The 57,671-nt window shown below is 49.1% G+C and carries 53 protein-coding genes and 1 riboswitch (2 of these 54 cut by a window edge); of the genes, 38 read left to right on the top strand and 15 right to left on the bottom strand.

Going from position 1 to position 57,671, the window contains the following annotated elements:
- The 4 genes in view from M3630_RS14640 to M3630_RS14655 are tightly spaced (at most 41 nt apart) and all read left to right on the top strand, a layout consistent with a single transcriptional unit that may run on beyond the window.
- Positions 1 to 748 carry the 3' portion of an ABC transporter permease gene (locus M3630_RS14640; protein ID WP_251252567.1) on the top strand. 323 nt of this gene lie to the left of the window's left edge, so only the last 748 of its 1,071 coding nucleotides appear in the window; the start codon falls outside the window, past its left edge; it ends in the stop codon at positions 746 to 748.
- The gene (locus tag M3630_RS14645; protein WP_173610374.1) at positions 735 to 1,649 is read left to right on the top strand and encodes an ABC transporter permease; all 915 of its coding nucleotides are present in this window, start codon (positions 735 to 737) and stop codon (positions 1,647 to 1,649) included. The genes M3630_RS14640 and M3630_RS14645 overlap by 14 nt, the downstream gene beginning before the upstream one ends.
- Positions 1,650 to 1,690: 41 nt before the next feature.
- The gene (locus tag M3630_RS14650; protein WP_251252568.1) at positions 1,691 to 2,356 is read left to right on the top strand and encodes a sulfite oxidase-like oxidoreductase; all 666 of its coding nucleotides are present in this window, start codon (positions 1,691 to 1,693) and stop codon (positions 2,354 to 2,356) included.
- 1 nt (position 2,357) lies between these two features.
- Positions 2,358 to 3,083: a nucleoside phosphorylase gene (locus M3630_RS14655; RefSeq protein ID WP_251252569.1), complete on the top strand. Its 726-nt coding sequence runs from the start codon at positions 2,358 to 2,360 to the stop codon at positions 3,081 to 3,083.
- Positions 3,084 to 3,437: 354 nt separating this feature from the next.
- Here M3630_RS14655 and M3630_RS14660 read toward each other — a convergent pair whose 3' ends face one another.
- Together M3630_RS14660 and M3630_RS14665 are read right to left on the bottom strand one after the other, a co-directional pair.
- Positions 3,438 to 3,764 carry an ArsR/SmtB family transcription factor gene (locus M3630_RS14660; protein ID WP_005827573.1) on the bottom strand — a complete coding sequence of 109 codons (327 nt, stop codon included), beginning with the start codon at positions 3,762 to 3,764 and terminating at the stop codon, positions 3,438 to 3,440.
- 24 nt (positions 3,765 to 3,788) lie between these two features.
- On the bottom strand, positions 3,789 to 5,513 hold the full coding sequence (locus M3630_RS14665; RefSeq protein WP_251252570.1) for a SulP family inorganic anion transporter: 1,725 nt from the start codon (positions 5,511 to 5,513) through the stop codon (positions 3,789 to 3,791).
- A 298-nt stretch (positions 5,514 to 5,811) separates the two neighbouring features.
- Here M3630_RS14665 and M3630_RS14670 point away from each other — a divergent pair, with 298 nt between their 5' ends.
- Genes M3630_RS14670 through M3630_RS14700 form a run of 7 tightly spaced genes read left to right on the top strand, consistent with a single transcriptional unit; the run spans position 5,812 to position 12,046 of the window.
- On the top strand, positions 5,812 to 6,411 hold the full coding sequence (locus tag M3630_RS14670; protein ID WP_173610379.1) for a glycerol-3-phosphate responsive antiterminator: 600 nt from the start codon (positions 5,812 to 5,814) through the stop codon (positions 6,409 to 6,411).
- Positions 6,389 to 7,051 carry an HAD family hydrolase gene (locus M3630_RS14675; protein ID WP_251252571.1) on the top strand — a complete coding sequence of 221 codons (663 nt, stop codon included), beginning with the start codon at positions 6,389 to 6,391 and terminating at the stop codon, positions 7,049 to 7,051. The genes M3630_RS14670 and M3630_RS14675 overlap by 23 nt, the downstream gene beginning before the upstream one ends.
- Positions 7,052 to 7,057: 6 nt before the next feature.
- Positions 7,058 to 8,125, top strand: coding sequence for an ABC transporter ATP-binding protein (locus tag M3630_RS14680; protein WP_251252572.1), 1,068 nt, complete (start codon positions 7,058 to 7,060; stop codon positions 8,123 to 8,125).
- Positions 8,125 to 9,081 (top strand): carbohydrate ABC transporter permease, encoded by a 957-nt coding sequence (locus M3630_RS14685; RefSeq protein ID WP_173610382.1) that lies wholly within the window; start codon positions 8,125 to 8,127, stop codon positions 9,079 to 9,081. The genes M3630_RS14680 and M3630_RS14685 overlap by 1 nt, the downstream gene beginning before the upstream one ends.
- A gap of 26 nt (positions 9,082 to 9,107) precedes the next feature.
- Positions 9,108 to 9,935 (top strand): carbohydrate ABC transporter permease, encoded by an 828-nt coding sequence (locus tag M3630_RS14690; protein ID WP_106654859.1) that lies wholly within the window; start codon positions 9,108 to 9,110, stop codon positions 9,933 to 9,935.
- Between the two features lie 32 nt (positions 9,936 to 9,967).
- On the top strand, positions 9,968 to 11,296 hold the full coding sequence (locus tag M3630_RS14695) for an ABC transporter substrate-binding protein (RefSeq protein ID WP_251252573.1): 1,329 nt from the start codon (positions 9,968 to 9,970) through the stop codon (positions 11,294 to 11,296).
- Positions 11,297 to 11,326: 30 nt separating this feature from the next.
- A complete protein-coding gene (locus M3630_RS14700; protein ID WP_251252574.1) occupies positions 11,327 to 12,046 on the top strand; it encodes a glycerophosphodiester phosphodiesterase in 720 nt (239 codons plus the stop codon).
- A 63-nt stretch (positions 12,047 to 12,109) separates the two neighbouring features.
- Here M3630_RS14700 and M3630_RS14705 read toward each other — a convergent pair whose 3' ends face one another.
- Entirely contained in the window at positions 12,110 to 14,098 is a 1,989-nt protein-coding gene (locus M3630_RS14705) for a methyl-accepting chemotaxis protein (protein WP_173610386.1), read from the bottom strand.
- Positions 14,099 to 14,178: 80 nt separating this feature from the next.
- Positions 14,179 to 15,897 carry a gamma-glutamyltransferase gene (gene ggt / locus M3630_RS14710; RefSeq protein WP_173610387.1) on the bottom strand — a complete coding sequence of 573 codons (1,719 nt, stop codon included), beginning with the start codon at positions 15,895 to 15,897 and terminating at the stop codon, positions 14,179 to 14,181.
- A 182-nt stretch (positions 15,898 to 16,079) separates the two neighbouring features.
- A riboswitch (cyclic di-GMP riboswitch) is annotated at positions 16,080 to 16,168 on the bottom strand.
- Positions 16,169 to 16,422: 254 nt separating this feature from the next.
- Between ggt and M3630_RS14715 the strand changes: the two genes are divergently transcribed.
- From M3630_RS14715 to M3630_RS14750, 8 genes are all read left to right on the top strand, one after another.
- Complete coding sequence (locus M3630_RS14715) at positions 16,423 to 17,040, top strand: SET domain-containing protein (RefSeq protein WP_251252575.1); 618 nt, start codon at positions 16,423 to 16,425, stop codon at positions 17,038 to 17,040.
- Between the two features lie 79 nt (positions 17,041 to 17,119).
- Positions 17,120 to 18,787 (top strand): glutamine--tRNA ligase/YqeY domain fusion protein, encoded by a 1,668-nt coding sequence (locus M3630_RS14720; protein WP_232773892.1) that lies wholly within the window; start codon positions 17,120 to 17,122, stop codon positions 18,785 to 18,787.
- 121 nt (positions 18,788 to 18,908) lie between these two features.
- The gene (locus M3630_RS14725; protein WP_251252576.1) at positions 18,909 to 20,243 is read left to right on the top strand and encodes an APC family permease; all 1,335 of its coding nucleotides are present in this window, start codon (positions 18,909 to 18,911) and stop codon (positions 20,241 to 20,243) included.
- Between the two features lie 346 nt (positions 20,244 to 20,589).
- Positions 20,590 to 21,195: a QueT transporter family protein gene (locus M3630_RS14730; protein ID WP_221867321.1), complete on the top strand. Its 606-nt coding sequence runs from the start codon at positions 20,590 to 20,592 to the stop codon at positions 21,193 to 21,195.
- Positions 21,192 to 22,034 carry an energy-coupling factor ABC transporter ATP-binding protein gene (locus M3630_RS14735; protein WP_251252577.1) on the top strand — a complete coding sequence of 281 codons (843 nt, stop codon included), beginning with the start codon at positions 21,192 to 21,194 and terminating at the stop codon, positions 22,032 to 22,034. Before M3630_RS14730 ends, M3630_RS14735 begins: the two co-directional genes overlap by 4 nt.
- On the top strand, positions 22,031 to 22,846 hold the full coding sequence (locus tag M3630_RS14740; protein ID WP_251252578.1) for an energy-coupling factor ABC transporter ATP-binding protein: 816 nt from the start codon (positions 22,031 to 22,033) through the stop codon (positions 22,844 to 22,846). Before M3630_RS14735 ends, M3630_RS14740 begins: the two co-directional genes overlap by 4 nt.
- Position 22,847: 1 nt before the next feature.
- The gene (locus M3630_RS14745) at positions 22,848 to 23,636 is read left to right on the top strand and encodes an energy-coupling factor transporter transmembrane component T (protein ID WP_251252579.1); all 789 of its coding nucleotides are present in this window, start codon (positions 22,848 to 22,850) and stop codon (positions 23,634 to 23,636) included.
- A 16-nt stretch (positions 23,637 to 23,652) separates the two neighbouring features.
- Positions 23,653 to 24,501, top strand: coding sequence for an alpha/beta fold hydrolase (locus M3630_RS14750; RefSeq protein ID WP_251252580.1), 849 nt, complete (start codon positions 23,653 to 23,655; stop codon positions 24,499 to 24,501).
- Between the two features lie 39 nt (positions 24,502 to 24,540).
- Here M3630_RS14750 and M3630_RS14755 read toward each other — a convergent pair whose 3' ends face one another.
- Complete coding sequence (locus tag M3630_RS14755) at positions 24,541 to 25,242, bottom strand: hypothetical protein (protein WP_251252581.1); 702 nt, start codon at positions 25,240 to 25,242, stop codon at positions 24,541 to 24,543.
- Positions 25,243 to 25,397: 155 nt separating this feature from the next.
- Between M3630_RS14755 and M3630_RS14760 the strand changes: the two genes are divergently transcribed.
- From M3630_RS14760 to M3630_RS14775, 4 genes are all read left to right on the top strand, one after another.
- Positions 25,398 to 26,138 carry a gluconate 2-dehydrogenase subunit 3 family protein gene (locus tag M3630_RS14760; protein WP_251252582.1) on the top strand — a complete coding sequence of 247 codons (741 nt, stop codon included), beginning with the start codon at positions 25,398 to 25,400 and terminating at the stop codon, positions 26,136 to 26,138.
- 15 nt (positions 26,139 to 26,153) lie between these two features.
- A complete protein-coding gene (locus tag M3630_RS14765; RefSeq protein WP_251252583.1) occupies positions 26,154 to 27,875 on the top strand; it encodes a GMC family oxidoreductase in 1,722 nt (573 codons plus the stop codon).
- Positions 27,876 to 28,095: 220 nt separating this feature from the next.
- The gene (locus tag M3630_RS14770) at positions 28,096 to 29,304 is read left to right on the top strand and encodes a trans-sulfuration enzyme family protein (RefSeq protein ID WP_251252584.1); all 1,209 of its coding nucleotides are present in this window, start codon (positions 28,096 to 28,098) and stop codon (positions 29,302 to 29,304) included.
- 26 nt (positions 29,305 to 29,330) lie between these two features.
- Positions 29,331 to 30,785: a sigma-54 interaction domain-containing protein gene (locus tag M3630_RS14775; RefSeq protein ID WP_232773897.1), complete on the top strand. Its 1,455-nt coding sequence runs from the start codon at positions 29,331 to 29,333 to the stop codon at positions 30,783 to 30,785.
- A gap of 67 nt (positions 30,786 to 30,852) precedes the next feature.
- Here M3630_RS14775 and M3630_RS14780 read toward each other — a convergent pair whose 3' ends face one another.
- Positions 30,853 to 31,176, bottom strand: coding sequence for an antibiotic biosynthesis monooxygenase family protein (locus M3630_RS14780; protein ID WP_173610400.1), 324 nt, complete (start codon positions 31,174 to 31,176; stop codon positions 30,853 to 30,855).
- Between the two features lie 206 nt (positions 31,177 to 31,382).
- Here M3630_RS14780 and M3630_RS14785 point away from each other — a divergent pair, with 206 nt between their 5' ends.
- Positions 31,383 to 31,751 (top strand): DUF6713 family protein, encoded by a 369-nt coding sequence (locus M3630_RS14785; protein ID WP_251252585.1) that lies wholly within the window; start codon positions 31,383 to 31,385, stop codon positions 31,749 to 31,751.
- A gap of 52 nt (positions 31,752 to 31,803) precedes the next feature.
- Here the strand turns inward: M3630_RS14785 and M3630_RS14790 are convergent, their stop codons facing one another.
- Positions 31,804 to 32,655, bottom strand: a complete 852-nt coding sequence (locus M3630_RS14790) for an arylamine N-acetyltransferase (protein WP_251252586.1) — start codon at positions 32,653 to 32,655, stop codon at positions 31,804 to 31,806.
- 202 nt (positions 32,656 to 32,857) lie between these two features.
- The gene (locus tag M3630_RS14795; protein WP_251252587.1) at positions 32,858 to 33,373 is read right to left on the bottom strand and encodes a stalk domain-containing protein; all 516 of its coding nucleotides are present in this window, start codon (positions 33,371 to 33,373) and stop codon (positions 32,858 to 32,860) included.
- A gap of 223 nt (positions 33,374 to 33,596) precedes the next feature.
- Here M3630_RS14795 and M3630_RS14800 point away from each other — a divergent pair, with 223 nt between their 5' ends.
- Positions 33,597 to 34,286, top strand: coding sequence for a uracil-DNA glycosylase (locus M3630_RS14800; protein ID WP_173610403.1), 690 nt, complete (start codon positions 33,597 to 33,599; stop codon positions 34,284 to 34,286).
- An 80-nt stretch (positions 34,287 to 34,366) separates the two neighbouring features.
- Here the strand turns inward: M3630_RS14800 and M3630_RS14805 are convergent, their stop codons facing one another.
- Both M3630_RS14805 and M3630_RS14810 read right to left on the bottom strand, forming a co-directional pair.
- Positions 34,367 to 35,008 carry a thiamine diphosphokinase gene (locus M3630_RS14805; protein ID WP_251252588.1) on the bottom strand — a complete coding sequence of 214 codons (642 nt, stop codon included), beginning with the start codon at positions 35,006 to 35,008 and terminating at the stop codon, positions 34,367 to 34,369.
- A 33-nt stretch (positions 35,009 to 35,041) separates the two neighbouring features.
- Positions 35,042 to 35,446, bottom strand: a complete 405-nt coding sequence (locus tag M3630_RS14810) for a 2Fe-2S iron-sulfur cluster-binding protein (RefSeq protein ID WP_251252589.1) — start codon at positions 35,444 to 35,446, stop codon at positions 35,042 to 35,044.
- A gap of 143 nt (positions 35,447 to 35,589) precedes the next feature.
- On the opposite strand from M3630_RS14810, the gene M3630_RS14815 reads away from it, so the two are divergent.
- The gene (locus M3630_RS14815) at positions 35,590 to 36,498 is read left to right on the top strand and encodes a GNAT family N-acetyltransferase (protein WP_251252590.1); all 909 of its coding nucleotides are present in this window, start codon (positions 35,590 to 35,592) and stop codon (positions 36,496 to 36,498) included.
- Positions 36,499 to 36,516: 18 nt separating this feature from the next.
- On the opposite strand, the gene M3630_RS14820 is transcribed toward M3630_RS14815, so the two are convergent.
- A complete protein-coding gene (locus M3630_RS14820) occupies positions 36,517 to 37,323 on the bottom strand; it encodes an Fpg/Nei family DNA glycosylase (protein WP_251252591.1) in 807 nt (268 codons plus the stop codon).
- 207 nt (positions 37,324 to 37,530) lie between these two features.
- Between M3630_RS14820 and M3630_RS14825 the strand changes: the two genes are divergently transcribed.
- Positions 37,531 to 38,688 carry a THUMP domain-containing class I SAM-dependent RNA methyltransferase gene (locus M3630_RS14825; protein WP_173610408.1) on the top strand — a complete coding sequence of 386 codons (1,158 nt, stop codon included), beginning with the start codon at positions 37,531 to 37,533 and terminating at the stop codon, positions 38,686 to 38,688.
- A 36-nt stretch (positions 38,689 to 38,724) separates the two neighbouring features.
- Positions 38,725 to 41,439, top strand: a complete 2,715-nt coding sequence (locus M3630_RS14830) for a DUF4855 domain-containing protein (protein ID WP_251252592.1) — start codon at positions 38,725 to 38,727, stop codon at positions 41,437 to 41,439.
- 53 nt (positions 41,440 to 41,492) lie between these two features.
- Here M3630_RS14830 and M3630_RS14835 read toward each other — a convergent pair whose 3' ends face one another.
- Both M3630_RS14835 and M3630_RS14840 read right to left on the bottom strand, forming a co-directional pair.
- Positions 41,493 to 42,140: a hypothetical protein gene (locus tag M3630_RS14835; protein ID WP_251252593.1), complete on the bottom strand. Its 648-nt coding sequence runs from the start codon at positions 42,138 to 42,140 to the stop codon at positions 41,493 to 41,495.
- Positions 42,141 to 42,220: 80 nt separating this feature from the next.
- The gene (locus tag M3630_RS14840) at positions 42,221 to 43,468 is read right to left on the bottom strand and encodes an MDR family MFS transporter (protein ID WP_251252594.1); all 1,248 of its coding nucleotides are present in this window, start codon (positions 43,466 to 43,468) and stop codon (positions 42,221 to 42,223) included.
- A 569-nt stretch (positions 43,469 to 44,037) separates the two neighbouring features.
- On the opposite strand from M3630_RS14840, the gene M3630_RS14845 reads away from it, so the two are divergent.
- Both M3630_RS14845 and M3630_RS14850 read left to right on the top strand, forming a co-directional pair.
- Positions 44,038 to 45,150 (top strand): aminopeptidase, encoded by a 1,113-nt coding sequence (locus M3630_RS14845; protein ID WP_251252595.1) that lies wholly within the window; start codon positions 44,038 to 44,040, stop codon positions 45,148 to 45,150.
- A gap of 351 nt (positions 45,151 to 45,501) precedes the next feature.
- Complete coding sequence (locus M3630_RS14850) at positions 45,502 to 46,434, top strand: RluA family pseudouridine synthase (RefSeq protein ID WP_251252596.1); 933 nt, start codon at positions 45,502 to 45,504, stop codon at positions 46,432 to 46,434.
- Between the two features lie 96 nt (positions 46,435 to 46,530).
- Here M3630_RS14850 and M3630_RS14855 read toward each other — a convergent pair whose 3' ends face one another.
- A complete protein-coding gene (locus M3630_RS14855) occupies positions 46,531 to 47,544 on the bottom strand; it encodes a hypothetical protein (RefSeq protein ID WP_251252597.1) in 1,014 nt (337 codons plus the stop codon).
- 139 nt (positions 47,545 to 47,683) lie between these two features.
- On the opposite strand from M3630_RS14855, the gene M3630_RS14860 reads away from it, so the two are divergent.
- The 5 genes from M3630_RS14860 (at position 47,684) to M3630_RS14880 (ending at position 54,175) form a co-directional block, all read left to right on the top strand.
- A complete protein-coding gene (locus M3630_RS14860) occupies positions 47,684 to 48,307 on the top strand; it encodes a YhbD family protein (RefSeq protein ID WP_173610415.1) in 624 nt (207 codons plus the stop codon).
- A gap of 14 nt (positions 48,308 to 48,321) precedes the next feature.
- Positions 48,322 to 49,050 (top strand): bactofilin family protein, encoded by a 729-nt coding sequence (locus M3630_RS14865; protein ID WP_251252598.1) that lies wholly within the window; start codon positions 48,322 to 48,324, stop codon positions 49,048 to 49,050.
- A 127-nt stretch (positions 49,051 to 49,177) separates the two neighbouring features.
- A complete protein-coding gene (locus M3630_RS14870; RefSeq protein WP_173610417.1) occupies positions 49,178 to 49,804 on the top strand; it encodes a TetR/AcrR family transcriptional regulator in 627 nt (208 codons plus the stop codon).
- Positions 49,805 to 49,835: 31 nt separating this feature from the next.
- Positions 49,836 to 51,068, top strand: a complete 1,233-nt coding sequence (locus tag M3630_RS14875; protein WP_251252599.1) for an efflux RND transporter periplasmic adaptor subunit — start codon at positions 49,836 to 49,838, stop codon at positions 51,066 to 51,068.
- Positions 51,065 to 54,175 (top strand): efflux RND transporter permease subunit, encoded by a 3,111-nt coding sequence (locus tag M3630_RS14880; RefSeq protein ID WP_251252600.1) that lies wholly within the window; start codon positions 51,065 to 51,067, stop codon positions 54,173 to 54,175. Before M3630_RS14875 ends, M3630_RS14880 begins: the two co-directional genes overlap by 4 nt.
- Positions 54,176 to 54,233: 58 nt before the next feature.
- Here M3630_RS14880 and M3630_RS14885 read toward each other — a convergent pair whose 3' ends face one another.
- A complete protein-coding gene (locus tag M3630_RS14885; protein WP_251252601.1) occupies positions 54,234 to 55,085 on the bottom strand; it encodes a CPBP family intramembrane glutamic endopeptidase in 852 nt (283 codons plus the stop codon).
- Between the two features lie 196 nt (positions 55,086 to 55,281).
- Between M3630_RS14885 and M3630_RS14890 the strand changes: the two genes are divergently transcribed.
- From M3630_RS14890 to M3630_RS14900, 3 genes are all read left to right on the top strand, one after another.
- Positions 55,282 to 56,577, top strand: a complete 1,296-nt coding sequence (locus M3630_RS14890; RefSeq protein ID WP_007724798.1) for an HD domain-containing protein — start codon at positions 55,282 to 55,284, stop codon at positions 56,575 to 56,577.
- On the top strand, positions 56,570 to 57,100 hold the full coding sequence (locus M3630_RS14895) for a YwgA family protein (RefSeq protein WP_251252602.1): 531 nt from the start codon (positions 56,570 to 56,572) through the stop codon (positions 57,098 to 57,100). Before M3630_RS14890 ends, M3630_RS14895 begins: the two co-directional genes overlap by 8 nt.
- A gap of 183 nt (positions 57,101 to 57,283) precedes the next feature.
- Positions 57,284 to 57,671 carry the 5' portion of a thioredoxin family protein gene (locus M3630_RS14900; protein WP_251252603.1) on the top strand. The gene runs 2 nt beyond the window's last position, so 388 of the gene's 390 nt are visible here — the first part of the coding sequence; the start codon lies at positions 57,284 to 57,286; its stop codon straddles the right edge of the window (only 1 of its three bases is visible, at position 57,671).

Consider the following 57,671-nt stretch of genomic DNA (forward strand, 5'->3'; position numbering starts at 1 on the left):
CAAAATTTTGGCGGGTATTTTCGCAGGAATGGCGGTTGGCGGGTTCTGGGCGTTGTTGCCAGGCTTTATGGAAGCGCGCTTTCGCATTCCATTGCTCATCTCTACGTTGCTTTTCAACTATATCGCGGTATTGTTTGCGAGCTATCTCGTGACAGAGCCATTCCGGGATCGCACGGGCTCTGCGGCACTTGCACAGACTGTCATGCTGGAGAAAAGTGCGTGGCTTCCGAAGCTGTTTGCCGGGATGAGCGTGCATGCAGGATTTTTGTTTGCGATCGTTGCGGCACTGATCTTGTTCTGGGTCCTTCGTTTTACACCTTTTGGCTATGAAGTGAAGATGCTGGGTCAAAACTCGCTGTTTGCTCAATACGGAGGCATTAATCGCATTCGAGTCATGCTGACAGGTATGTTTGCCAGTGGTGGATTGGCTGGCTTGGCGGGAACCGTCGAGGTAATGGGGGCGCACTATCGTTTTGTGGACGGGGCGCTGACTGTACCGGGCTTCGCCTGGACGGGCCTGATGGCAGCTCTGCTTGCGAACTCGCACCCGCTTGGCATCATTGTGACTTCGATCCTGCTTGCTGCTTTTCAGACAGGAGCCATGGGTGTAGAGCGGAATACGGATGTGCCGCTGGAGCTGGCAAGTGTGATACAAGCCGTATTGATATTGTTCATCTCCGCCAAGTTCAGCTACGACTGGTGGAAAAAGCGGAAGGCAAAAGGAGGGGAATCGCATGGAGCTCTTTGATTGGTCCCTCCTCAGTTCTACCATTCGGATGGTCACGCCGATCTTGTTGGCAGCTTTGGGTGGAGCGCTCTGCGCACGTGTTGGAATTTTTAATGTTGGCTTGGAGGGATTGGTACTGGTCGGTGCCTTTTCTGCGATTGTCGGCAATCATTTTACCGGGAATCTCTTTCTGGCCGTTTTGATTGCAGCACTGGTCAGCATTGTCTTTTCACTCTTATTCGCATACATGACGATCAAGCTTAGGGCGAATGAAATCGTCGTCGGTGTGGCGATTAACTTTCTGGCGCTAGGGTTGACGACATTTGCATTACGGGCGATCTTCGGTGTCAAAGGGGCGTTTTACGATAAGGATATGGCTGGCTTGCCAACCGTCGAGATTCCGTTCATTCACGATATTCCAGTCATCGGAGGCATTGTCTCTGGTCATTCGCCGCTCGTGTACTTTGCGTTTTTGGCGGCGATTCTGTTGTATGTGTTCTTTTATCGGACGGTTACAGGCTTCCGCGTCCTCGCAGTTGGTCTGAATCCCGTTGCGGCACGTAGTCTCGGTCTGAAAGTGACGGCGCTTCAAGTGCTGGCGATTGTAATGAGTGGCGCATTGTGCGGGATTGCAGGGGCACAGCTCTCACTGGGGCAAGTCACGATGTTTACAGAAGGTATGACGGCTGGTCGAGGCTTTATCGCATTGGTAGCGATGATGATGGGGCAGTCGCATCCACTCGGTATTTTGGCTTCGAGTCTTTTGTTCGGGTTGATGGATGCCCTTAGTATTCGTTTGCAGGGCTTTTCGCTTCCGACGCAATTTACGGCGATGCTGCCATACGTGCTGACAATTGCGGCGATGTTCTTCTTGAAGAACAAGAGTCAGATCGGTAACGACAATCAGCAGAGCACCCGTTAAACACAGGCTATATAGACAGCAAAGACAGGGGGAAATGCGATATGAACAAGGCAGATCGGATCAAAAGAATGAAAGTACCCGCTCCGGTGGGACCGGGACTCGCCAGACGACTTCCGCCAGGACAAATCCTGACAGAGCGCTTTCCCATTTTGCATGAGGGAGACGTGCCAGTGTATGACATGAATGAATGGACGCTGCGCGTTTTCGGAGAGGTAGACCGGGAAGTGACGCTCACCTACGAAGAGATCATGGCGATGCCGCAGGTGACAGTGACGAGCGACATTCACTGCGTGACGCGCTGGTCCCGTTTTGACAATGCGTTTACAGGTGTGCGTTTTCGTGATTTTCTACAGGCGATTGGCGTGACTCCCCGAGCGAACTTCGTCATGCTGCATGGTGATCACGACTATACCGCCAATGTGCCGCTCGCTGATCTGGAGCGTGATGATGTGCTGCTGGCTCACTCCTTTGATGGAGAGCGACTAACGGACAAGCACGGCTGGCCGCTTCGCCTGGTTGTTCCTCATCTGTATTTCTGGAAAAGCGTGAAGTGGATCAGAGGAATTGAATTTATGACGGAAAACAAGCCCGGCTTCTGGGAGCAAAATGGTTTTCACTTGATCGCAGACCCGTTCCGCGAAGAGCGGTTCTCCGGTGAAGCGTTGCCGATCCCAGAGGATGAGTGGGAGAAAAAGGAGTTCGATTGAGATGTTGACGAATCTAAAGGTAGATCCAGAACAACTGCCAAAGCGTGTCATCGTATGCGGTGATCCAAAACGTGCAGCCTTGATTGCATCGAAACTCGACAATCAGCGTCAAATCGGGGAAAACCGCGAGTATCACAGCTATGCGGGTACGTGGAAAGGCGTCGAGGTAGCGGTAGTGAGCCATGGGGTAGGCGCACCGGGAGCAGCCGTATGCTTCGAGGAGCTGGCGAAGGGCGGCGTGCAGGTCATCATTCGTGTAGGAACTGCCGGGTCATACCAAAAAGAAATCGAGACAGGCAGCCTCGTTATCAGCTCCGCGGCGGTTCGCCAAGACGGCTTGACCAGTCAATTGGTTCCGGCGGGCTTCCCGGCTGTTGCCAATCGCCATGTCGTGGACGCGCTCGTACAAGCAGCGGGAGCAAACGCATCAGACTTGAAGGTATTCGAAGGAATCACACTGACACTCGATGTCTTCTACAGTGGCGTGCTGGAATTCCCCCACAAGCTGTACCAAAAAGCTGGCGTTTTGGCAGTCGAAATGGAAAACACCGCCCTGTTCGTGATCGCGGCGCTTCGCGGAATGAAGGCAGGCTCTATTTTAGCAATCGACGGATATGCAGATGCAGACTTGCTCGAATCGTATAACCCCCACACCGATGTGATGGCACAAGCCATTGAAGCAGAAGCATTGATTGCACTGGATGCAGTCATTGCTGTATCCCGGTAACAATAGGTAAGCCCAGGACTTTTCAGAGATCCTGGGCTTTTTTGTAATAGCGGTTAAGTTTTAAAAGGTTTTAAAAGGTTTTAAAAGGCATCGATAAACCAACAAAGCTAGCGGGAAGAAAAAGCACAGAGCTCGTAGACCTTGACAACGCCAACCCAGTCGGAACTGCAAAAAGGGGACCACGCTTGTCGAACACTTCTTCCTTGAAAAGCTTCCGCCCGTAGGGTGGCTTTGGCTCGACGGTCCCCTTTTTGCAGTGGAGACGGCCAGTGAATCCCCCTTGCAGGTGTGTCAGAGTCGAAGAGAAACTGTGCTTTTTCTTCTCCTCCACAATGTTGACTCAAACCAAAGTGATCATTCCTCGTTAAAACGATCCAGCATAGAGATCGTATCAATCAGGTGATTGTTAAAAATCTGTCTCGCCACACTCAACAGCTCGATGATCATCGGATCACGCAGCGAGTAGGTGACTTTGTTTCCGTCCTTTGTTCCGTACACGATATTGTTGTTCCGCAAAATGGCGAGCTGTTGGGAAACAGCGGAGCCTTCACTCCCGATGAGTGTCTGAAGCTCGTTTACATTCTTATCTCCTTCCGCCAGCAACTCCAGAATCCGAATCCGCAGGGGATGACCCAATGCCTTGAAAAAATTCGCTTTAAATTGCTGTAGTTCCAAATTCAATGATAGGTTCCTCCGATCGTAACATCATGTGGAAGTTTCAGTAGGAGCGGACAGGCGCGTGCATTCGCGAAAGGCAAAATGCTTGCATCCGAGGCACTTCCCAGTGTCAAGCAGACTAAGGGCATACGCTATCGCGTCTCCAGTATGAGCAAAAAAGTGAGCTTCGCCTACGAGGCCATATAGTCCCGTACGCTGCAAGATTTTCTTGGGGCCAGATTGGATTCCTGAAATAAGGACTGTTGTTCCTTGGTCCATACATTGTTTCACAATCCTGGACAAATTCGCTTCCCCAGTCATGTCCATCAGAGGGACTTTTCCCATCCGCAGCAGCAACACCTTTGGTTGTCGCTGAAGGGTTTGCGTGAGGGAGCTTTCAAACAAGTCGGCATCCCCGAAAAAGAGTGGGCCCTCAATCGTGAAAATGCTGATTTGCGGGCAATCATGCTCCTCGGTCACCATATGCGGCATGACTTTGTCGTGGTTGGACGAGGGATCAGGAAGTACCTGAGCTACCCGCAAGCTATCGCGCGTTCGTTTGACAAACAACAGGATAGATAGCACCAATCCCACTTCAATAGCAACGGTTAAATTGGTGAAAACGGTCAAAAGGAAGGTGAGCACCAGTACAAGAGAATCACTCGTCTTCACTTTGAACATGTGGGCAAATTCCTTGCGCTCACTCATATTCCAGGCAACCAGCATCAAGATCGGCGCCATACTCGCCAACGGAATATGCGAAGCATAAGGGGCGAACAGCACGAGGATGAGCAAAACGACCAGACCATGAATGATGCCAGACATGGGGGAGGTTGCCCCGGTTCGAATGTTGGTGGCTGTTCTCGCAATCGCGCCAGTAGCAGGAATTCCCCCGAATAACGGAGTCACGATATTGGCAATCCCTTGGCCGATTAATTCACGGTTGCTGTTGTGGCGACTGCGTGTCATCCCATCGGCGACGACGGCAGATAATAAAGACTCTATCGCTCCTAGTATAGCAATGATCAGGGCTGGACTCAGTAACTTTTGGACACGTTCCCATGTGATTTCAGGAAAATGAAAGCCGGGTAATGCACTTGGTATCTCTCCAAAGGTGGAGCCAATCGTCGCTACCTTCCCTTCCAAAAAGAGGACGGAAACGACACTGGAGACTACGAGACCAACGAGAGAGGCCGGTATGCTACGGATGAATCGGGGAGTCACCAAAATAAGGGCGAGACTCAAAATAGCAATGGCTACGCTGTATAGATTAATCGTGTTCAGATGAAGGACGATTTCCCTCATGTTGGACAGAAAATCTTCATGTCTCTGCAAATGCTCCAGGCCGAGAAAGTTGGCAATTTGACCGGAGAAAATGATAACGGCAATCCCCGAAGTAAATCCGATGATGACGGGGCGCGGAATGAATTTGATCAGCCCTCCCAGCCGTAGAACCCCCATGAGAACAAGGAGAATCCCTGCCATGAATCCAGCGAGGAGCAAGTCTGCATAACCGTATTGCATGACGATTGCAAATAATATCGGGATAAAAGCACCAGTAGGTCCACCGATTTGATAGCGGGAACCGCCAAATAGAGAAATCAAAATCCCGGCGATAATGGTCGTGTAAATTCCGTACTCAGGCTTTACTCCGGAGGCGATAGCAAATGCCATCCCCAATGGTATCGCGATAATACCGACGATTACTCCTGATACACAGTCTTTTCGAAAGGAAACAAGATTGTAGCCTTCGAATCTTGGTGCCCACTTCATGATTGCAACCCTTCTTTTCGTATTTTCGAATATTTGATTATTTGAATATAGATGGATCATACATCCGCTCTTCCATTCCGTCAATTCCAATCCTTACATGAACTTTTCCGTTTATTAATATTTGCTTCAAGATTCCTTAACGCTCGTACAGTACCATTCAAAGTAACAAGTGAATACATCCCTTCGGTTGGAGCCATGGAGAAACCCCCGACAGCCTTTCCAAGCACTTTCATCGAGAGTTCTTTGGCATTGTCATGTCGTAGGGTTTTTTGTCTTGGGCATAAGGAGGCGTAAGCGAGTGAACCAGGAACAGTTTCGTGCAAGACTGGCAAAGTACAAGCTAATCGCTTCCGTAAAAGAAGCGAAGCACCTGGAAAAAGCGGCAGAGGCAAATTTGAGTGCTGCGGTACTCTCGATTGGCAACATTGGTGTGATCAAAGGCTACGTGGATTATTTCAAGTCGAAAAATATCCCTGTATTTCTTCATTTGGAGCGGATTGGCGGAATCAGTCATGACCGGGAAGGCATCGCATTTCTCGCGCATTACGTCAAGCCAGACGGGATCGTCACTACGCGCAACACCCTGGTCAAGCTGGCGAAAAAGCAAGGCCTGCTGACGATTCAGCGTTTGTTTTTGGTGGATAGCGACTCGATTAAATCAGGCCTAACTTCCCTGCAAGATACACAGCCTGACGCTGTTGAGCTGATGCCTGGTTTGCTGCCGGAGTTTATCGAAGAATTTCGAAGTGTGATCGATACCCCGATCATTTCTGGCGGGCTGATTCGCAAGCAAGAACAGATGGAGGAAGTATTAAAGCATGGAGCGACAGCTGTTTCAGTCGGAAATCCGCTGCTGTGGAAGGAGTGTAAGAACCTTGATTCAAGCGTTGTTATTTGATTTGGATGGGACCTTGCTGGACAGTCGGGATGCGGTTGTGGATGCCGTTGCTTTTACGGCTGAGCAGTATGCACCTGGACATTTTAGCAGAGAAGAGCTTCTCGCGCGTTTTGGTGAATCGTTTGATGATTTTTTGGCGGCAGTTGCTACTGCAGCAGGCGTCCCTGACAAAAAGGAAGTATTGCAAAGATACTTCGCCTATGTACGGGAGCATCATGAAGAACACGTCAAACTGTTTCCGTTTGTCCGCGAAGGGTTGGAAAGGCTGAAGGCGGCGGGCTTTGCGATGGCGATCGTCACGAACAAGCAACGGGAGTTTACATTGGCTGGTCTGGAGATGGCGGGGATTGAGCATCTGTTTGAGGCCATCGTCACCGTCGATGATGTATCACGAGGCAAGCCGTCGGCTGAGCCTGTACAAAAAGCGCTGGGGGCACTTGGTAAACGTCCCGAGCAAGCCATGATGATCGGCGACAGTCGTTATGACGTACTGGCTGCGGTAGGAGCGGGTGTGCAATCTGTCGTGCTGGAGTGGTACGGACAAGAGAAATGGCCCTACGCTTCTCCGGATTACCGCTACGCCGATTTTGAGACATTTGTTACGGAAATGCTGGCCGCAAAAGCACAAGGAGGGAAATGAAAACAGATGGCACGTGTGGTGTTGGAGCAGGTAACGAAAGCCTTTCAGAATCAAAGCGTGGTCAAAGGATTGGATTTGGTCATTCCAGACGGCTCCTTTACGGTTCTGGTAGGTCCGTCCGGCTGTGGGAAATCAACCACACTCAGGATGATCGCTGGCTTGGAAACAGTGACGGACGGCAAAATCATAATCGGTGATCAAACGGTGAACCAATTGCCACCTGGCAAGCGTGATATTGCGATGGTTTTTCAAAATTACGCCCTCTACCCAACGATGAATGTGTACGACAATATCGCCTATGGATTGAGAAACCGAGGAACGTCGAAAAAGGAATGTCAGGTGCTGGTAGAGGAGATCGCGGAAATCGTCGGGCTATCCGATTATCTCAAGCGCAAGCCATCTCAGCTCTCCGGAGGTCAAAGGCAACGTGTCGCACTCGCGCGGGCCATGGTGAAAAAGCCAAAGGTCTTCCTGATGGACGAACCCCTCTCCAATCTCGATGCGAAGCTGCGAAATCAGATGCGTGTGGAATTGACCAGCCTGCACAAGCAGCTCGGCAGCACCTTCATCTACGTGACGCATGATCAGGTCGAGGCGATGACCATGGGCGATCAGATCGTCGTCATGAATGACGGACACATTATGCAAGTAGCGCCCCCGATGGATTTGTATCAGGAGCCGGAAAATCTGTTTGTTGCCCAATTTATCGGTTCTCCGCCGATGAACATTGTTTCTGCGGAGGGCAAGAGTGAACACGTATGGGGATTCCGCCCGGAAAAAGCAGTGCTGTTGCCTGCTGCTGTCCCAGCCATCACGAGCGAAGAGATGTGGAATACACGCGGTCAGGTCGTATCCAGAGAAATTCTCGGCTCAGACACGCTCCTTCACGTGGAGACGGAAAAAGGCAGGGTCATCGTCAAAGCGGACTCGGAGGTAGCGATGCAGGTCGGCTCCTCGGTCACGGTCACTGTACCGTGGGAGTACATCTATGTGTTCGAAAAAGGGAGCGGAAAACGAGTGGGTCGCATGAGTGGACGAGTGCCTGTATCGACACGCGCAGGAGGGGATAGCTGATGCGAAAAGCGGCAACTGTACAGGAGTTGCCGGGTGTAAGCCAGTCGAAAAAAGAAGTGCGTTCACAGGCATTTGCATGGTCTGACCTCGCATCCCGGCTGCGTCCGTACTTGTATCTGGCACCCGCATTGATTTGCTTTGCCCTGTTCTTCTTTTACCCGATTGGCTCGATCATTTATTTGAGCTTTCAGGACTGGTCATTGATCAATCTGGAGCAAATGGAATGGGTAGGCTTGCAAAACTATCAGGACTTGATGAAGGACGGAGATTTTCATCAAGTATTGGGAAATACCGCAGTCTTTACCATTGCGACAGTGGGGGTCGGCTTGACGCTATCTTTCTTGCTCGCCCTATGGCTGAACAAAAAGGCAAAGGTGTACGGCATTATTCAGGCGACTGTTTTCAGTCCTCACATCATTTCGCTGGTATCTGTCTCGATGCTGTGGATGTGGCTGATGGACCCGCAGTTTGGCCTGTTGAACGCAGGACTGGAAGCGGTCGGACTGCCTGCGTATACGTGGCTGACTGACCCGAAAAGCTCCTTGCTGTCACTGATTATCGTCAGCATTTGGAAAGGGGTCGGCTATAACACGCTCATTTTCATCGCAGGCTTGCAAAGCATTCCGGGCGATATATACGAGGCAGCAGCGCTCGATCAATCGCCATGGTGGCGGACGTTGAGACGGATTACGATACCGATGCTGTCACCGACGATTTTCTTTTTGCTCATTATCAATACGATCTCATCCTTCCAAGCGTTCGACACGATTGCCATTATGACACAGGGTGGTCCAATCAATAGTACGAACATGCTTGTCTACTACATTTACGAGCAAGGAATGGACTTCTACAATGGCGGGATTGCTTCGGCTGCCTCTGTCATTTTGCTGATACTGGTAGGGATTTTAACAGCTTTGCATTTCCTGGTGATGTCCAAGCGCGTGCATTATCGCTGATGAACTCATGAGAAAGGAGGAGGAGCATGTATCGAGTGGTTTTGGCTTCACGCAAGACCGTGGAATGGATTGGGCTTTTGATTGTGGCTTTCCTGTTTGTGTTCCCGTTTCTGTGGATGGCATCGACGGCTTTCAAAACGATGCCGGAGGTCCGGCAATTTCCCCCGACGCTTTTGCCTGAGACGTGGGAGTGGAGCAACTTCGCTCAAGCGTGGGAATCAGGTCCGTTCCTTATGTTTACGTGGAACAGCATTCTGGTTGCGGTAGGGATTTTGATCCTGCAATTTTTGACGGCGGTGCCTGCGGCTTACGCTTTTGCACGCTACAAGTTCCCCGGTCGCAATCTGTTGTTTGGTCTTGTCTTGATTGTCTTGATGATTCCGGGACAAGTCATCTTTTTGCCGATCTACGTGCAATTGAGCGGCTGGGGACTCGTCAACACGCTGTGGTCGCTGATCCTTCCGTACGCAGCCAGTGCTTTCGGAATCTTCCTGCTCAGGCAAGCATTCATGCAGGTGCCCGATGAAGTGATCGAGGCAGCACGTCTGGATAACGCGTCCGAATGGAAAATCATGTGGACGATCATGGTGCCGATGGCGAAGCCAGTACTGGTCACTTTCGGACTATTCAGCTTTATTTACCACTGGAACGACTATTTCTGGCCGCTGATTATGACCAACAGCGACGAGGTGCGCACCTTGCCGATCGGAATATCCAGCTTGCACATGTCCGACGGCGGAACCTTGTGGAACGTCATGATGGCGGGCAACATGATTCTCATTCTACCGATTCTCGTGATTTTCTTCGTGGCACAACGGCATATTATCAAAGCGTTCATCTATCAATCCAAATAATAAAAGAGAGCTCTTAGGGAGGAAATCAAACCATGTTTTCATTGAAAAAGACTGGAACGATTCTATGTGCATTGACTATCGGTTTGTCAGGAGTTTTGGCTGGTTGCGGATCATCGGGTAAAGATCAGTCTACTAGTACAGGAAGCTCTTCCCAGCCAGCAGCGTCTACAGCATCCAGCGGCCCTGTCCAAATTGATTTCTGGTATGCGTTGGGTGGCGTTCGAGGGAAAACAATTGAGGATATGGTCAAAAAATTCAATGAAACACATAAAGATATTATCGTCAAACCGGCCTACCAAGGTGCGTATCAAGAGAACCACTCCAAAGTACTGGCATCTGTGGCAGCAGGCAACAATCCAGATGTCACGATGGTCGAGATCGCTTCGATTGCGGCATTTGCGGATGCAAAAGTTTTGGAAGATTTGACGCCCTACTCCCAAGGAGATGAAAAGAAGTACATTCCAGGTCTCATGAAAAACTCTTATTGGGATGACAAACTGTACGCAGTGCCGTTTAACCGCTCCACTCCATTGCTGTACATCAACCGCGATATGTTAAAAGAAGCAGGACTTGATTCAAACGGTCCGAAAACATGGGATGAGCTGGTCAGCTTCTCGCAAAAGCTGAGCAAAAAAGAAGGAGACAAAATTACCCGGTACGGCTTCTCGACACCTGTTGATATCTGGTTCTACGAAGCGCTTGTTTTCCAAGGCGGGGGCAACATCCTGAGCGAGAACGGCAAGGAGCTGACGATCAACAACGAAGCAGGAAAAGCACCACTTGAGCTCTGGTCCAAAATGGTGAAGGAAGGCATCATGAAAAACCCTCCAGGAGAGAACTACAATGCGTGGGATGTAGCGGAGCAAGACTTCCTAAATCAAAAAGTGGGCATGATTTTTACCTCGACAGGTTCCTTGACGGAATTGAAGAAAAATGCCAAATTTGACATGGGTGCAGCTTTCTTGCCAGCCAATAAAACGTTTGGTACGCCAACGGGCGGTGCGAATCTCGTGATGCTGGCGAAGTCGACCGATGCAGAGAAAAAAGCAGCGTGGGAGTTCATGAAGTGGATGACCGATACTGAGCAGACAGTTCCGTGGTCCATCGCTTCCGGTTATATGCCTGTTACGACAGAAGCTATCGATTCGGCTGAAATGAAGGCATTCTATGAAAAAGAACCAAACTTCAAGGTAGCGGTAGATCAGTTGCAATACGGCTATCCTCGTCCGATGGCTCCAGGCTACAAGGAATTGCAGGATGTGATTCAAAAAGAACTGCAGCGTGCGATGCTTGGCCAAGCGACTGTAGATGAAGCGATGCAGGCGGCGACGGAAAAAGGCAGCAAGCTTTTGAAAAAATAACAGAAACGAAATGATAGAGGAGCTGGCGAAATGAACATTTGTATGGCACATCGCGGGTGGTCAGGCAAAGCCCCGGAGAATACAATGACAGCGATTCGACTGGCTTTGGCAGAGCCAGCTATCAAAGCAATGGAAATTGATGTTCAATTGACGCGTGACGGTGTTCCGGTACTGATTCATGACTTTACGCTGGAACGAACGACGAATGGCCGCGGTCTGGTCATGGATCATACCTTGGCAGAACTGCGTGAGTTGGATGCAGGGAGCTGGTTTGGCGACAAGTTTGCGGGCGAGCGAATCCCTACACTAGAGGAAGTGCTGATCGCCGTAAAAGGTCGCTGCATGTTAAATATCGAGTTGAAAGCAACAAGTGACATGTACCCGGGTATCGCGGAAAAGGTGCTCGCGCTTGTAGAAAAGCATGGAATGAAGCAAGAGGTGTGCCTGACTTCATTTGACCACGATTTGATTCGTCACGTTCGCACGCTCGATCAAGAAGTGCAGACAGGCCTGATTGTATATGGTCGCCCTGTACTCATGCTGGAACAGATGGAGGCAGCAGGTGCTACGATCCTCTCCATGGGTTATCCGTTCCTGAATAGAGAGCTAACTGCAGCCGCGATTGAAAAAGGCTACAAAGTCATCGCGTGGACGCTGGATGATCCGAAGCATATCCGCGAAGTTATTTCGTGGCATCCTCAGGTTCAAATTTGCACGAACCATCCTGACCGGATGTGGGAGTTTGTATAAGCACAAGCAGGAAAAAGCCGCCGAGCGACATGCAAGGCGGCTTTCCTTTTTTTCTTGTTTGGACTATATCTTGAATTTGCTTACATGAGATTGCAGTTCTTCGGCTATTCTTGCCAAAGAAGTAGCTGATGAACTGACTTCTTCCATAGCTGCCAGCTGTTCTTCTGTGGCGGCCGACACGCTTTGTGTTCCGTCAGCAGAATTCTCCGCTACTTCTTCAATGACAGTGACCAATTCTACCACCTGTTTGGTGCCAAAAGACATTTGCTCGGAATAAGCTTTTACTTCTTGAATTTGGCTTGCCACCTGCGTGACAGCATCCTGGATCTGTTCGAAGGACTTGCCTGCATTGTTAACGACCGTAAGTCCGGTAGCGACCTCTTTGGTGCCCTGTTCCATCGAAAGGACAGCCTGGTTTGATTCGAGCTGAATCGTCGTAATCAACAGTTTGATCTGTTGCGCGGATTGTGCGGACTGCTCAGCCAATTTGCGCACTTCGTCTGCCACAACGGCGAATCCCCGTCCCTGTTCACCAGCTCTCGCCGCTTCAATCGCTGCGTTTAACGCTAACAGATTTGTTTGTTCAGCTATGGCGGTGATGACTTGTACGATTTGTCCGATTTCCTGTGAGCTGTTTCCTAATCGTTTGACGATATCGGCAATGTTGCCGACCGTGTTCTCAATCGATTGCATTTGGCTGATAACGACCTGAAGGGCCTGATTGCCTTCCACTGCAATTTGGGAAGCCCCCAAAGCTGATTCGGCAGCTTGCTGTGCATTCGTGGCAACTTGCTGAGCCCCTGTCGATACGCCTTGAATTGCGGTGACACTTTCCTCTACACTCTTCACTTGTTTTTCCGCACCGTAAGCTACTTCCTGAATCGTTATGGCGATTTGCTCGGTAGCCTTGCTCGTATGGTCGGCGTTGACCGACAATTCCTCTGCGGAAGAAGCCAGATCTGAAGCTGTATCATTTACTTGTTGAATAATCGTTCGCAGGTTGAGCACCATTGTGTTTACTGATTGGGATAGCTGTCCAACCTCATCCTTGGTTCGAATTTGCAGGGGTTGTACAGTCAATTCACCCTCGGAAATGCGGTTAGCCACGGAGGCAACTGCCGCAATAGGACGTGAGATTTGTCGGGAAACAGCGTATGCGATTGCGGTCACGACAGCGACAACAACGATGACAATGATCCTAACCATGGTAGTAACGGATGAAACCGCAGACGTTATGGACTCGACAGGGATATGCAGATACAATCCAAAGTTGGTCTTGGGAATGGGGGAGTAGGTGACAACGTATTCCTTGCCGTTGTCCGAGTAGCTGTATGAGCCCTTTTCCGTTTTTCCTGATTTAAGGATTTCCATTAATGGTTGCGGCAGAGCGGATTCCTCAAGGGGTTTTCCGATCAGATCCTGGGTAGGATGGTACTGAATTTGATCCTTGTTATCAACGAGAATCGGATAACCATCGTTGCCTACTTTCAAATCTTTGAGAAAGGTAGCTGTGAAGTCATCTACATTGACGAGCCCGGTCAAGACACCGAGCTTCTCATTGTTTTTCGTTTTTACAGGGGAAGCGACGATGATAGAGCGATTACCGGTTGTCTTTGCAACAAGAACATCGGAGAAGCTGGGCTTGTCCTGCATACCGTCTTTGAAGAATTGACGCTCGCCAAGATTGATTCCAACGCTTTTGGGGAACGTATCAGCCGTTACTTTTCCATCGCTTGCGATAAACGTATTCCCGTCATACAGTTTCATTTCCTCGGTAAACTTGCGGATGAATTCGTTTTTTGCCGCGGAATCATCGGATTGAATATCCGAGGTGCGGGCTAAAATTTGAATTTCTGTCATACGCCGGTCCAGATATTGATCCATAGCTATGGCTGTACTGGAAGTAAGGTCAACATAGGATGATTTTTGTTTATCAATCAAAATGGATGAAAAGCTGTTCGTGATAAACAAAGAAACGGCAGTAAGTGGAATGACAGCCACGATGAGAAACCAAAGGATCATTTTGTTCCTGAGCTTGTTGAACAAAAACATAGGTTTTTCCACTCCTAATCCGTGAATGCAAAATAGAAACAGGTAGACTGCTGAGATTTACTCAGCAGTCTGACAAAATATTAATAGCCCATTGCAGCGCCTTCACCGCGAGGGTCAGCACCGCCAAATTTTACATTGGTTTGCGGGTCAATCAGGATTGCGCCGGACTGTCCCATCGCGTCGGTATAGGCTGCTTCCAGCTTTTCGACTGGATGCCCACGTTTAATGAGCTCGTCCAAGACTTCTTGAGGGATGCGGCTTTCCACCTTGAGATTGTTGGAAGCAGATCCCCAGTTGCGTCCATGCAGCCATCTTGGCGCTTCAATTGCGTCTTGCACGCTGAAACCAAAGTCTACAATACGCGTGACGAGAGCGGCTTGCGTTTGCGGCTGTCCTTCTCCCCCTTGTGTTCCGTAAAGGAGATAAGGCTTGTCCCCTTTGAAGAGCATCGCTGGGTTAATTGTGTGGAAGGTACGTTTGCCTGGTTCCAAGTGATTGATGTGTTTGGAATCCAAAGAGAAATAACTTCCGCGGTTTTGCAAAAGGACACCCGTATCTTTCGCTACGATGCCGGAACCCCAGTCAAAATAGTGACTCTGAATGATGGACACGGCGTTTCCATCTTTGTCGACGATCCCGAACCAGGTTGTATCGCCTTTTGGATCAAGCGGTTCTACGGATTTGGCTGCTTGCTTCATATCAATACGCGCAGCTAAATCTTTCCCGTGCTGCTTGGACAACAACTCATCTACAGGGATATCCGCAAAGGCTGGGTCAGTCAGCCATTTGTCGCGGTCAGCAAAAGCCTGTTTGGTAGCTTCCACAATCGTGTGATAGTAATCGGGTGTTCCTTCACCCATGCTCTTAAGGTCAAAGTTATTCAAAACATTAAGAATGGAGAGTGATGCCATGCCTTGGGAGTTAGGCGGAACGTTGTATGCTTTGTATCCGCGGTAGTCTACCGTAATAGGATCTGCCCAAGTGGAGGTATGCTTCTCAAAATCTTTCAACGTGAGCAATCCGCCGTTGGCTTGCATGTCTGCTACGATTTTTTTAGCAACTTCTCCTTTATAAAAACCGTCAGCGCCTTTTTTCGCAATGATTCGCAAAGTATTGGCAAGGTCCTTTTGTTTGAGAATTTCGCCTGCTGCATAAGGATCGCCGTTGGGCTTCAGGAATGTTTTACGGAATCCATCAAAACGTTGAAGATTCTTCAAGTCATTGTCAGTTGGATCTGTCGCGTATTTTGTCCAATACACTTGGTTGGGGGAGACTGGATATCCGTTCTCGGCGTATCCAATGGCAGGCTCCAGCAGTCTGTTCCATTGAAGCTTGCTGTTGCCCATTTTTTTATGGGCGTAGTTGTACGCCTCCCACCAGCCGGAGACAACTCCAGGGACAGTGTTTGCCGATTCATAACCGCGGGACGGGATTTTTTCGTAGCCTTTGCCTTTGTAATAGTCGATGGTTGCCTTTTCGCCTGCACGACCACTGCCGTTCAGTGCCTTCAGCTCTTTGGTTTTGGCATTGTAGATGAGCCAGAAGTTATCTCCGCCAATGGTTGTGTAATGAGGGTAGACAACAGCTAAGGTGGAAGCGGCTGTAATAGCAGCATCTACTGCGTTTCCACCGTCTTCCAATGTCTTCAGGGCCGCAGCCGTAGCCAGATAGTGGGGAGTCGTCACCATAGCGTTCGGTGACATCGATGTTGGACGGTTAGCAGCTTGTGCCCCAGAGAATGTTGATAGCCCGATGACAGCAGTCAGCGCGACGGTCGAGAGTTTCTTCAAGAATGACATTCCTATGAAACCTCCTTCATGATGAATAGAATAATGATTTCATTAAACCGGCTATCCGCTGTTGCCTCACCTCCTTTAAAAGTTAAAAATACACAAACATACAAAAATAGACAAAAATAGACATTGCGCGCGCAAAAAAAGACCAATGATATAGGATCATTGGTCTCGTCCTACATCAATACTTCGGTAGCTGGCAAGCGTGTCCGCTGTTGCGGAGGTAGCCCCTGTAGCTTTGCGTCGCCGGATTTCCCCGGGTATGCCGTTTCGATATCAATGGGTGAAGCATAAAATGACATGACACAAATAATGATTCGATCGTTGTGGGAAAATGTTCCTAAAAGTCCGTTTGCCAATAATATAGACTATTTACCATTTGTGGTAAATAAGAAAAAATATTTTAATCCAGAAAAATAGTCAGGAATGCTTATAGGAAAGGTTGTTTTTCGCATACATTCACACACCTCCTGGGGCAGAACTGCTTATGATGATAAAAAGGCACATTCGCCAAGGAGTGAAACAAAGACCATGATGCATCCCGATACAGAATTGCGTTATATCAACGATGAGATCGGGTACGGTGTGTTTGCGACAAGGTTTATCCCAAAAGGAACGATTGTATGGGCACAGGATGATTTGGACCAGGTATTGGACCCTGCATTTGTGGAAAGACTTGACTCATTACGAAAACAGGACGTACAAAAATATTCGTTTAAGAACCAGTTCGGAAAGTACATTCTTTGCTGGGATAAGGCAAGGTACGTGAACCACAGCTTTCATGCGAATTGTGTGCCGACCATGTATGATATGGAATTGGCAGCACGGGATATTTTACCGGGCGAAGAGCTGACCGATGATTACGGAACGTTAAATTTGGATGAACCTTTTGATTGTTTGCCCGAGTCTGACACGGACCGCTCCCGCGTAATGCCTGATGATTTGCTTCGGTATTACCCGCAGTGGGATCGGATTGCAGCGGAAGCATTCCAACGTTTCAATCATGTTGAACAGCCTTTGCTACATCTGATTTCCCCGAAGCATCTCGAAACGATTCGTGGAATCACGGAGCAGCGCTTAGCCATTGATTCTGTCGTTCACCTGTATTGCAGGTCACAATGGCAAACGAGGCAGCAATGGGAGACGTGAGCGGGTCGGTCAACGACCCGATTTTGTTGAACTCTGGGTAGAGAATCAGTATTATGGAATGTAAAGGTGAAGTGAAAGGTTGATTTCATTGGAAAACAAGGTAGCGGCATCCAATTTTATCCGCAATATCATGATTGATGACTTGCAAGAGGGCAAAGTAAAGGAAATCATTACCCGCTTTCCCCCAGAACCGAACGGGTATCTCCATATTGGACATGCAAAAGCGATCTGCCTCAACTTTGAGTTGGCTCGAGAATTCTCCGGCAAGGCCAACCTGCGTTTTGACGATACGAACCCGGTGAAGGAAGACATCGAATACGTAGAGGCCATCAAAAGGGACGTTCAATGGCTTGGCTTCGAATGGGACGGGTTGTTTTTTGCATCTGATTACTTTGAAGAGATGTACAACCGTGCGGTGCTGTTGATTAAAAAAGGTCTGGCTTACGTAGACGATCTTTCTCCAGAAGATATGCGGAAAATGCGCGGAACATGGACAGAGCCAGGCACAGATAGTCCGTTCCGCAGCCGGTCAGTGGAGGAAAACCTGGATCTGTTTGCACGTATGCGCCAAGGGGAATTCAAGGACGGAGAAAAGGTGCTTCGTGCGAAAATCGACATGGCTTCTCAAAACTTCAACATGCGTGATCCGGTTCTGTATCGGATCTCCCATGCAACGCATCACAACACAGGTGACAAATGGTGCATCTACCCGATGTACGACTTCGCTCATCCGTTGGAGGATGCCATTGAGGGCGTGACACATTCTCTGTGCTCACTGGAATTCGAAGATCATCGCCCGTTGTACGATTGGGTAGTCCGCGAGTGCGAAATGGAGAATGTGCCTCACCAGTACGAATTTGCCCGCTTGAACCTGACGAACACCGTTATGAGTAAACGCAAGCTGAAACAGCTTGTCGATGAGAATGTAGTAGACGGCTGGGATGACCCGCGCATGCCAACCATCGCAGGCTTCCGTCGTCGCGGCTATACACCGGAAGCAATTCGTACATTCGCCCGTGAAGTAGGGGTAGCGCGCGCGAACAGCACCGTTGACGAGAAAATGCTGGAGTACTTCATCCGCGAGGACTTGAAACTGAAGGCACCACGTACGATGGCTGTATTGAATCCATTGAAGGTCGTCATCACGAACTATCCGGAAGGACAAGTCGAGATGCTCGAAGCGGAGATCAACCCAGAGAACCCAGAGATGGGCAATCGTCAAATTCCGTTCTCCCGCGAAATCTACATTGAGCAGGACGATTTCATGGAAAACCCGCCGAGCAAGTATTTCCGCCTGTTCCCGGGAAATGAAGTGCGTCTGAAGCACGCGTACTTTATTAAATGCAATGACGTCGTGAAGGATGCAGACGGCAACGTGATCGAGATCCATTGCACCTATGACCCTGAGACGAAGAGCGGCAGCGGTTTTACTGGTCGCAAGGTAAAAGGGACGATTCACTGGGTGGATGCGACCAATGCAGTTCCTGCTGAATTCCGTTTGTACGAGCCATTGATTATGGATGATGAGGACGCAGAGGGTACATTCCTCGACAACGTTAACCCGAATTCATTGGAAGTGCTGCAAGGCTATGTGGAGCCAAATATGAAAGAAACCAAGCCACAAGACAAGTATCAATTTTTCCGTCATGGCTATTTCAATGTCGATCCGAAGCATACGACTGATGATAAGCTCGTATTCAACCGGATTGTATCGTTAAAGAGTTCCTTTGAACTGCCAAAAGCATAGGAAATACTCATATAAATCAAGCGCTGCTGTGCATGGAGATCCCGTGTGCAGCAGCGCTTTTTTCTTTCGTGATTATAAATCGGCGTGTATAATTATTCTGTTACAAAAAGGGGGACAGGCAGTGAACGGGAGAGCAGAACTAACACGTAGTTTGAAGTTGCGGCATATTGTCGTAATTGGACTGGGCTACATGGCCCCGATGGCCGTTTTTGACACCTTTGGCATTGTTTCTGGAGAAACGGGGGGGCACGTTCCTGCTGCTTATGCAGTCACACTTCTTGCGATCCTGTTTACGGCGGCAAGCTACGGTAAGATGGTACGGCTATTCCCTTCAGCAGGGACCGCGTATACGTATACGCAGCAAACGATTCATCCCTACGCAGGATTTTTGGTAGGCTGGGCATCCTTGCTGGATTATTTGTTTTTACCGATGATTAACGCCTTGTTGACGGGGGTATACCTATCATCCGTGTTTCCTGATGTGTCGACAGCGTGGTGGATTATTGGCTTCATTGTTTTGGTGACGGGGCTAAACGTATTTCGCGTAACCGTAACTGCATCCGTCAACTCGATTTTGGTGCTGTTTCAAGTCGTGGTCGTCTTGTTGTTTGCAGGATTGGCAATCCGTGGTCTTATGAATGGTGACGGTCTTGGGCAAGTATTCAATCTGCGACCATTTGTGTCACCGGATATGTCTGTCATTGCACTGCTTTCCGGTGCGTCGATTCTTTGCTTTTCCTTCCTGGGCTTTGATGCAGTAACCACACTCACAGAGGAAACCGTCGATGCGGAAAAGACGATTCCTCGCGGGATTATGCTCGTGGCACTCGCAGGAGGAGCGCTATTTATTACGGCATCTTATTTCATGCAATCATTATTTCCTGATGTTTCGGTATTGTCTGATCCAGAAGCGGCCTCTGCGGAGATTGCTCTGTTTATCGGTGGGACGATCTTTCAATTGGTGTTTTTGGCGGCGGCGTTGTCCTCTACACTCGCTTCCGGGCTTGTATCCGTCACGAGTGTCACGCGTTTGTTGTACGCAATGGGACGAGATGGATTTTTGCCGAAACGCTGGTTCGGTTATGTACATCCGAAGCTGAGAACGCCTTTGTTTAACGTCTTGCTGGTCGGAGCACTGATGCTGTTCGCTCTGTATTTGGATTTATTAACGGCAACTTCCTTTATTAACTTCGGTGCACTGATCGCCTTTAGCTTTGTGAACATCAGCGTAATGGCGTACTATTTCCGCAAACAAAAGAACAAGCCTATCAAAGATTGGTGGGGCTTCGTGCTGTCTCCACTCATCGGGACAACGTTCATCGCCTTTTTGTGGGTCAACCTGGAAGCAACGTCCATGATGCTCGGCTTGCTCTGGACCTTTGTCGGCCTGATCTATTTGTTGTATTTGGTGAAAGTCAAAAAAAGCAATTTGGAAATGCTGAAGTTTGAAGAGTAGAGGGGAGCGGCTGTAGTGGGGAAGAAGTGCATTTCCAGTCTTCGCTTCGGCCTACGCCCCGCAAGAGGGATTGACGCTCCTGAATAAATGGCGGGAGCGCTGGGCTCCAGAGGCGCTTGGACTGGAAATGCACTTCTTCTAACGTGGGATTTAAATCATATTTGAAAGTGGATTCAGGAGGGAGAGAACAATGATTCTCTCCCTTTTTTGTCTTTATCCTCCTGTTTCCTCCCCACCACTACAGCCAGAACAAAGGGGTTCTTCTAGACGATCAAGTAAAGAGAGAGTAAACTGGCTACAGGAATATTCCAAACATTAACGCTTGACACAAGGAGGGTTTATTCTGATGCTTTCGACTCTATTCCGGCGGAAATGGACGACAGTAGATTACGTTCTGATTGTCGTCACTGCCGCGCTCTACGCTGTTGCCATTATTATGCTTGCCAATATCAAGCTCATTCCTTCCGTCCCGATCCGTCCAGCCAATGCCCTTCAGCCCGTATTTGGCATGTTATTCGGCCTGCCGGGATGCATTGGCCTTGCCTTTGGAAATATGGTCAGTGATTTGTTAACCGGAAGCGCCCCGCCTCATGCGATCGCGGTCGGTTTCTTTTCTAATTTTATGGGAGGCTTTATCGGGTTGCTCGCTGTGAGTCACCCTGCACTGAAAACAAAGCGGAGCATCCTTCAATACATCGTGTTTGTTGTCATTATCAGCTCGATTGTGGTAGCGTGCGCGATTTTGATTAACGTGGCACTGGGTCTGACACCAAAAGAAGTGGCGGTCTGGTACATCCCAACCGTGTTCTTGAACCAAGCCATTTCAACGGCGATTCTGGGGCCAATCCTCTTGAAGCTGTTGTACCCATTTGTGAAACGCTCTGGACTATACCGGGGCCGTCCCTTGCAGGAATTCAACTATCTTGGAAATGAAAGCAGGATCGCAAGGTGAAAACAGAACCATTGCTGCAAGTAAACGGAGTCTATTGGCACTATGAAGAGGGAGCAATGCCTGCGTTAGCGGACATTCATCTGGCGCTCTATCCAGGGGAAGTGGTTGGCGTTGTCGGGCCTGCTGCCGCAGGGAAAACGACGCTGCTATTGACGATGTCGGGTCTGATTCCGTCCAACTACGGCGGACACTTCGTGGGGAGTGTCGAGTCCAAAAGCGAGCAAGGCATCGTCTTTCAAGACCCGGAAACCCAGTTCATCGGGCTGACCGTCGAAGAGGAGCTTGCTTTCTCGCTTGAGAATGCCGGTTGGTCGGACGAGCGAATGGAAAAAAGAATGGAAGAAGTACTCGATCTGATCGGCTTGCACGGCTTTGCTAATCGTTCGCCTCTTGAGCTGTCGGGGGGAGAAAAGCAGCGGGTCGCAATTGCATCCGCTCTTGCCCACAGTCCGAAGGTGCTCATTTTGGATGAGCCTACTTCCGAGCTGGACCCGGTGGGAGCGCGGGAGGTCTTCTCGCTCCTTTCACGGCTGAAGCAGGAAAAAGAAATGACGATTGTGGTATCGTCCCATGCAACGGAAGAGCTCGCGGCCTTTTGCGACCGAATGATTCTGATTGCCGGGGGGAAAATCGTATTGGACCAGCCGACTCGCCAATTTTTTGCCCAAGTGGACATGTTGGACGAGCATGGTATATTGGTCCCGGACGTCATCCGACTCTACCACCAGCTATGTCAGGGAGGCGTCATGTCGGCCTCCTCTGCTGGTGTGCCTCTGACTGTTGAGGAGCTGGCACTCCACTACAAGGAAGGAAAGCTCGTTCGGGAGGGAAGCCTGTGACTGCCGTCATTGAATTCGATGAGGTCTGGTATGGCTATGAAAAAGAAAAGCCGGTGCTGCATGGCGTTTCGCTCCAACTAAAACAGGGAGAGTTCGTCGCGATCATCGGGGGAAATGGTTCCGGTAAAACGACGTTGGCCAAGCATTGTAACGGTTTATACAAACCGACACAGGGTACCGTCAAAGTGAATGGTCTTGATACCAAGACGATGAATGTTGCCCAACTATCAAGAGTCGTGGCGTATTGCTATCAAAATCCTGATCATCAAATCTTTCATTCGACCATCAAGGCGGAGGTAGCATTTGGGCCCAAAAACATGGGCTGGCCGTCTGAAAAGATTGAGCAAGCTGTCGCGGAGGCGTTGGCAGCAGTGGGGTTATCCGACAAAGGCGAAGAAGAGCCTCATTTTTCGAGCAAAGGCACGCGGCAAAAAATTGCGGTGGCTTCGATCTTGGCGATGAAGCCGCAAGTGATCGTACTGGACGAGCCTACGACCGGTCTCGATTACCGAGGGATGCAGGAAATGATGGAGCTGGTAAGGCATTTACACGCGGAAGGCCATACCATTATCGTCATCACGCATGATATGCGTCTGGTAGCGGAGTACGCCCAGCGAGTGATCGTTATGCATAAAGGAAAGCTGCTATGCGACGGGGACCCACAGCACGTATTTTCGCAGCCGCAAGTATTAGCTGTTGCCCAAGTAGAAGCGCCTGCCATGTATCGTTTCGGGAAAGCGGTAGGTGTCCTTGACCCGATTCCACTCACGCTGACAGCGATGAAAAAACAGCTGCTGGGAGAGGGGAGCTAAGATGAAGAATGCCCATCCGAGCTACGCGCTGCTTGTATTTATGCTGCTGGGCTTGCTCCCTTTTTTATTCCAGGACCCGCGCGCGCTTATCATTCTGTTGGCGATAAACATGGCACTGATTGCCAAGCTGGGCTGGGAGCGCTCCATGATCAAGGTGTATGTATTGGTTGGTGGAATCGGTTCGTGCTTTGCTGTGATTACGTGGCTGCCGTTTACCAATGCAGGCACTCCGTACTGGAGCAGCACGATTCCGTTGATCCACTATCCCGTGCAAATTACGGATGTCGGTGTCTTATGGGCATTGGGAATGGGACTACGATTGGCAAATGTAGCACTCTTGTCCATGTATTATATGTTTACGACAACGCCCAGAGAAATCGCAATGGGACTTCGCGGGATTGGCGTTCCATTTCCGATCAGCTATTTGCTCTCGCTCATTTTTCGCTTTATCCCCCTCGTCAAAAATGATTTGGCGATCATTCGGGAAGCGCAGATGGTACGAGGGATGTCGACGAGCGAAGGAAGTGTTCCAGAACGCATCAGGAAGTACAGCTATTTGCTCGTACCGCTCATCTTCAATTCTCTCAAGCGTGTGCAATTGATCGCCAATGCATTGGATGCCAAAGGCTTTCGCATGCGTAACAGTCAGCATCGTTTTTACCGCAGTAAACGGTGGAGAAAAACGGAAGTAATCACACTAGTAGCCGGTGTATGCATCGTCGCCGCACTATTTTACATCGCCAGGTTACATCCCGATCATATTGGCGTACTAATTCCGGGGCGTATTTAGTAAGGAGGCACGCAAAATGAACGAAGAATTGTTCTCGCAAGTCAATCGTTTGCAGGTAGAAGAGGGCACGCTGGAGTACGGCGTCACGGGAAAGCCAGATGCACCTGCCCTGCTGCTTTTGCATGGCATTCGCAACACCAAGCTACTGTTTGCGCCCATCTTGCCAGCATTGGCAGAGCGATATCGGGTGATTGCGGTAGATATCCGTGGTCACGGGAATTCTGTGAGCCATGGTTCCTTTTCATTTGAGCGGATCGTTACGGATTTGATTCAACTTTTGGAGAAAGAACAGCTCGAACAAGTCACGATTGTCGCAGCATCCTTTTCTGCTGTCCCTGCCCAGATGCTTGCGATTCGCGAGCCCAAGCGCGTAGCTTCGATCGTTTTGCTGGATGGAGGCTATTATTCCTTGGGTGAAGTGCCCGGATTCAATAGGGAGAAGGTTGTCGAGAGGCTGATTACCACGCGGTTTTCTTCCGTAGAGGAAGCAGAAAGGCAGTTCGCAGAACGGTATGGTACGAAAATGATGCCAAAGGGCTGGATGCGAGACGAGCTTTTGAAAAGGGAAGACGGCAGCTACGGTTACCGTTTGCCGAGGGAAGCGTTCTCTGCTTACTTCCAGGAGTACAGCGTCCACAGCCAGCCGGAATTGTTCCAACTGCTGACATGCCCTGTGCTTTTACTACTGGCTGACGACAGCCTAATGTCAAAAGAAGAGCAGCAGTTTCATCGTCAGGCAGTCGTCCATTATCAACGGATTGTGAAGCAGGCCAAGGTGAAAATGATACCGAAAGCACAACACTTGCTGATGGTGACGCATCCGCAAGAGACCGTGAACGAAATCCATGATTTTTTATCGAAATAAGGAAGGGACAAGCGAGTGTGCTTGTCCCTTTTTCTTTGTTTACCGCTTCGCTTCACGAATGAGCACGTTCAACTGTTCTGCCATGGCTTGCTGATTCTTTTGATCTCTTATGTGCTTTTTCACCGTTTCTAGCGCTTTGATGCCTTTTTTTGAGCTCACGAACTTCACGGGTGTATCCGTTCCATAGATTCGCTCGATTTGGGTGCGAGCTTGTGCAAATGTGTTCCGATGATCGCTCGTACCCAATGTCCCTGAGGTTCCGCTCCCTGATTTTGTCCGGGCATCATCGTGCCCGCGACTGGAGCTTCCAGAGTAATTGCTGATGAGATGGGACTGCATCGGGTCCATTTGATTGATTGATTGTGCATTGGCAGTAGAAGGTGCCAAATAGATCGCATCATTTACAATCAATGCCTGGACGCCGTGAACGCCCGCTGCTTTCAGTTGGGCTTCCAGCTTTGTAGAAGGACCACCCGTGTGCAGGTGTGAGCTGCCCATGGAGCTGTAGAGAGCATTGCCCATACCGCTATACGTATGACCGTGTGCATTTGTCGTGAGTTTCTTATCGCGATCCACGCTTGGAATTACCGTAGCGCCTTTTGGAGCTTGCGCAACGGACTGTGTCCGTGCTGGCGTGTGTGGCTGTGGCTTCGTAGGCGGAGCGGCTTGATTCATACAAGCTGTCAGTAAAAGTACAGTTCCTAATCCTGCGGTTCCAACCCATTTGTGGAAGTGCTTCATCACGATCCCTCCAAGTCTTCCTACCTATGTAAAGTTATCTTTTGTTCGCTGCCTGAAGTTATGAGTGGAGCTTGTTGGAAAAATTTCCGCTACCACGATTATCTTGGGGAAAAAATGCACAAACCAAAGGAAGGAAATCACTGGAGGTGGTAGACTTGGCAGATTCAAACAACGTGAAGGAGCAGCCAGTATCCCGAAGGAACTTCTTGAAAAACTCTGGCTTGGTGCTTGGTAGCTTGGTCGTGGGTGGCGTGGCAGGGAGCTTGCTCCGCAAACCGGAACCCCCGGCGCAGCCAGCAACACCGCCCCCCGCAGCCGATTACAATCAGGCGCTCATGTTTTTTACGCCTGAACAATTCAAGGTGGCGGATGCTGCTTGTGAGCGCATTTTTCCTGAGGATGAGCTGGGGCCGGGGGCGAAGGCACTCGGTGCAGCTTATTTCATTGACCACCAGCTAGCGGGTGATTGGGGCTTTAATGCTCGAGAATACATGCAAGCTCCCTTTTATCCAGGTGAGATTACACAGGGCTATCAAGGCAGGTTGAAACGAAGGGAAATATTCGATATCGGCCTTCAAGAGATGAACAACTACAGTAACAGTACCCACGGAAAACGGTTTTATGAGCTCCCGCCGGAACAGCAAGACGCTGTTTTAAAGGCTTTTGAAACGGATGAAGTAAAATTGACGACCATTTCGGCGAGCACTTTTTTCAACATGCTGCGGGCCAGTACGATCGAAGGCGTTTATGCAGACCCTCTATACGGAGGCAATAAAAATATGGACGGCTGGAAAATGAAGAATTTCCCAGGCAATCAGATGGCGTATACACAGGTGATTGACAAGCCTGAGTTTGTGAAGATGGCTCCCTTAAGCTTGCGGGATCATCAACATTAAGGGAGGACAGTAGATATGGCCAAAAAGTTGCCTAAGGTTGACGTCGTGATCGTAGGGGTGGGCTGGGGAGGAGGCATTATCGCTTCTGAGCTAACCAAGCAAGGTCTGACCGTAGTGGGACTAGAGCGAGGCAAGGAGCGCAAAACGGAAGACTACTTCATGGTACACGACGAATTGCGTTACGCTCTTCGCTACGAGTTGATGCAAGATTTGTCCAAGGAAACGATTACGTTCCGCAGTAGAATGAACGTTCGTGCGCTTCCCATGCGGTCATACGGTTCCTTTTTGCTCGGGACAGGACTCGGGGGATCTGGTGTCCACTGGAACGGACAGACATTCCGCTTCTTGCCGTATGATTTCGAAATCCGCTCCAAGACGATTGAACGGTATGGGGCAAAGAAAATTCCAGAGGGAATGACAATCCAGGATTGGGGCATTACCTACGATCAACTGGAGCCGTACTTCGATAAGTTTGAAAAGATGGCGGGAATCGCTGGCGAGGAGAATCCGTTGGGGGGGAAACGCTCCAGTCCTTATCCGATACCTCCGATGCGTACTACACCGAGTATGAAAATGTTTGCGGATGCGGCGAAAAAGAAAAACCTGCATCCATACATCCTTCCATCTGCAAATCTCTCGCAAGCCTATACGAATCCAGACGGGGTGGCACGGGCAGCTTGTCAGTACTGCGGCTTCTGTGAAAGGTTTGGTTGTGAGTACGGAGCAAAAGCCGATCCCGTAGTGACCGTGATCCCGGTAGCCAAGAAGACAGGGAAGTTTGAGATTCGCACGCATTCCCATGTCCGCAGAATTTTACATACAGGGAACAAGGCGACAGGCGTCTTGTATACAGATGTCACGACAGGGGAGGAATTCGAACAGCCCGCCGATATAGTGGTGATGACCAGCTATGTATTCAATAACACGCGAATTTTGCTCATGTCCAAGCTGGGAAAACCATATGATCCAGCAACGGGAAAAGGCGTGATCGGTAAAAACTACGCCTATCAGGTCATAAGAGGAGGCGCGGTGGGCTTCTTCGACGACAAGGAGTTTAACAATTATGCAGGCGCAGGATCGTTGGGAATGTGTCTGGATGACTACAACGGTGATAACTTCGATCACTCCGATTTGAAATTTATCCATGGCGCGAATATCTCTGTCACACAAACCGGCTTCCGACCAATCGGCACGAATAAGGTACCGCCGGGAACGCCTAGCTGGGGCAAGGATTTCAAGGTTGCCTCGATCAAATACGCGAATCGGTTCATATCCGTAGGCGCCCAAGGAGCTTCGATGCCATTTCAACAGCACTTCCTTGATCTGGACCCGACGTACAAGGATGCATTTGGTGATCCGTTGATCCGCATTACGTATGATTTCGTCGACCAGGACAGAGAGCTGGCGGCTTTTTGTGCAGATAAGTGCGCGGAAATTGTCAAAGAAATGGGTGCGAGCGATAAGCTCGAAATCAACCGTAAGCTCGGGCCGTACGATATCACACCATACCAATCGACGCATAATACAGGCGGCGTCATCATGGGCGCATCACCTGACACTTCGGCAGTCAACAACTATTTGCAGATGTGGGATGCAGAAAACGTATTTGTCGTCGGAGCTTCTGCCTTTGCACACAATAGCGGCTACAATCCGACTGGAACGATGGGTGCTCTCTCCTATCGAGCGGCAGAGGGTATTTTGAAGTACAGGAAAAGCGCGGGTGGCATGCTCGTATAAGCTGTTTTTCTAGTCATGCAAAACGTAATTGCAACTATGAGAAAAGTCGTTGGGGCAACTAACGGCTTTTTCGCGTACATTTGAAAAAGTTCATTTGCATGATTGCGAATGTCTACGAGCACCACAAGCGAAAAGTACTGGTATAATGCTGGTTTCTCATGTTGGCATGCTCCTTGCTATATTCTTTGGTAACAGCACAAACCAAAGGGAGAGACAATCAATGACGACAAACAAGTGGAAGATGGACACCTCCATTATTCATACCGCACAAACGCCTTGCCAAAAAACAGGAGCTGTCGTATCCGCAGTGGTGCCTGCCGTGGCCTATGCGTTTCCAGATGCAGACTCCGCCGCAGCGTGCGTGGCTGGCGAGCGGGAAGGAACGTACTACGGAAGATATGGCAACCCTACCATTACCACTTTGGAACAAAAGATAGCCGCATTGGAAAATGGCGAAGCTGCCTTGGGTGTAAGCAGTGGGATGGCAGCCATTTCGGGGGCATTGCTCGCCTTTTTGAAGCAGGGTGATCATGTGGTGTGTACGCGAGATGTGTACGGGGGGAGCTACAAGTTTCTTACGACCATGGCCCCGCGTTATGGCATTGCGACGGACTTCGTCGATTGCACCGATTTGCACGCAGTCGAGAGTGCCTTTTTGCCAAACACAAAAGTCTTGTACATCGAAACACCCTCGAACCCGTGCCTGACTGTTTTGGATATCTCGGAGCTGTCCCGATTGGCGCACGCACATGGCATTGTGGTAATCGTCGACAACACCTTCTTAACGCCGTATTTGCAGAGACCGCTTGAGCTGGGGGCGGATGTCGTCGTCCATAGCGCCACCAAATATTTAAACGGACATGGCGATGTCATCGCGGGCTTCATCGTCGGGAAGCAGGAGCATATCCAATTCATGCGCAAAAATGTCATGGGTGACTTGGGACAAAATTTGAATGCTTGGGATGCTTTTTTAATCCTGCGTGGGCTAAAGACACTCGGCTTGCGCGTCAGACAGCATGGACAAAACGCGCAGGCAGTGGCGGAGTTTTTGGCGCAGCACCCTGCGATCTCGCACGTTTACTACCCTGGTCTGCCTTTGCATCCACAGCATGAGCTGGCTAAACGGCAAATGGCTGGAATGGGCGGGATCGTTTCCTTTGAAGTAAAGGGCGGCTACGAGGCAGCCAAATCTTTCATTAACGCTCTGCGCTTGGCTATGATATCGTTTAGTTTAGGAGATCCCGAGACACTGGTACAGCATCCTGCCTCGATGACCCATTCCTCGATCCCTGCCTCTGAGCGGATCAAGTTCAACATCACGGACGGTCTGATTCGCTTATCGACTGGATTGGAGGATGTGGAGGATATCATAGCAGATTTGGAGCAGGCGCTGGCTAGTCTGCCAATGGCGGCAGCGACCAGGGGATAAAGGAACGTGAAACTGGAGGATTTGGCATGACAGAGTTTTCCCGGATCGAGGAATTCATTCAATCGTACGCCGACAATATTTCCAAGGTACTGGGACTCGATGTCACCATCCTGGATGAACAAGGGATACGTGTAAGCGGAACCGGCTACTATCAGGAGCTGATTGGATTGCCTGCGCCGGAGGGATCGTTTTTCCGAATGATCCTGCAAACCGGACAGCCGGGAATGATTTTTGACATGAAAAAAAACGAGTCGGAGTGTGGCAATTGCAAGTTTTTGCAGCAATGCCAGGAGCTGGCGACGATTGGATTTCCTGTGCACAAACGGGAGAAAACAGTAGGAGTCATCGGAATTATCGGCTTTTCCCTTGAACAAAAGGAAAAAATGCTGCACCACTCGGAAAAATGGATGCCGTTTTTGCAGCATACGAGTTCCTTGATAGAGCACAAGCTGCTAGAGCTGGATGCGGAGCGGGAGAAGAGCTGCAATATTCAGGAGGAAATGCCGCAGGCCTCGGTTCATCCGGTGTATTTCGCCCAGTTGATTGGGGCGGAAACAGGCTTGCGCGATGTGATTGCCAAAGCGAAAAAAGTGACGAACAGCATATCCACTGTTTTGATCCGGGGAGAGAGCGGAACGGGCAAGGAGCTGTTGGCCAAAGCCATTCACTGCGAGAGTGTGCGCAGCAGACAGCCGTTTGTGGCAGTCAATTGCGCAGCGATTCCCGAGACTCTGCTAGAAAGCGAATTGTTCGGGTACGAAGGCGGCGCATTCACAGGCTCCAGACGCGAAGGCAAGCCGGGGAAATTTGAATTGGCCCACAAGGGAACGATTTTTCTGGATGAAGTCGGCGATATTCCGTTGTCCCTCCAACCCAAGCTGCTGCGCGTCCTTCAGGAGAAAACAGTAGATCGGGTAGGCGGCGTGAAGACGTTAGGGGTGGATGTACGTGTCATTGCGGCTACACACAGAGATTTGGAGAGCATGGTCAGGGAAGGGACGTTTCGCGAGGATTTGTATTATCGACTCAATGTCATCCCGCTGCGGTTAAAGCCGTTGCGTGAACGTACGGAGGATATCGCGCTTTACTTGCAGCACTTCCTGTATCGGTACGGGACGTTGCTGCAAAAAGGCCGACTGGAGCTCGAAGCCCAACTCGTCCAACGACTACAAGCATACGAATGGCCGGGGAATATACGTCAGCTGGAAAATGCCGTCGAGTATATGGTCAACATGGCGGAGGGGCAAGTCATCGGCAACGAGGAGCTTCCTGAGTATTTGCTGTTCGAGGATGGGCCGCCGACAGCAGGCAGCGATTTGGGACTGGAAAAGCTGGTGGCAGAATACGAACGCTCCATTCTCCAGCGCTATTTGAATGCAGGCAAGTATGGACAGGACAAAGCCGCGATTGCCAATGAGCTGCAAATCAGCTTGTCGACCTTGTATCGGAAGATGGAGAAGTACGGATTGGAAAAAGGATAGAGGAAATAAAAAAACCAGCCAGAATTGATCGCGGAGTTTTCCGAGGTCTGGGCTGGTTTGCTTGTATTTACGAAGGCTGCGGTTCTTTTTTCGCTTTCAGCTCGTAATGGCCGGTTTTGCCGCTAATGTACCACTCAGGAGTTTCTTCTTCACGTGCTTGGCGGTGACCTGCCAGATGAACATCACTCAGCTCCCACTGCTTCCACGCCTCTTTTGATTCCCAACGGATCATGACGACCACTTCTTCTTCGCCTTTGCGTGGCTTCTGTACCAGCACGCTCAAATCTACAAAGCCAGGAGCCTTCTCAACAGCACCAGGCTCGCTAAAGCCTTGTACGATTTTGTCTGAATGACCTTCCTGGACGACGTAAGTTTTTATTTCCATCATCATGAAGTGCGACACTCCTTATATCCCATTTCCCTACTTTCCCATATTATTGAGAAATATTATCATTGTCAACCAGATATTAGGAAATGGCAGGACGAACAGGCCATGGTTTTCCAAATTGTGATAATGTTGTGTTCGATTTGTATTTTGACCTCTTTATTTATTAGGGTGTAGTAACATAAAGTAATAAAATTGTAGGGGGGCTTTAAATGCCTGATCTCTTGCTTGTGATATTCTTGATAAACTTATCTTTATTTCTTTTGCACGAAATGGATGCGATAAGACGTTCTGAGTGGAGATTGTTTATCGTGCTTAAGGATATGGAAGATTCTAAAGCTTATCAAGTATTCACATTTATCCACCTTCCACTTTACACAATCATACTCTGTTTACTTTTTAGTAAATATCAGACAGTAACTTTTTGGGTCCTAGATTTATTTTTAATCATACATACAATTCTGCACCTATTTTTTGAAAAGCACCCCCGTAATGGATTTAAAAATACATTTTCAAGAACAATTATTTATCCAATGGGAATCCTTGCGGCTATTCATTTAGCATTACTATTTAATAACTGAGTACCAATAATATCAAAGACAAAGATGTTTGATTCGATAGCAATATGAAAACTCATGTGTCCTTTTTGGGAGCAGTAAAAATATCAATACCACGCTCAAGCAGGATTTCTACCGCCTCGCGAACAGGGAGAAGTGGCAGTTGCATTTCATCGGCTACGGCGGCTTCTATATCAGAGATAGTGTGGAGGGGTGTTATCTGGTCTGTGCCATCTGAATAACCGATGTGGAGAGTGTTGTTTTTGAGGACCACGAAGCGATCTTGCTCCAGCTGAAAACGATGGATGTGAAGTCGATTCAAAAAGAAGGCGTCTGGTAAAAAAGAGTAGCGGATGACTTCGGACAAGTCGGACAGTTCTTTTCGTTCATTCGGATGAAAATCCCACGGAGGAATTGCCACTTTTCCGTTTTCATACCGCGTAAAGCGATAATGTTCAGGATGATCGGGACTTTTGGTCAAATCCATCGAGACAGTGCCAAAACTTCTGGCGTGGTTCCCGCTTTCCAGAAAATGAATCGGCTCAAAGATAGGAGCAGTAGCGCCTGTATCTACATAGACAGGTGTTTCTCCCGTAATGGGACCATCGATCAGGATGGCAGCATGCCCTCCGCCTGGCAAGACCAGATTACCGGAAAATCCAAGTGCACGAAGCAGTGCGAGAAAACTGTGATTGTTTGTCATGCACGTGCCGCCGAAGTGATGACTGATTGCGTTTTGTACATATTCTTCCGGGGAAGGTATATTATGTTTTCCGTCACGAAAGAAGAGCAGCTTGCTTACATTTTCATAAGGGAAGGTCTGCAGATGCGCACGACAGAGCTGACTGAGATAAGAGAGGCTAGGGGACTTGCGGTCTAGCTGTATTTGTTGTAGGTATACACTCGCCCAGTTCGGTAAGTCAGACATAAACAAGTTCACTCCTTACATAAAATAATTAATAAATAAAAATGTTTGTAAAGTGTCAGTAAGGAGATCGTATCACAAGGGACAAGTGGTATTCAACCTAAATTTTCCCAGAAAACAAAAAGGCACCGGAAGGATATCCTCCGGTGCTAGCGGGTCCCTAGTCCGCTGTCTTTTTCATACGAATAAATAAGTGCAGAAGAAATTATAACAACGACTTAATTTCCCCGGTATTCGGGTTCACCACGAACCAGCCATACGTACTGGTGTAGCTGTCGCCAGATTGGAAGTTGTTAACGACCGTTTGGTACACTTGGATGACATAGTGACCTTTTTCGTCGTCATGAGCGTACTCGACTACATGTGTCGGCGAGAGTTTGCCAGAGAATTTCTTTTTCACCAGCTCGATCGCTTCCATTTTGGAGTACATTTTTGCTGATGGAATTTTACCGATGAAAATCGATTTGGTTCTTGCGTCGTAAATGACCGGTTTGTTCAGGTTCTCAGCTACGAAGCGGATTGGAACATAGACGGAGTTTTTGTACATGATGCCTTGTACGTCGCTGTTTGGTGATTTTGGCAACCCGTCAAAGTAGTAGGTGAACGGTGTTTTCATTCCTTCTTCCGCGTCTGGAAAAGCGGGTGCTGCAATGGCAATTCCGGAGAAGAGCACCGAACCTACAACAATGCCCCCCAAAAATGACTTGATGTCCCATTTCATGATGTGAAACCCTCTCCCTTTCTCTTTTCTCTAAATCTTCCCAGCCATCATTATGTCAAAGATCATAGGAGAAAAGCTATCAAACGAGGGTACTAGGAAACAAAGACTAGGAATCATGGGAAAACTAGGACTAAATCAGAATAGTCCTAGTTCTCGAATCAGTGGTTCAGTGATTGGAAAGTTTGTGGTAAGGTAGAAAAAAACAGCGGACAAGGTGAGGAACATGGCTACCATATTGCAAAATGACTGGGCCCCCGTGTTGGCCGATGAATTCGAGAAGCCCTATTATGTAAAGCTTCGTCAAACGTTGAAGGAAGAGTATCAGACGCAGACAATCTACCCGGATATGTATCATATATTCACAGCGCTGCACCTGACTGAATATCAGAATGCAAAGGTTGTGATTTTGGGGCAGGACCCGTATCACGGACCCGGACAAGCACATGGATTGAGCTTTTCGGTCAGGCCGGGAATCAAGCCGCCGCCGTCTCTGGTCAACATTTACAAAGAATTGAAAAGCGATGTCGGTTTTGAAATTCCCCAGCATGGTTACCTGAACCATTGGGCGAAGCAAGGCGTCATGATGCTGAACACCGTTCTGACAGTTCGTCAGGGCACTCCGAATTCGCACAAGGACATTGGGTGGGAGACGTTTACGGATCGAATTATCCATTTGTTGAACGACCGGGAGACTCCACTTGTTTTCATCCTGTGGGGTAAGCATGCGCAGGAGAAGGCGGCATTCATTGATCGAAACAAGCATTTCGTCATCGCCTCCCCGCATCCGAGCCCATTTTCGGCGAATCGCGGCTTTTTTGGCAGTCGTCCTTTTTCGCGGACCAATGAGTTTTTGCGTTCGCGCGGGCTTCAAGAGATTGATTGGCAGTTGCCAATGCATGTAGAGGAAGAGTAGCTTGCATTTGTGAAGGTAAAAGGAAAAGGATCTCCATTGTTTTTCAGCATGCAAGGGAGATCCTTTCTTTATTGATGTGATTAGTCTTTACTTTTGACAACGAGCAGCATGCCCGTTTGAATCGTGATCGTTCCAGTCTGTTCCGTTAGCAGATTGCTGATACCAAGAGTGTCACCAATCCGCAGGGTTGCGTCCTCCAATGGATAGAGGAATCCGGTTAAGGTAATCCCTGTTACTTCCGGTGTAAAAGGCAGCAGGGAGATATGATCAAAATGATTCTGCTCTATCGTACTCTCCCGGTCAATCAGACGGATTTCATTGGTCTCATCGAGGATGCGGCAGTTGGTGCCCGTCTGTAACGCTTTGTTCAGCAACTGTACGTTTGCCAGCATATGGTCAAAACGAGAGCCGAGCACACCGAGCAGCACAACTTCCTCAGGCTGTTGCTCGATTGCCCAAGTAAGGGCCATCTCTGTATCGGTTAAATCTTTCATAACGGGATCGCAGGAGGAGACGTGCATACTGTGGCGTTCAATTTCTGCCATTTCCTCGGAACTGACTGAGTCAAAGTCACCGATCGACAATTTTGGCACAAGACCGTTGCGAACAAGGAACAAGGCACCTCTGTCAACACCGACGAGCCAATCATTTTCGCGAATCTCCTGGATCGCCCAGTCGCCCAGATTGCCTCCGGCGAATAGTAGGATGCGTGTAGGATTCATGCTACGGCCACCTTTTTCTATTGGAAATATCCTCTATGTAGGAATCGAAGAGCGAAATGTGCTCTGACAAGCGAGACGATAGCCTGTAGCGAGTTTTTCTCCCAACTTTGCTTTTTCCTGTCCAGTCGGGGTCTCGAGCAATGATGCACCAGCTACGATCTGTACACTGCACTTGCCGCAATGCCCTTGTTGGCATTTGTAAGCGATAGGTTGATCTTGCGTGAGCGCAGCTTGTAATAATGTCTCGGAGGGAATGTACCGGACTGGCATCGTTTGTGAGCGTTGCTTCACCTGTACGAGCTTCTGCTCTGATTGTGGGCGAGCCGGGTCTGTTTTTTTCAACGACGTATGCGTATGCACGGGAACGGGAGCTGGACTCGACATCTGTACGTCAGATCGTCCAGGAATGAGCGAGCCGACCGTAAGCTGTTTGCGCATAGGAACCTCCCGAGTAAGTGATTTTTTTCATATTACCATGTCAGGCGTGTGGGTGACAAAGCTGGAGAAAGCGTTCGAAGATGATTGAATTTTTAGATTTTATCGATTAAAATAATTTTATCAAAAACTAGGAAGGTGATACCATGATTACCATCAAGCGGATGAGCGACTGTACCTTTGCAGAAGTGACCAAAGCGTGGAACAGAGGCTTTGAAGGCTATTTTATCGAGTTTACGATGACAGAAGAAATGCTTGTCCAGCGACTGGGGGGCGAGGGATACGTATTGTCCCTGTCGGTGGTTGCTTTTGACGGCACAGAGCCGATTGGCTTAGTGGCCAGCGGGATGAGGACCGTTGCAGTGAAAAAAGTCGCGTGGAATGGTGGAACGGGTGTCGCTACGGAATATCGTCGCCAAGGAGTAGGGAAGCAACTGATCGAGGCGACATTGGATCTGTACAGGGAAGCTGGGGTGGAAGTAGCTACCTTGGAGGCGTTGAGCCAAAATACCAAAGCGATTGCTTTGTATGAGCAAAAAGGCTATGACGTCGTGGATCGTCTGTTGTTTTTGCAGCAGAGTGGATCACTGGCAGAGAATGCCTTTCAGACAAATGAACAGGCTGATTATCGGGTTCGGCGCATTTTGGCCCAGGAAGCGGCCACGCTGCCGTTTTACGTGACCGATGTCCCTTGGCAAAACTACTGGGTGAACTTGCGAGACGCGCAGGCCGTGTTCGTAGAAGACAGAGAGGGTCAGGCGGTCGGCTATGCGATGTACAAGTGTGCGGTAAACGAAGAAGGCAAAGTGAGTGGGATCGTGCTGCGTCAATGTGTAGCACAGCCAGAGCATCCTGATGCACCAGACATTTTGCAAACCGCACTCGCGCATGTGTATGGGCCGCTTGAACACGATTGCCGCCGGTCTACGTTTAATTTGCGTGCGGCTGATACCTTGCTTGTCGAAATACTGCAAGCGGCGGGATTCAGTCCTTCCGAGACAGAGCAGGTGTTTATGATCAAGCAGATGGAACCTGCACAGACCCCTGTTGTTTAAGGGGGGTAAAGAAGTCTGTCAATGCTGGCAGTTCGTGCAGGCAAATACTTTGCGGGAGGAGAGCTCGCTCTTTTCAATAGGCTGTCCACAGCGCGGGCAAGGCTCTCCACCGCGATCGTACACCTGACAGCGCTCATCGAAGCCCCCTGTCAGGGAATCGCCTTGAAAAAGCGGCTGCATGTAACCGCCGAATCGAATTGCTTCTTTAAGCACGGTTTGCATGGAATGATACAGTCGTTTTTGTTCCTCGAGAGAAAGTGTCGGGATCGTCCTGGTAGGCAGGATGGCGGCATGAAAGCAGATTTCGTCCGCATAGCAGTTGCCGATGCCCGCGATCCAATGCTGATTGACTAATGCTGTTTTGAGGACACTGCGTTTATCAGCGAGCAGCTCCGTAAATCGGGTAAAGGTAAACAGCATGTCCAATGGCTCGGGCCCAAGAGGAGCCAGCCTTTCGTCGATCTGAACGTTGGTGAGTAAATGCAGATAACCTAAACGGAGGCCGTGAAAATATAAGATGCGTTCTCCAAAAGCAAGAGTCACTTGGGCGGTTCTCTTTAGCTTGTCTTCCGCAGAACCCAGGTATAGAAATCCGCCGAGCATCAGATGAAGCAGCAAAACATGTCCACTTTCCAGATGGAAAAGAAGATGCTTGCCACGCCGGTCGACAAGTGTCAGACGATTGCTTTGCAAAAGACGAGAAAATTCCGCAGGCGGCAGATTAATCGTTTTTTCCCGCTGAACGTGTGTGGCTGTTATCGTTCCGCCACCGATTTTCTCCTGTAGCAGTCGGCGATAGGTCTCCATCTCAGGTAATTCTGGCACGCTGACTCCCTCCCGTTACACAAAGTTTTTCGTAGGATTTCCCATATGAATGATCCACATGCCGTACCCGTCACTGTTTTTTGGTGATGGGTCTTTTGAATTTAGACAAGTTTACCAACGCTATTAGGAAATGGGGTAATATAATATGTAAGGTAAGTAGGATGAGGGCATGACCCGAAGGATTATTGGACGGACAGGAGATTACATATGCAAAAAGTAGAATTGATCGCTACGGCGACTTTTGGTTTGGAATCAGTAGTAGCAGAAGAAGTGAAGGCGCTCGGATACGGTCCGGTACAGGTGGAAAACGGCAAGGTAACGTTCACCGCAGATATTTCTGCGATTCCCCGCACAAATTTGTGGTTACGAACTGCCGACCGCGTGCGTCTAAAGATAGGGGAGTTCAAAGCAACTACGTTTGACGAGCTGTTTGAAAAGACAAAAGCACTGCCGTGGGCCGATTGGATCACAGAGGATGGGACGTTTCCTGTGGAAGGAAAATCGGTCAAATCTACCTTGTTCAGTGTGCCGGATTGCCAAGCCATCGTGAAAAAAGCAGTCGTAGAAAGTCTGAAAAAGACCTACAAGCGCGAGTGGTTCGATGAGCAAGGACCGCTGTACAAGATCGAGGTGGCACTTCTCAAGGATGTGGCGACGCTGACGATTGATACGTCAGGTCCGGGCCTGCACAAGCGCGGCTACCGGGAATTGATCGGACAAGCACCATTGAAGGAAACCATGGCTGCGGCGATGATTATGTTGTCTCGCTGGAAGCCTGATCGGGTATTCATGGACCCATTCTGTGGATCAGGTACAATTCCGATTGAGGCGGCGTTGATTGGACAAAACATCGCTCCGGGAATGAACCGGGAATTCGTTTCCGAGACATGGCCTATCATTCCGAAAACAGCTTGGCGTGAAGCTCGCGCAGAAACGCATGATTTGGCGCGCTATGATCAAAAGCTGGAGATTATCGGGACAGATATGGATGACGAAATCCTGAAAATTGCCCGCCGCAACGCGACGGAGGCTGGTGTAGATGACCTGATTCATTTTCAGCGCATGGATGTACGGGATGTGCGAACCAAGCGCAAGTACGGCTACTTGATTTGCAACCCACCTTATGGGGAGCGCTTGGGAGAATGGAAGCAGGTTGCCAAGATGTATGGCGAAATGGGGAAAACCTTTGCTGCCATGGATACGTGGTCTTTCTACATTATTACTTCCGACGAACAGTTTGAGGAGCATTTTGGTCGTACAGCAAGCAAAAAGCGCAAGCTCTACAACGGAAATATCAAGGTAGATTACTACCAGTTTTTCGGACCTAGACCGCCGCGCGGACCAATGGTTACCCCGACCGAATAAACATAAAGAAGGGGCATAATTGGAGGAGAAAATGTAATGAGCAAGAAACGATTTGGGAGCAGAATGCTGGCTGCTTTATTGGCAGCGACTACATTACTGGTCCAAAGTACGCCGTTGACTCATGCTGCAACAGAGCCAGAGAAACCGGCAGCAGACACCAAGAAGCTGGAAGATCAATTCAAAAAACAAGAAGAAGCGCACGCGGAGTTTACCGATTTGGGCAACAGTTACGCTAGTAAAGCCGTAAACAGACTTGCAGCGCTTCATATGATCAATGGTCAGGGAGAAAACCGCTTTAACCCGCAAAACACGATTTCTCGACAGGATATTGCGGTGCTTTTGACAAAAGTAATCGGTCTTCAACCAACGGAAATTGAGGATGCCGCTTTTGAAGATGTTCCGTTGGAAAGTCCTTATGCACCGTACGTTTATGGACTCTCCGAATTGGGTGTGATGAACGGCAGAAGTGAGCATGCCATGGGTGCTTTAGACCCGCTTACACGACAAGAGCTGGCTGTCATGCTGTCTCGTTTGATGAAAGAGGGCTCTGTGACCAAAGTGGCAGGTCAGACTCCTGTTACATACAGCGATGAAGAAGAAATCGCCGACTACGCCAAAACGGCTGTGGAAGAAGTGACGAATCAGCGCTGGATGCAAGGGGCAGGCGGCAAGTTTAATCCGACAGGAACCGTCACACGTGCGGAGGCAGCTGTGATCGCTGAGCGCGTCTTGGATGCACGCTACCAGCAAGCAGAGCAGGTGAAATACAAGGTAGATGTAGAGCGGCTGAGTTTGGCTGCTGGCACGAGCCAACGCTTGAAGGTAAGCAGTATCAGTGGGGATGAGCTGCCTTTTACACCGATTTTCGCTTTTGATCGTCCTGAGTTGGGAACCATTTCGGCTGACGGAACTTTTGTAGCTGGTTCTACAGCAGGAAAAGGAAATCTCACGGTGACAGTCGGCTACCAAACGACGACAATTCCGGTTGAGATCAAGGACGCTGGTAAGCCAGCTGTCGAAAAGGTGGAGGACACGCCAAAGACTTCAACTGTGACTTCCTCCAATGACTCGGCAACGAAAGTCGATGAAAGCAAGACGGCAGTAGAGGGAGAAAAACCAGACGCAGACAAAGGAACAACAGAAACGGATGCAACCAAGCCTGCTGATCCAAAAGAAGAGGCGAAGGAGCCAGCAGAGAAGGACGAACTGGTCAATATCGCACCAGGCAGTTATACATCGGTTACTACTTTTGGAACGCCAGACTCGTATTTCCAAGAGCTGGAGAAGCAATATCCTGGTCCAGTAGGGGGACTTGTAACGCCTACAGAAGACTGGACGGGATACCACCGTCAGTTTGGACGCAAGGTGACCGTTGAGCTCGACGAGGCGAAGCCATTGGAAAGAATTGCGCTGACGTTTAAGCAGCAGAAGACTTCGGGTATCACGATGCCAGAATACATGGAAGTCGAGGTATCTCGCGACGGGAAAGTGTGGTCGTATGCGGGAAGAGCTGTTCACGATGTTTCCGCCAAAGAGGACAAGCTGGTTACACGCACATTGAGCGTGACCTTGCCTGACGTGAACACCCGCTATGTCCGGGTATCCTTCCCGGTGAAAGTATTTACGTTCGCTCGCCAGCTGGAGGTATGGGCAAAAACGGATAGCGACTGGAACAATGGCGCTGTCTTGCTGCCGCCACCAAATCCGGCGAAGCTGGAAGAAGCCAAACAAGCAGGGCGTCGTGTGGAAAATATGCTGCTCGCTTATTCAGGAGAGCATGGCGAACTCGGGACATGGACCAAAGAGGATTTCCTCCCGATGGTTGGCTACCGCACTGTAGATGGTTATATGCGTGACCAGATGTTTGATACGATTCTGTTCCTGCCATATCAGACCATTCCTGCTACGAAAGAAAGCTGGACAAAGTACATGAATGATTTGTTCGGCTCGAACAAGCAGCTCGACGCTCTCAACCAGGCTATGCGGGAGTATAACCGCTTGCGTGGAACGCTGTATACGACACCGACGCAGGAAAATGTCGTGCTGGCACTGCCGTATCCGAATGCCAGTCAGACCAATTTTGGTCAGCTGGATGATAAGAAACCATCCCTCTCCTTCAACCCTGCGGGAATTGGGGAAGAGCAAGCGTATTTGAATCGCAAAGCTGCGTTGGAATGGTACTTCCAGGAGCTCATGAAGCGCTGGAACAAGGAAGGATACGCTTATCTGAAGCTGGAAGGAATCTATTGGTTCCATGAGCTGGTGGAAGATAGCGCACCGAAAGAGCGTCAGTTGATTCGTGACATGGGTAGCATGGTGCATGACGAGGCGTTGCGCTACTACTGGATTCCGTATTTCGGATCACCGGGAGTGTCCGAGTGGAAATCTCTTTATTTCGATAAGGCATTCCTGCAGCCGAGCTATTACAGCGACAAGCCGGTAGGAATTGACCGTATTCAAGGGGTACTGGATGTCGTCAACAAGTACGACATGGACATCGAGATCGAAGGCGACTGGAAGATGTACAATGATCCGAAGTTCTATCAGACCTACTACAATCAGTTAGTTGCCACCCACAAGCTGGGGATGGATAAAAACAACGTACACGCCTACTACTTCGGCTCCAAGACATTGCTAGAGTCTGTCAAGAGCACGGACCCTGTCAAACGCGCCATCTATGATGATACGTACAAATGGATGCGCGGTCGTTTTGACAGAACAGAATTTTTCGAGGGCAGCGAGATGCCGTAGTGAATGGAAAAGAGTCTGTTTCCCGCATTAAGGGGAGACAGACTCTTTTTTATCTAAAGCGGATGGACAGACTCTCGCCCGATCGTTTTCCTATAGATCCCCACCAGTTCCTGCAGGATCTTTTCTTTCGTCGCATGTAGAGGGGGACTCGGATGGTAGTAATCGATTCCTTTTGGGCAGGGCTTGCCAAAAGTCGGTACCCCTGCTGCTGCGATCCGTTGTTTCCACCGTTTCTTGAGGGAAGAAAACTGCTGCCACGAATGGTGGTGGGAAAGCCCCCAACCAAGCAGGAGCCACGGATGTTTTTGCAGTTCCCGCGTAGATACGAGCTTAGCCTCGAGCGTCGTCTCTTTCTCCTGAATAAGTTGCTCAAAATGAGATATAGCACTCACGGCAGCAGCATTTTGCACAGAAAACAGGTTGTACATATGAAATCTGCCTACCAATGCCTGTTTTCCGTAGATTGCTTCCACCAGTCGGATCAATTGTCGCATGGTGGGATCGAGTGTGGTCTGACCCATGATGCTATGACCGGATGCAGGTCTTTCACGAAAAAGCTTGGCACTACCAGGGTTCAGTAAGAGACAGCTCCCAAGAGAGCGATGGCCCTCTGAATTCGGTCCCCATTGAAGATAGGTAGAAATTCGATAGACGACTCCTCGATGCTCCTTAAAGGTAGCAAAGGCATTCGGCTGGTTCATGACGATCCCCTCCTGGTCAAGCTATCTATGATCCATTTATATGAGAGGAGGGGATTTGGTAGAACGGGAATGCCTCTATTCTAGCTATTTTTGCTAACCTCTTTGGCACCGATCATGCGGAACAAAATGATATACAGATAAGCACTGACTAGGGTTAAGCCCAGGACGACACCGAATACGCCAACAGGAGCGAGCCATTGGGATAGACCGATCGTCAGGGGAGCGATGAAGCGACCAATCGAGAACTGAAGTGAAGAGGCTCCCATGTACTGACCGCGTGCATCCTCCGGCGAGTATTTACTGATGAAGCTCTGGGCGACTGGTGTCCGCATCAGCTCGCCGAATGTCAAAATCGCCATACAGCCAAACAGAAGCCAAATATTCGTCGTAAAGGCCATCAAGAACAGACCGACACCGAATAAGATGGAGGAGATGACGAGGCTGTTGCGATCACTCCAGTTTTCGAACCAGCGTGTGACTGGCAGTGTAAACAGAACCACCAAAAAGCCATTCAAGGCCATGAGCCAGCCGAATGCGCTGGTTCCCCCGACTGTATAAGTCCAATTGCCCCATGAGAATAATGCTTGCTGCATGACATGCTCTTTGACATACAAAGCCATGTAAATATCCAATTGCATGAATCCAATGGCGATCAAAATCCCTGCGCCAATGTACAGGGCAAACGCTTTGTCACGGAAAATAACGGCGTAACTCCTGAACTGCTCAATCAGGGAAAAACGCTCCTTTGCTTTCTCCTGACGGACGTGTTCAGGCAGCGTTTCCTTGATCAGGAAAAAGACGGTGATCGCAAAAAGCAATTCAACGATGGTACAGAACATCAACAGCTGCGGGCGATAATGGACAAAAAAGACAGAACCCAATACGGGACCTGCAACCACCCCGATGTTCATCGCTGTGTAAAAGGTAGCAAAGACAATTCTTCGATCCTCTTCTGTGGTCAAATCAGCTACCATGGCAGAGCTGGCAGGCCAGTAGAGAGCCCCAGCGATCCCGATCCCGATGAAGGCAAGATAGTCGATCCAGGGAGACGGAGAGAACGCAAAAAGTGCGAACATCACCGTCGATGTACAGAGCGAGAGCAGCATGGTGAATCTGCGCCCTACCCGGTCGGCCAAATATCCGCCAAACAGATTGGACAGCATCCCGAGCAGCGGCGGCACCATCAATAGAAGACCCGCTACATCCTTCCCGAACGTATCGCTAAAATAAATCGCCATAAACGGAAAGTACATCCAAAAGAATGTGTGCGTAATCAATTCACCAAAGAGACGTACTTTCAAATTTAGATCCCACGAACGCCAAATCATGACACGAATTCCTCCATTCATTTCGGCAGGTGCCTTGACCTCGATTCTCTTTTTGGAAAAATTCCACGTAAAAAAGCGCAAACGGGGTAGAGACACTGCTCTTCCGCTTGCGCTTCATCAAACGATACAAAGGTGGCGGGAAATAACCAATTCAACGGGGGACAAAAGAGAGACGGTTACCTACCTATGGTTTTAGGTACAGTAAACCGACTGTTCACCCGAGAACATGGCCCGCAATTCATATCGGGAAAAAGACGGAAGCGGTTCAGGCATCCTGCAGCTTCTAGCTTTTGATAGGGTTATAAGAGGCAGTGCCCCTTAAGAGAGGCCCCACCTAAGCGAAGATAACTACAGAAAATACCATGAACTCAGCACTCCCGTCTTTCAAATTTTTTACATAGGTAAACTCTTGTTGATTAGAATACTCGAAATCGTCGAATTTATGCAAGATAATTTTTTAGTTTTTTTCGAATAGTACCAAGAACATATAGAATTGAAAAAGGGGCTTCTATTCGGTAAAATATTTTTTAACAACAACCAAATCATGCTAGAAATGTGGGGGATATCGCATGCTGGATACACGCATCGTCAAGTTGGCTACAAATTTGCTGAGCCATTCTGTACGCCTGAAGGAAAAAGAAAGCTTGTTGATTGAAGTTCGTGGCGAGGGTCACGCCTTGGCGAAGGAATTGGTTAGGCAGGCATACGACTTGGGAGCCTATCCGTTCGTACGGATTATTGACCCGTCTATCCAACGTGAGCTGATGCTCGGTGCAAGTGCAGAGCGTGCGACTCATTTGGCGAAATGGGAAGAGCCAATGTACAAAGATTTGGATACCTATATCGTCATCAATGGTCCATCCAACGACAGTGAGATGGCAGATGTGCCGGTAGAGTGTCGTCGTGCGCATCAAAGCGTGATGCAAGAATTGCATGACTACCTGACCAACAATGTACGCTGGACACTGCTCAACTACCCGACAACGGCTTTGGCGCAAAATGCCAACATGTCTACCGTTGCTTTTGAAGATTTTTATTTTGACGTATGTTCCGTTAACTATAAAAAGATGCACGAAGCCTTTTTGCCTTTGCAGCAATTGATGGATCGTACGGACAAAGTGCGTCTGGTTGGACCGGGAACGGATCTTCAATTCTCGATCAAGGACATCCCAAGTGTCATCTGCTCCGGACTTCGCAACATTCCAGACGGCGAGATTTTTACAGCTCCTGTGCGCGACTCTGTGAATGGAACCATTACGTACAACACCGCAACAAGCTACATGGGCACGAAATTCGAAAATGTATGTCTGAAGTTTGTAGACGGAAAAATCGTCGAAGCGACTTCTAACAATACAGAAAGACTCAACCAAATTTTCGATACGGACGAAGGGGCGCGCTACATTGGGGAATTCGCGATAGGCGTACATCCGTACATCCTGCATCCAATGAATGATATTTTGTTCGATGAGAAAATTGCTGGTAGCTTCCACTTCACACCAGGCCGTGCATACGACACCGCAGATAACGGCAACCGCAGCCAAATTCACTGGGATATGGTAAACATCCAGCGTCCTGAGTACGGCGGCGGCGAAATCTGGTTTGATGATGTGCTGATTCGCAAAGACGGTTTGTTCGTTTTGCCAGAGTTGCAAGGGCTCAATCCGGAAAACTTAAAAGGGTAAAGCGAAATGACGGGGCCATCATGCTTAGCATGGTGGCTTTTTTTACGTAGCTATCGGTGAGGGAAGAAGCGCATTTCCAGTCTACGCTTCGGCCTACGCCCCGCAAGGGGGATTGACTGTTAGCTGCGGGAGCGCTTCAAACGTAGAAGTTTCGAGGAAGGATTTCATAAATGAAGCTGAAATTCCCCGCCATTTATTCCTACGCTAGGTTGGGCTCCAGAGGCGCTTGGACTGGAAATGCGCTTCTTCCTACGGGGTTTCCCCAACCACAAACGTTGGACGACTACAAACGAGCATCTCTGGCATCCTTTTGCTACAATAAGAAAAAAGCATGGAACAGAGGGATTAGACGTGAGCCGCAAAGATTGGATCGAATACATCGTCAGTGAACAAGACACGGGAATGAACGTGGAACAAATCGTCCGGCAAAAGCTCAACGTGTCAGGTCGTATGATGCAGCGGCTGACGAGAAGCAAGGGGATTTTGCTCAATCGCAAGCAGCCCTTCCTGCAAAGACAAGTAAAAACAGGAGATACAATCGCTGTTCGTGTCATCGAGAGACAAGAGCAAGCGCCTAGGCAGCCCCAGCATGATACAAAGCCAGAGGGACCGATCACACCAATGCCGTCCATCGACATTTTGTACGAAGACGATCATCTCTTGATTGCAAACAAACCGGCAGGCATGATGGTGCACCCGATTAAACAGGAGACCGACACATTGGTACATGCACTCGCTGCCGTACTGGCGGCACGTGGTGAGCAGACGAGCGTACATCCTGTGCATCGGCTGGATAAGGATACATCAGGAGCTATTCTGGTAGCCAAAAGCAGCTATGGTCATCAATTGGCTGACAAGCTGCTGCGCGAAGGGGGCATTCATCGCGAGTATCTTGCGGTTGCCAGTGGGGTGCTGTCAGAGAGAGCTGGAACGATTGAGGCGCCAATCGGCCGAGATGCGCGTCATCCTACGAAGCGCCGTGTCGTGGAGAGTGGCGATCCTGCCATCACGCATTACGAGGTACAGCAGACCTCTGAGGGAATGACGCTTGCTCGCGTCTGGCTGGAAACGGGTCGTACCCATCAAATTCGCGTTCACTTTGCCCACATTGGACACCCGCTTGCTGGCGATACGATGTACGGGGGAGCGAGAGGTTTGTTACGCCGACAGGCTCTGCATGCTTCGAAATTGTCCTTTTTACATCCGCTTCTCGAAAAAGAGATTGTAGTCGAGGCACCGATACCATCGGATATGAAGCGCTTGATGCAAGCAGAGTTTACATAAGAACGGCCAAGAAGCTGAAACCACCTTTAATAGAAAGGTGGTTTCATTGGTGTATTTGGTAAAGGTGGATTGTGCCCCCGATATTTTAGAGCATCCCTAGTTGATCAAGCCGTTTTCAGGCGAAACGACGAAATCATGGAAGACTCCTTTGTGGTTGATCGATGCCGTAACAGTCGGTTTCCCCTTTTTCGTAAACGTATATACGTTATATTTGGACGAAACATTGTATCCAGTCAGATCGAGGTTAAAAACCTTTTTCATCATCGGGTTGGCAGCAGCAATCGCCTTTTCTTTTGTAAAGAATGGTTTGGCAAACACCTTGGGAATATCTTCGTCTGCGGTATAGTTCTCATTTATGAACTCGCTGATCAGGGTAGCTGCCACCACTTTCCCTGTTTTCGCCCCTATGACGATACTGTATTTCCCTTCGGTATCCATGAAAGCCCATACTTGATCCAAGCGTTCTTTCGATTCTTTCACCAGTGTTACCTCAGGGAGCAGCGCCGATGCTTTATCGTTGGAAAGAGACTTCAGCGCCTTTTGCGCTGTATCGATCACTTTGGGGTTTATTTGCTTGTTTGTATAATGCAATTTCGCAGCATTGACCTTCCCGGTGGCAGCGTCAATGCTGACCGATGCATGCTGCCCTTTGAACAGCCAAATGTTTTGTTTTTCCCAGTTGATCCGTTCTACCCAATCAATCGTAAAGGCATGCTGATTATCCATTCCTTTTAACGTGCTCGTAACAGTATTCTGCAAATCAGCTGCCACTTCGCTAAGTTTTAATTTTACGTTTACAGATACAACCTTTCCCTCCTGCTTGGTAACGAGCACCTCACCTCTGTTGTTTTTGGCCGTAATCACCCAGCAATCTGCCGTTTCTCCCCTAATCTCGTCCAGTTCGATCGGCACATCGCCCGCCTGCTTTTGCATCGCTTGTCTAGCGGCTTCTACGACATTTTTGTCAAGCTGGGCGAGGGTCTTCATTTCTGGCTTTACTGCTGGCGCCTGACCAGCTGCGTATGCTGGTGTCTGTGTGTTTGTAAACGGAGATGCTACGGTTAACAGCAAGGCAATCATACTTGTCACAGCTAGTGTTTGTTTTTTCATATGTCCTTCTTCCTTTCTGCATTCCAATCATTTATTTGATCCAGCTCATGAGATTTTGTGACAATCATTCGAGTGTCAAACAATCTGCAGTTGAATAACGTAACAGTGTTATGTTACATTGTTTTTGGAGGTGCTTCACTTGGACACAAATGTAATTTCGAAGAAGGACCTGCTGGAGCTTACTGGCATTTCGTATGGACAATTGTACCGTTGGAAACGAAAGAACTTGATTCCAGAGGAGTGGTTCATTCGTCGGGCAACTTTTACAGGGCAAGAAACCTTTTTCCCAAGGGAACAGATTTTGGCTCGAATCGACAAGATCCTGAACATGAAAGACGACCTGTCGCTGGATGAATTGGCGGACATGTTTTCACCAAGTATGAGTGACACGTCGTTGACCGCAGAGGAATTGTTGGCACGAAACATTGTTTCGACAACTTCTTTAGAAGTGTTTAACGTTTTTCTCGGGAGTCTGCGGACCTTTACTTTCCAGCAAGCACTATACGCCTATGTGTTAGAAAAGCTTTTGGCCGCAGGAGACTTAAGTGTAGATGAAGGCGGCGGATTGCTGCAGGTACTGGCTAGCCACTATCCCAAATTCGAAGGGAAGCCTTGTGAGCTGATCTTTATGCGCAAGATGGGGATTTCCACGTTCGTGTTGGTGTCTGGCTCTACCGAAATGTATTTTGATAGCGGTGTAAAGGTAGTGAAACGGCTCGATCTAGCCAATTGCATCGAGGAATTAAAAGGAAAATATTTGTAGGGGGAGACCATACCATGCAGAACGAGAATAAGAACAAGCTAGATTTGATCTTTCATGGGGCAGTGAATGCTACGGGTGGCGTATACAACAAAGTAGATGTGCAAGGTTATGGCAAGATTAATGGCGATGTAGAGTGCGAGTCGCTTCATTGTGCCGGACATGTCAGTATCACGGGAAATCTCATTGGCTCTTCGGCAAAAGTAGAGGGCAACGCGTCGATTAAAGGCAAAGTGAAAATGGATACATTGTCTGTATATGGTCAGCTTGATGTTGCGGACGATTTGAATTTTACATGTCTAAAAGTCGGTGGCAATGTCAAAGTACAGGGCAATATGGCTGGAGAGGATGTAAAGGTTCACGGATCATTAAAAACCGCAGGGGATTGTGAAGCCGAAGTGTTCCGGGCAAATGGTGCGTTTAATATCGGAGGACTGCTGAATGCGGGGCGAATTGAGGTCATTCTGCATGGCAGCTGTGAGGCAAAAGAAATGGGCGGAGAGCACATCGAGGTGCGCCGAACAGGCAATAGCACTTTGGGCAAGCTGTTGAAGCATTTTCTCAACAATACCTTGTCCGTAGAGACGATTGAAGGTGACGAAATCTATTTGGAAAACACAAAGGCCAAGGTCGTTCGCGGTAACAAGATCGAGATAGGTCCCGACTGCGAAATTGATCTGGTCGAATACAGCACAGAATGCAAGCAAGACCCGAGCTCACAGATTAAGACGCTGACACAACGGTAAGACTGACAAGGAAAAATGAACATTCCAAACTGCATGCAAGTATTTACATGCATGCAGTCTCTTTATATAATGAGCTTGGAAAAAAATGAAAATGCAAGTAATTGCTTGCTTGGCATGGAGGTGCGTTATGGATCACCCAGATATAGAACAGAAGCTGGGGGGGAGAGGCGAAGAGGAACAGGAAACCCGTGAGCGAATTTTATCGGCCGCACGTCAGCTAATGGCACAAAAGGGATACAAGGGAGCGACTACACGCAAGATTTCTGAGCTTGCGGGGGTTAATGAGGTAACGGTATTTCGTCACTTCAAGAACAAGGTAGGCATCTTGACAGAGCTCCTGAAAGAAATCATGGATGTCCGGGAGCAGCTGGAGCAAGGGTTGCAAGGCGAGTTTTCTGATATCAAGGAAATGCTGGTCAGCTACGCACGTACGTATTACGGCTTATTGGTCGAGCGCAAAGAAATTTTCATGATCTGCATGATTGAAGCGGATAACCACCCGGAAGTCGTGCAGATGTTCAGCAGTCTGCCGATGACCGCAGTCGAGGTATTGTCCAAAAAGCTCCTTGCGTTTCAGGAGCAAGGGCATTTGCCAAAGGCAGATCCGTTCACGGCAGCTCTTATGTTCGTCTCCACTTTTTTCTACGCCTTCATGGCGAAGTATCGGGTCAATCTCGATATCCAAATGGTAGAAGAAGAGCTTTTTGAAAATGCTTCTGAAATCTTGCTACAAGGCATCAGAGGACTCAAATAAACAGCATAGCTACATAGGGGCGGGGGAAGTCATGAAGAGAAGATGGCTTGTATCTGTAATGATGATCGGACTACTGGCAACGACGGCTTGCAGCGAGCAACAGCCCGCTTTGGCACCCCAGAAGGAAGTGAAGCATGTCGTTGTTGCGCCAGTGAAGAAGGAGCAGGCTGTCACCGTCACGGAGTTGTCTGGTACGCTGGCTCCTTTGGAGGAAGCACTCGTTTCTTTTGAAGTAGGCGGTCGTATTGTGGAGATGAACCGAAAAGAAGGGGACACGGTCAAAGCGGGAGATGTGCTTGCCCGTGTAAACGCCACAGATTATTCACTCCAGGTTGCTTCGTCCAGCGCTGCCGTGCAGCAAAGTGCGGCGAATCTTAGCAAGGTAAACAATGGCGCGAGAGAGCAAGAAGTGACACAGGCGCGTTTGCTTGTGGAGAAGGCAACAGTTGGACTCCAAAAAATGCAGGATGATTTCAATCGGATTGAAAAGCTCTATCAGCAAAATGCCATTTCCAAAAGCGAGTATGAAAGTGCACAAAATGGATTGACGATTGCGCAAAAGGATTTGCAAAACGCACAGCAGTCTTATTCACTGGTTACTCAAGGGGCTCGTGCGGAAGACAAACAGTTGACGCAGGCTGTATACAATCAGACGATTATCGCCAAAGAAGTGGCAGCCAATACACTTGCCAAAACGCAGCTTCGTTCGCCGATTAATGGGACGATCATCGCCAAGCTCTCGTCTGCGGGCAATTTGGTCGGTTCAGGTACCCCCGTCTATCAGGTCGGCAACATCGACACATTAAAAGTCGTGCTGCCCGTTCCTGACCGTGAGATTTCTGCATGGAAAGTAGGCGAGACGATCTCCTTAGACCTGTATGGACAAAAACGGGATGGCAAAGTGACAAAAATATTTCCTGCCACGAACCAAAATACCGGAACGATTGGCGTAGAGGTTCAAATCGCCAACCAAGCTCGAGACTGGTTTGCTGGTCAGGTGGTGAAAGCAACCAAAACGGTAACGGGGCAGGAAGGTGTCTACGTACCAGTAGAAGCAGTCATCAGTAGAGGAAAAGATGATGCGCATGTCTTCGTTAATGCAGGCGGCAAGGCTGTCAAAACTAGCGTAGCTATCGGGCAGATTGTAAGTGACAAGCTCGAGATTAAGAACGGCCTAAAAGAAGGAGACCAACTGATCGTCAAAGGGGTGGACCGTTTGTTTGACGGTGACCCAATCGAGGCGGCAGGAGGTACACAACCGTGATCAAGTACATCGTACAAAAGCGCAAAATCACGCTCCTGTTTTTCAGCATGATCGTACTTGTGGGCTCCCTCAGCTTTTTTCAACTGCCCAAGCAAGAGATGCCGGATATTATCGTGAACATGGCGACGATCACGACGGTTTACCCGGGAGCTTCGCCGGAAAAGGTCGAGCAGGCTGTTACGAAAAAGCTGGAAGAAAAAATCAATGAATTGCAGGGACTTAACTATATTTCATCCTCATCTTCCCTCGGCGTCTCATTTATCATGGTGGAAGCAAAGAGTGACGTAGACCCGAAGCAAAAATGGGATGAATTGCGGAAGAAGGTAAAAGACGCAGAGGCTGATCTGCCAGCCGATGCGAAACAACCGATCATCAATGATGATTTGAACCGTACGTTTGTCCAATCGTTTGCGGTCACTGCTGACACGCGTGAGGAATTGTACAGCATGCGTACCATGCTGAAATCGTGGAAAGAACAGCTGCGCACTATTCCAAACGTAGCGGATGTACTGGTGGAAGGTCTACCGGAGCAGGAAGTCCACATCGAGGTTGATACGCAAAAGCTGAGCCAGTACGGGATCACGTGGAGTCAGGTGATGATGGCTGTCAAAAAGGAAAATGAAAAAATCCCGCTTGGCGACCTGACCACAGAAAAACGGACCTACCAGCTCAAGCTGGCGGAAAATACAGATGTCGAAGAACTGAACAACGTCATTATCTCCCGTTCAAAAGAGGGTTTCCCGATCTATCTGAAGGACATCGGATCGATCAAAATGACGACGGAGACGGTGAAAACAACCTCGTATTTCAATGGGAAGCCTTCGATCACGATCAGCGTCAATGCAGAGACGGGAAGTGATGTGCCGTCCTTGCAGAAGCGCGTAGACGAGATGATGGTGACGCTGGATAAAACACTTCCGGCAGGGGCCGAAAGACACTCGATTTATAGTCAAAATGAACGCGTCGATGAGCTTTTTAGCGACCTGACCCGAGAAATGATGATTGCCATCATCGCTGTTTTGGTGGTGTGTGCGCTCGGATTGAACCTGATCACATCGTTGGTAGTCGCGATGGCGATTCCGATTTCTTTGGCTGTGGGGCTTATGTTCCTGCCATCTCTGGGTATTTCACTCAACATGATCTCGATCGTTTCCTTGATTATTGTTCTTGGGATCTTGGTCGATGACGCCGTGGTGGTCAATGACAATATCGAGCGGCGACTGTCTGTCCTGGGCGAAAAACCGATGGCTGCGGCGGTTAATGGTGCCAAGGAAGTATCAATTTCGATCACGACCGCTACGCTGGCTACGATTGCGTCGTTTGCGCCCTTGATGTTTTTGAGCGGCAACGTCGGGCAGTTCATTCGCCCGGTTCCGGTCATTATTTCGATGACGATGCTGGCGTCCATGCTCATGTCGCTGACGATCATCCCGATCTTTCGCCAATGGTATGAGCAACGTAGAAAGGCCGGCGTTGAAGGGTATCGCAAGCCCGCTGGACTTTTGGGAAAACAATTGTTGCAGCTGACCAAGTGGTATGCGAGCAAGTTCATGCCGAAAATTTTGAAGCGACCGCTTTTGGCAGGAATGATTGGCGTATTGATTGGAACGGCAGCTTATGGATTGATACCGCTCACTCCGGTGGAATTGTTCCCGAACGATGATCGCCCGCAGTTTCTCATCGATATCCGTCTTCCCGTGGGCAACAGTCTGGAAGAAACAGACCGGGTGGTGCGTGGGACGGCAGACTGGGTGTTGAAGCAGCCCGGCATCGAGGCAGTATCTGCCTACGCTGGAGGCAGTGCACCGAAAATGTTCGGCGGAGATACGGCTGCCGGAAGCGGCATTACCGTCGGACAGCTGGTGGTTCGTTATAATGAAAAAGAGACCCATCTCGAGAACATGCTGGAGCCGTGGACGGAGGAATTCAAAAAGCTGTATCCAGAAGCGAGTATCTTGATGAAGCAGTTGGAGGCAGGTCCCCCGGTTGGAAAACCAGTTGTGATTCGTTTGTATGGAGAGGATATTGAGACGCTGCGCTCTCTTTCTGCACAAACAAAAGAAAAGGTTGCCGGATTAGAGGGAACGTACAATGTGCAAGACGATTTTGGGGTAGAACGCTACACCTTGGAATTTGTCGTCAACAAAGAGCTGATGGAGCAAAAGCTCGTCAACTACACGGACTTGTCCACGACATTGCGTCTGGTGAGCGAAGGCATTACCGTCAGCGAGTTTGATACGGGCTCAGACTTGATAGATATGAAGCTGTTCTTGCAAAAAGGCCAGGAAGACCCTGCCTTGTTGTTCCAGCGACTCAGCATCGCCAATGCGCGAGGAGAGCTGATCCCGCTGTCACAGCTCGCGGAGGTAAAACCGACTTTCAGTACACAGACGATCCCGCATCGTGATTTGTCGCGGAGCGTGACAGTTACCAGTGATCTGAAAGGCAGAACCGCGACAGAAGTAATGGCAGAGATCAAGCCGATGCTCGATAATATGTCCTTGCCTGAAGGATACCGCTATGAGATTGGCGGCGAGACTTCCGAGCAGACTGATATTTTCATCGACATGGGCAAACTCTCGATTCTGGTCGTTTTCCTGATCCTGATTTTGATCGCGATGCAATTCTATTCCTTGACCATTCCGATACTGGTTACAAGTACGATTTATCTCGCTGTATCAGGGAGCTTGATCGGCTTGTTCGTGACCCAAACGCCACTTGGCTTTATGACAATGATGGGGATTATTGCGTTGGCGGGCATCGTGGTGCGTAACGGAATCGTTTTGATCGAGTTCATCGAGGAGGCACGCCATACAGGCATGGAGCTGAAGCAGGCGGTTATTTCTGCGTGTGAGGCGCGACTGCGGCCTATTCTTTTGACCTCGCTTACAGCGATTGCGGGTATGATGCCGCTCGCTATTTCAGGTGACGTTTTGTTCAAACCGCTAGCGGTCACCATTATTTCCGGATTGGCGTTTTCGACCCTTTTGACCTTGATCGTCGTGCCGTCCTTCTATATGGTTCTGACGCAGCACAAGATCAAAAAGCTGGCGAAAAAAGCCGCGAAGCGCCCGGACTTGTACGGGCCTGAGGCGGAGACACTGTAATACATGCAACAGCGGCAAACTCTCCGATTTATTTCTTTCGGGAGTTTGTCGCTGTTTTTTAGTAAGCTTTTCTTGCTTTTCGCCAGCCGATTATCAAAAGAGCAAGGATCAGTATGAGAAAAACAAGTACACATAAAGCCCAGATTGACTGTAGCAGCATGCTTTGGTTGACTAGCCAGGGAATCTCCTCCAGAGGCATGTTTTTCATTTTGGGGAGTGAAGGAATGATCATCGCGTCTGCATAAATGTGCAGGACGATCGGAGCTAGCAGTCCCCAGCGAAGTGCTGCCCATGCCCACAAAACACCAATGAGAAACGATTCAAAAATAGCTCCCAGACCATGCCCAGGTACGTGATAGTAGGCGAAAATTATCGAAGGAATGAGTAGATACATCCATCTTGCACCAGTGGGCAGGTCTGTGTTCCCCCGATAGAGGAGTGTTAGCAAGAGAAACGGGATGCCGCGAAAGACAAGCTCCTCCCACAAAGGATTATGCCAAGTGGCAAACACAAGCAGATTTGCTTTGTCAGCGAGTGACTGTGCACCGATTGGCTGCGTGCTAGACCATCCGCTAATCGCCTGAAAAGCAGCTCCAGCCGCTTTTGCCAATAAGAGACCGACAAGGATGAACAGAAATGCCTGCCCCAATTTTTTCCTCCCTACAAGCCATAAGATGCCGCCAGCGTAAAGCAGCGAGATCACACCAAAAATAAGCCAGCCAGGAAGAGGGACAGCGACCTTCCAATCGGTTTTCGGCCAGAATAGGAGAGATACGGAAACCGTTTGTCCCAAAAAACCTGAGGAGAGAAATTGTCCCCAGGAGGCGAGCAGGGGCAGAAAGAGCATCATCATCAATAGAAGAAGGAAAAGTGGGCTTTTGGTTACGTATCGAAATGTATTTGTCCACATTTGCGAAAACCTCTCATTCCAACCATTTTTCCATATAATCCTATATGCCTTTTACTCGGTCTAGGCGAAAATGGCATTCTTCAGATTTTTGTAAGAGTTTGATTAAGCAAGAAATGGTATCAGACGTATGATATGATAGAATCAAAATTCACTGTCAGTAATAGATAGAGAGCAGTACAGGAAGGGAGTGTCCAGGATGCAACAGCCCCAGCTTCTTCATGAAGAAAAGGTATTCAAAGACCCTGTTCACCGCTACGTCCACGTGCGGGACAAATTCATTTGGGATTTGATCAACTCCGCAGAATTCCAACGTTTGCGCAGAGTCAAGCAACTGGGCACCAGCTTTTTTACGTTTCACGGTGGAGAGCATAGCCGCTTTAACCACTCGCTTGGCGTGTATGAACTGATGCGCAGAATTTTGGAGACGTTCGAAGGTCGGATTCAGTTGACGTACGAGGAAAAGCTGCTGTGTCTATGTGCGGCTTTGCTCCACGATGTGGGCCACGGTCCGTTTTCCCATTCGTTTGAAAAGGTGTTCAAGTACCATCACGAGGATTGGACGCGCGCCATTTTGCTTGGAGATACGCAAATCAACCGCATTCTTCGTCGGTTTGATGATAGCTTCCCGAAGAAATTGGCAGAAGTGATTAATAAGACATATGACAATAAACTGATCGTAAGCCTCATCTCCAGCCAGCTCGATGCCGATCGGATGGATTACTTGCTGCGTGATGCCTACTATACGGGCGTCAATTATGGCAATTTCGAGATTGAGCGTATCTTGCGTGTCATGCGGCCGCAGGAGGATGGCATTGTCTTTAAATTCAGCGGGATGCATGCTGTCGAAGACTACATCATGTCTCGCTATCAAATGTACTGGCAGGTCTATTTCCATCCCGTTACACGAAGTGCGGAAGTCATCTTGTGCAAAATTTTTCAACGGGCAAAGCTCTTGTTCTCCCAAGGCTATCCGTTCATGCAGGAACCTGTCATGCTGTTGCCTTTTTTGCAGGAAAAGGTAGAGCTCGCTGACTATTTGGCGCTCGATGAATCCATTATTCTTTTCTATATGCAACTCTGGCGCAGAGAGCAAGACCCTGTGTTGAAAGATTTGTGCGCCCGTTTTTTGGACAGGAATCTCTTTAAATACGTCGAATATAATCCGAGGGATTTTCGCTTGCTGTCAGAACTAAAAGAACTATTTCAATCTGCCGGAATTGATCCGATGTATTATTTGGAGGTAGACACGACCTCCGATCTTCCGTATGATTTTTACCGTGCCGGAGAAGAAGAGGAGCGCATTCCGATTATGCTCCAAATGCCTTCAGGCGAGCTGGTCGAGCTGTCACAGAAGTCAGAAATTGTACAGGCCATTAGCGGAAAGCGGCGCTTTGATTACAAGCTGTACTTTCCATTGGATAAAGTCATGGCTTTGCCGGGGGATCTCTCCCGTAAGATTCGAGAACGTCTGGGAGTGATGGAGGATGCTTAATCGTCACGCCAAGATCATACGCCTGATTGAGATAGTCGGCGAAGTGAGCGGGCGAAAAAAATTGCAAAAGATGGTGTACATAGGAAAACATCTGGAGATGGATTTCGATGAGCGCTACGAGTTTCACATGTACGGTCCATATTCGGAGGAACTGACGCTTAGAGTAGATGAGCTGTGCAACATGGGGCTTCTGGATGAGCAAATGGAGAGTAAAGGTGCCATTCATATGTATCGTTACTCTTTGAACGAAACCGGTCATGATTTTCTCAAGTTTCATGAGGTTGACTTCGGGAGTGGAGAACGTGCGATTTTGCGCATGAACGAGGAGAATTCCCGTTTTCTCGAGCTGGTTTCTACGATTCTGTATTTCAACCACCTGCCTTATGAGGAAATGAAGGGCAAAATCTTTACGTTTAAGAGCAAGCAGCGCTACACCGAGGAAGAGATTCAAAAAGGGCAAGCGTTTATCGAAGAACTGCGTGCCCTGATGAAGGAAGACGGCGGCAATGCAAGTAAGCAATAGGGAACACCATACAAGGACAAGCACGGCGTACGAACTTGCAAGAGTTGTGGTACGTCTTTTTTTTATACATGTCAGCCAGTCCAATGGGGCTGGCTTTTTTTGTCTCAGTTCGGAGCTGCATAATACGGGCATCGTTCTTTGACAAGTGCATAGGTATGAAACATTTTGCTTAGCGAAAGGGAGATGGACGTGAGCAGAAGCAAGCAATGGTGGCTGTGGATCGCGCTCGGTGTTGTGATACTTGTCGCCGGTATAAGCGTGTGGGGGACAGCCAGTGCGCATGAAGTGAGAGTGGTGTATGTCTATAGTGATAGCTGCGTGTATTGTACGGAGTTTGGGCCGACATTTGAGAGAGTCGTGAAGGAATATCCACCGGAAATGATTCAACGATTGGATATCCATGAGCAGAAAGAGCTGGATGAAGCGTCGCGCCTCGGGGCAGAGGCAACTCCCACTGTTTTTGTCGTCGAACAAGGTAAGGTGGTCGACAAGCTGGAAGGGGCGGTACCCGAGAATACGTTGCGAAGCTTTTTGCAAAGGAACCTAAATCAGACTCTTTCTAAAAATGGAT

The sequence above is a fragment of the Brevibacillus sp. MER 51 genome, assembly GCF_023714195.1.
Classification (GTDB): Bacteria; Bacillota; Bacilli; order Brevibacillales; family Brevibacillaceae; genus Brevibacillus.

Bases quoted from the DNA above. Each gene is read 5' to 3' on its own strand.
- M3630_RS14645 (WP_173610374.1), top strand. From the start codon at position 735: ATGGAGCTCTTTGATTGGTCCCTCCTCAGTTCTACCATTCGGATGGTC.
- M3630_RS14650 (WP_251252568.1), top strand. From the start codon at position 1,691: ATGAACAAGGCAGATCGGATCAAAAGAATGAAAGTACCCGCTCCGGTG.
- M3630_RS14655 (WP_251252569.1), top strand. From the start codon at position 2,358: ATGTTGACGAATCTAAAGGTAGATCCAGAACAACTGCCAAAGCGTGTC.
- M3630_RS14665 (WP_251252570.1), bottom strand. From the start codon at position 5,513: ATGAAGTGGGCACCAAGATTCGAAGGCTACAATCTTGTTTCCTTTCGA.
- M3630_RS14680 (WP_251252572.1), top strand. From the start codon at position 7,058: ATGGCACGTGTGGTGTTGGAGCAGGTAACGAAAGCCTTTCAGAATCAA.
- M3630_RS14685 (WP_173610382.1), top strand. From the start codon at position 8,125: ATGCGAAAAGCGGCAACTGTACAGGAGTTGCCGGGTGTAAGCCAGTCG.
- M3630_RS14690 (WP_106654859.1), top strand. From the start codon at position 9,108: ATGTATCGAGTGGTTTTGGCTTCACGCAAGACCGTGGAATGGATTGGG.
- M3630_RS14695 (WP_251252573.1), top strand. From the start codon at position 9,968: ATGTTTTCATTGAAAAAGACTGGAACGATTCTATGTGCATTGACTATC.
- M3630_RS14700 (WP_251252574.1), top strand. From the start codon at position 11,327: ATGAACATTTGTATGGCACATCGCGGGTGGTCAGGCAAAGCCCCGGAG.
- M3630_RS14705 (WP_173610386.1), bottom strand. From the start codon at position 14,098: ATGTTTTTGTTCAACAAGCTCAGGAACAAAATGATCCTTTGGTTTCTC.
- ggt (WP_173610387.1), bottom strand. From the start codon at position 15,897: ATGTCATTCTTGAAGAAACTCTCGACCGTCGCGCTGACTGCTGTCATC.
- M3630_RS14715 (WP_251252575.1), top strand. From the start codon at position 16,423: ATGATGCATCCCGATACAGAATTGCGTTATATCAACGATGAGATCGGG.
- M3630_RS14730 (WP_221867321.1), top strand. From the start codon at position 20,590: ATGCTTTCGACTCTATTCCGGCGGAAATGGACGACAGTAGATTACGTT.
- M3630_RS14745 (WP_251252579.1), top strand. From the start codon at position 22,848: ATGAAGAATGCCCATCCGAGCTACGCGCTGCTTGTATTTATGCTGCTG.
- M3630_RS14750 (WP_251252580.1), top strand. From the start codon at position 23,653: ATGAACGAAGAATTGTTCTCGCAAGTCAATCGTTTGCAGGTAGAAGAG.
- M3630_RS14755 (WP_251252581.1), bottom strand. From the start codon at position 25,242: ATGAAGCACTTCCACAAATGGGTTGGAACCGCAGGATTAGGAACTGTA.
- M3630_RS14765 (WP_251252583.1), top strand. From the start codon at position 26,154: ATGGCCAAAAAGTTGCCTAAGGTTGACGTCGTGATCGTAGGGGTGGGC.
- M3630_RS14770 (WP_251252584.1), top strand. From the start codon at position 28,096: ATGACGACAAACAAGTGGAAGATGGACACCTCCATTATTCATACCGCA.
- M3630_RS14775 (WP_232773897.1), top strand. From the start codon at position 29,331: ATGACAGAGTTTTCCCGGATCGAGGAATTCATTCAATCGTACGCCGAC.
- M3630_RS14780 (WP_173610400.1), bottom strand. From the start codon at position 31,176: ATGATGATGGAAATAAAAACTTACGTCGTCCAGGAAGGTCATTCAGAC.
- M3630_RS14785 (WP_251252585.1), top strand. From the start codon at position 31,383: ATGCCTGATCTCTTGCTTGTGATATTCTTGATAAACTTATCTTTATTT.
- M3630_RS14790 (WP_251252586.1), bottom strand. From the start codon at position 32,655: ATGTCTGACTTACCGAACTGGGCGAGTGTATACCTACAACAAATACAG.
- M3630_RS14795 (WP_251252587.1), bottom strand. From the start codon at position 33,373: ATGAAATGGGACATCAAGTCATTTTTGGGGGGCATTGTTGTAGGTTCG.
- M3630_RS14800 (WP_173610403.1), top strand. From the start codon at position 33,597: ATGGCTACCATATTGCAAAATGACTGGGCCCCCGTGTTGGCCGATGAA.
- M3630_RS14805 (WP_251252588.1), bottom strand. From the start codon at position 35,008: ATGAATCCTACACGCATCCTACTATTCGCCGGAGGCAATCTGGGCGAC.
- M3630_RS14810 (WP_251252589.1), bottom strand. From the start codon at position 35,446: ATGCGCAAACAGCTTACGGTCGGCTCGCTCATTCCTGGACGATCTGAC.
- M3630_RS14815 (WP_251252590.1), top strand. From the start codon at position 35,590: ATGATTACCATCAAGCGGATGAGCGACTGTACCTTTGCAGAAGTGACC.
- M3630_RS14825 (WP_173610408.1), top strand. From the start codon at position 37,531: ATGCAAAAAGTAGAATTGATCGCTACGGCGACTTTTGGTTTGGAATCA.
- M3630_RS14830 (WP_251252592.1), top strand. From the start codon at position 38,725: ATGAGCAAGAAACGATTTGGGAGCAGAATGCTGGCTGCTTTATTGGCA.
- M3630_RS14835 (WP_251252593.1), bottom strand. From the start codon at position 42,140: ATGAACCAGCCGAATGCCTTTGCTACCTTTAAGGAGCATCGAGGAGTC.
- M3630_RS14840 (WP_251252594.1), bottom strand. From the start codon at position 43,468: ATGATTTGGCGTTCGTGGGATCTAAATTTGAAAGTACGTCTCTTTGGT.
- M3630_RS14845 (WP_251252595.1), top strand. From the start codon at position 44,038: ATGCTGGATACACGCATCGTCAAGTTGGCTACAAATTTGCTGAGCCAT.
- M3630_RS14855 (WP_251252597.1), bottom strand. From the start codon at position 47,544: ATGAAAAAACAAACACTAGCTGTGACAAGTATGATTGCCTTGCTGTTA.
- M3630_RS14865 (WP_251252598.1), top strand. From the start codon at position 48,322: ATGCAGAACGAGAATAAGAACAAGCTAGATTTGATCTTTCATGGGGCA.
- M3630_RS14870 (WP_173610417.1), top strand. From the start codon at position 49,178: ATGGATCACCCAGATATAGAACAGAAGCTGGGGGGGAGAGGCGAAGAG.
- M3630_RS14875 (WP_251252599.1), top strand. From the start codon at position 49,836: ATGAAGAGAAGATGGCTTGTATCTGTAATGATGATCGGACTACTGGCA.
- M3630_RS14885 (WP_251252601.1), bottom strand. From the start codon at position 55,085: ATGTGGACAAATACATTTCGATACGTAACCAAAAGCCCACTTTTCCTT.
- M3630_RS14890 (WP_007724798.1), top strand. From the start codon at position 55,282: ATGCAACAGCCCCAGCTTCTTCATGAAGAAAAGGTATTCAAAGACCCT.
- M3630_RS14895 (WP_251252602.1), top strand. From the start codon at position 56,570: ATGCTTAATCGTCACGCCAAGATCATACGCCTGATTGAGATAGTCGGC.